Here is a 55,122-nt window from a genome sequence, read left to right as displayed (position 1 = left end):
CAATATGTCCGCGTAATTCCTTGCGCCATACGAACCACATCGCGCGCCACCACGCCCATGCTCAGAAGCTGCTCGGCAATCGTCATAGCCAGGCGCAAAGCTCGCATATTCGGCGTCAAGCTTTCGTCGATTTTCTCCAACACGTGAACCGGCTCAAAGCTATAAAGATTAGCGACTCGGGCTAATGATTGCTCAATGAATTTTGGTACTTTTTTCTTCACAATATCTAGTGTAACAAATTTTATGCCAATAGAAATAGCCCGCCAAGAGAGCTCCAGCCGAGACTAAAAGTCTCAAGGCGAACTACTTCATTTCTTGACGGGCGGTTAGTCCTCGTCATCATGCTTGGGCGGCGACCACGGCGCGATTGTCGCCAGAATGATGGAGAGGGTGCTCATGAAGGAGATGTAGTATCCTACGTCTCCTACCTGCGATGAGTCAATAGTAGCCCCAAGAGGGACATCAAGAATATTGACGTCTTGGAGTGTAGAGATTCCCATAATGAGTGGGAAGACACTCCAGATCATGATACAGAGGCATCTATCAACTCTCGACGCATCTTTATCGATCCACCTCAATGTGAGGTCGATCGATATGGGACTTGCCACCCCCACGCAGATGACGGCGATCGCTACGGAAAGGTAGGTGCCTCCTAAGAGGAGACTTACGAGACCTACCAATGCTAGTATTACTGCAATCAGCTTGAGTTTCATCATTGACCCTTTCACTAAGAACTACCTTTGTTGACGGGATTATCAACAAAAGTCTATATTAATTTATGCCACACTTGCGTAAAAAAGTCAACATCAGGAGGAGGTTAATCAACTTTCTGTAAAATAATGCCCGTTCTGGCTGGCAAGTAAACTTTAAGGTTGTGATTATTGTGAGCTGGGGAAGTAAAAAATCGGGAATTATGGTCTATTCGCTCCTGCCCGCCGAAGTTCTTGTCGTCGCTACTTAACGCCAATTTATAAGAGCCGGCTTCTGCGGGTACTACGTAATCTGAGTGAGATTTGTCGGGTGAAAAATTGATAACAAATAAAAAGTCGCTATGCATAAAACTGACCATATGATCAGATTGGCGAACCGTCAGCTGCTGGATGTCAGAATTGTCAATTTGTCGAATAATCTTCATTAGCGCCGCGTCAAAATCGCCCAACCATTGATATTTTAAGAAGCCGTTGTCGCGTAAATTCCATTGTCGACGAGCGTGCTTAAACGACCAATTATTACCTTCACGCGGAAAATCAATCCATTCCGGATGTCCGAATTCATTGCCCATAAAATTCAAATAACCGCCGCCGTGAAGTCCCGCGGTCATCAGACGAATCAGTTTATGTAGCGCCACGCCACGTTCAACCGTTAAGTCTGGGTCAATTTTATCCATATGCCAATACATATTTTTATCAATCAATCGGAAAATCAGCGTTTTATCACCGACGAGCGCTTGATCGTGACTTTCGGCGTAATTGATGACTTTTTCTTCTGGCCGATGCGAACTCAAAGTGTAAGCTAATTGCCCCAAATCCCAATCTTCATCATTTTTCTCTTTCAGGGTTTTTATCCATAAATCTGGCGCACCCATTTGCAAGCGATAATCAAAGCCCAGCCCGCCATCCTTTGTCGATGCGCCAAGTCCAGGAAAACCACTCATTTCCTCTGCAATTGTCGTGGCGTCGGGGCGAACGGCGTGAATGGTTTCATTTGCCAATCTTAAATAAGCGAGTGCGTCTTTGTCGACGTTGTCGCGGAAATAATCGTCATAGCTAGTGAAACTTTTTCCGAGTCCGTGGTCGTGGTAAAGCATACTAGTTACGCCATCAAACCTAAATCCGTCAATGTGATATTCGTCCAACCACCAGCGACAATTGCTTGCCAAAAAATGCAAAACTTCTGGCTTGCCGTAATCGAATAATCGCGAATCCCATTCTGGATGATTTGTTGGCTTGAAATATTGTGTCGGATCGCCAGCAAAATTGCCCAGACCTTCGACTTCGTTTTTGGCGGCGTGAGCGTGGACGAGGTCAATGATGACGCGCAGTCCCATTCCGTGCGCCGTGTCAACCAATTTCTTAAAATCGTCGGGCGTGCCAAATCTTGACGAAACCGCGAAAAAGTTACTGACGTGATATCCGAAGCTGCCGTAATATGGGTGCTCGGCGATTGCCATAAGTTGAATGGTGTTATAGCCGGATTCTTTGATTCGCGGCAAAACCTCCGCGGTGAATTCGCTGAAGCTGGCTACTTTTTCTTTCTGACTACTCATGCCAACGTGCGCTTCGTAAATTAGTGGAACTTTTGGCTTGGGCGGGGTTTTATATTGCCAATTGTAAGGAGTTTTTGGCGACCACACGACCGCGGAAAAATCGACAGAATTTTCGTCCTGAACGACGTAATTTGCGTATGAAGACAGTCGCCAGCCATCGCCGCCAGACCAATAGACGCGCAATTTGTATTTTTGTCCGTGACGAAGCGAATTTTCAGGAAGATTTATGCTCCATTCGCCATTTTTATCGCGATTTAAGGCGAATTCCTCGCGCTCTTTCCAATCTGAAAAATCGCCAACTAAGAATATTCGAGTAGCGTTCGGCACCCATTCTCTAAACGCCCAGCCCGTATCCGTTTTATGAAGTCCGAAATGTAAAAAACCCATCGCGAATTCGGCTGGCGTCTTGCCGCTTAAAACCTTTTTCAGCTTCGAAGAAATATACTTCTCACGCGCCTGAATTGTGGATTTGTGCGGCGCTAGCCACTGGTCCAAATCAACGAGGGTTTTACTGCTCATGTTTCTAGTGTAGCGAAAAAAACTGATATAATCTATCAAATGAGACCTTTTTCTTTTGAAATAACTTCACGATTTAACGACACGTTGGCGCGAACGGGGATTATTCACACGCCACACGGTGATATCAAAACGCCGGCGTTTATTGTGGTCGGAACTAAGGCTAATGTTAAGGCGATGATTCCTGAGATGGTGAAGGATGTTGGCGCGCAGGCGGTGCTGGCGAATGCTTATCATTTATATCTGCAGCCGGGGCATGAGTTGATTGAAAAGGCTGGATATCTTGGCAAATTTATGCACTGGGATGGTCCGACTTTTACGGATAGTGGTGGTTTTCAGGTTTTGAGTTTGGGTTCTGGCTTTAAGAAGGTTTTGGCAATGAGCACTGATGTCGATGAAGAAATTGCGATTGCTAAAAAATCGTCGCGTCATGCTTGGGTGGACGAAAACGGCGTGATGTTCAAGTCGCATCTGGACGGCTCTTATCATAAATTCACGCCAGAATTGTCCATGCAAATTCAGGCTGGAATCGGTGCTGATATCACTTTTGCGTTTGACGAATTGACCTCTTTGATTGATCCGTACGAATATCAAGTTGAGGCGCTGGCCAGGACGCATGCTTGGGCGGAGCGAAGCTTGGCGGAAGTTAAGCGCTTAAGGGCGGCTCGTCTAGATAAGCCATATCAAGCTTTGTTTGGCGTTTTGCAAGGCGCGAATTATGAGGATTTGCGAAAGCAAACTGCCGAGTTTTTGGGCGCGATGGATTTTGATGGCTATGGAATCGGCGGCGCGCTGGAAAAGGAAACTATGGCGCAAACGATTCAGTGGGTCAATCAAATTCTGCCTGAAAATAAACCGCGTCATTTACTGGGAATTTCCGAACCTGATGATATTTTTGCGGCAATTGAGCAGGGAATTGATACCTTTGACTGCGTGAGTCCGACGCGTGTAGCCAGGAATGGCGCCGCGTATACGCCGTTTGGTCGGGTCAATGTGCGCGGCCAGAAATACCGCGAGATGTTTGCGCCGATTATGGACGATTGCGATTGCTATACTTGCAAGAATTACACGGCGGCTTATCTCTGTCATCTTTTGCACGCTCGCGAGTCGTTGGCTGGAACGTTGTTGTCAATTCATAACGAGCGATTTATCGTTAAGTTGGTTGACGATATTCGAGCCAGCTTGGAGGATGGAACTTTTTACGAGTTTCGCGATTCGTTCTTGGCGAAGTATTATAGTAAGAAATAAGGCTATTTACAACTGATTGGAAAATCGTTATAATTAAACTCATACGCCGTGAGGTCTTTTTTATGGACTGTACCCGCGTGAAAAATAATAATTAAATTAAGGAGAACTTCTACAAATGGCAGATGCATTTGACCGAAGCAAACCGCACGTTAACGTTGGTACAATGGGCCACGTTGACCACGGTAAGACTACGCTGACTGCTGCGATTACTGCAGTGTTGGCAAAGCGCCTACCAAGCGCAGTTAACAAACCTGTTGCGTACGACCAGATCGACAACGCACCAGAAGAGAAGCAACGTGGTATTACTATCGCGTCTTCACACCAAGAGTATGAATCAAAGAATCGTCACTATGCACACGTTGACATGCCAGGACACGCTGACTACGTCAAGAACATGATCACCGGTGCTGCTCAGGTTGACGGTGCGGTATTGGTTATCGCTGCAACTGACGGCCCAATGCCTCAGACTCGTGAGCACGTTTTGCTTGCAAAGCAGGTTGGTGTGCCAAAGATCGTTGTCTTCTTGAACAAGATGGACATGGCTGACGAAGAAATGGTTGAGCTGATCGAAGAAGAAGTTCGCGAACTTCTTGAAAAGAACGGCTTCGACAAAGACGCTCCAATAATCAAGGGTTCTGCTCTTAAGGCTCTTGAAGGTGAAGAGAAATACGAAGACGCTATTATGGAATTGGTTGACGCAATGGACAGCTACATTCCAGAGCCAGCACGTGACATGGACAAACCGTTCATTATGCCAATTGAGGACGTCTTCTCAATTAAGGGTCGTGGTACAGTAGCAACTGGTCGTATCGAGCAGGGTGTTGTTAAATTGAACGACGAAGTTGAAATTGTTGGTTTGAAACCAACTCAGAAGTCAGTTGTAACTGGTATTGAAGCCTTCAAGAAATCTCTTGACCAAGGTCAAGCAGGTGACAACGCAGGTGTCTTGCTACGCGGTATTGAGCGCAGCGACATTGAGCGCGGTCAAGTTTTGGCAAAGCCAGGCACAATTACTCCACACACTGAGTTTGAAGCTGAAGTTTACATCTTGAAGAAGGAAGAAGGCGGTCGCCACACTCCATTCTCAAAGGGCTACAAGCCACAGTTCTACTTCCGCACAACTGACGTTACTGGTGAAGTTGAATTGCCAGCTGACAAAGAAATGGTTATGCCAGGCGACACCGTAACCTTCAAGGTTAAGTTGCTTGCACCAATCGCTATGGAGCAAGGTTTGAACTTTGCTATCCGCGAAGGTGGCCGTACAGTTGGTGCTGGTGTTGTTACAAAGATTAACAAATAATCTTGATAACACAAGCCTAATTAAATCCCCCGAACTTTCGGGGGATTTTTGATTGCTATAAGAAGGATTAATTGACAAAGCGGTAATGTTTATGGCAGAATAAAGACATCTAATATAAAACAGAAAAAGGAGATTTTGGTGAATAAACAGAAATTGGTTATTGTTGGCGGAGGCGGAATGGTTGGTGCGACGGCGGCTTATGCGTGTGCGTTGCGTAGTGTTATTGAAGAGATTGTGTTGATTGACCGTAATGAGGATTTGGCTTGGGGTCAAGCGGCTGACATTAATGACGCGATGGGAATTGACAGAAATGTCGTGGTTCATACGGGAAATTATTCTGATATCAATGACGACGATATCGTTGTGATTACCGCGGGTGCGCCGCAACTTCCTGGCCAGACTCGGTTGGAGCTGATTGACGTTAATGCAAAAATTATGCGTGATATTGTGAAAAATATTATGGCGAATGGCGCGAAGCCGTATTTGGTGATTGTCAGTAATCCGGTTGATGTTCTGACTTACGTGGCGCTTAAGGAGTCTGGATTGCCGAAAAATCGCGTGTTTGGGACGGGCACGACGCTTGATACTTCACGAATGAAGTCGTATTTGGCGGACGCGTTCAATGTCGACAGTAAAGCGGTTGATGCTTATATTTTGGGCGAGCACGGCGATTCGTCATTTTCGACAATTGAAACGGCACAAATTGGTGAAGTGCCAATCAAGGAATATCCTGGATTTACAGAGGAGATGATTGACGGAATTGAGCAGAAGGTTCGCGACCGAGCTTATCGAGTGATTGAAACGAAGAAATCGACGTATTTTGCGATTGGGTTTGTTGTGTCTAAGATTGTTTCGGCGCTCCGAAAATCGACGCACACGGTTTATCCCGTCTGCTCTTTGGCTGAAGGCGAATATGGCTTGAATAATGTTGTGCTTGGATTGCCATCAACAATCAGTAGCGACGGCGTGAAGATTTTGGCGGGCTATCCACTTACCGAGCGAGAAAAAGAATCGCTGAATAAATCCGCTGGAATTATTGCAGAAATGATTTCTCATCTTGATAAAGCAGAAAATTGCTGATATAATCGCATAGTTAATAATAATTTATCTCGAGAACTCGATTGACTATAAATAGGGCAATTAGAGGTTACGAGATTGCACATAAGAGGAGGAGCTATGGCTCAAGATACAGGAATTAAAATCCGTATTCGTCTGAAGGCTTATGACCACAAAGTCATTGACCAATCAGCAAAACAAATTATCGACACCGCAATTCGCACGGGTGCTAACGTGGCTGGTCCAGTGCCTTTGCCAACTCGACGCAGCACTTACACTGTTGTGAAGAGTCCGCACGTTTACAAAACTGGTGGTGAATCTTACGAGCGCCGCGTTCACAAGCGTCTGATTGACATTACGAACGCTACACCAAAGACGATTGACAGCTTGCAGAACTTGAACTTGCCAGCTGGCGTTGACGCTGAAATTCGTATGTAATTTAACGATATATAAAATTTCCGCCTCTTGAACGGGGCGGATTTTTTATGTTATAATTTCATTTAGCTTATGACAAAACAAAAAACTCGTACTTACGCTCGTAATCGCTCGAAGTCTAACGAGCTGTTTAGTCGCAAAGGGCGCGAACGTATTTATGATAATGACGGCTCATTTTTCTTGAAATTGGTGGTTTTTGTGATATTAAGTGCGTTGTGGCTTCGTCTAAAAAATCCAGTTGAGATGGGCGGTTTGGTTGTCCAAGCTATTCCTGCCGGGCTATTTATTGCGTTGCTGCTGGTATTAAAGATTGAGAAATATCAATTCAACCGGAAAATTTGGTACGTCACGATAATTTTCATGGCAATTCTGACCTCGTTTACGCCGGTTGGCGTGATGATTTAGCTTATGCTTACGAAATATACTTAATGTAAATACTATGATTGACATTCTAGCTATTTTTTGGTATAATAAAAACATGGAAAACACTAGATTTAACTCTCCGTCGATCTCAACTATTTTAGACGGTATTAAAGCTGCTGATATAAAGGTTAATTATGGGCCGGATCTGCCATCAAATCCAGAGGTTGTAGAGTATTTTAACAAACTACGTCCAGATACTTGGTCCATAATTCCACCAGAAGAGAAGTTGAATCCTCAACAGAGAGAAGCCTTGGCTGTCTTCGGCAATGCTGACAATTTACGGGAAGATCCCAGCTATGAAACCACAATGGCTACATCTTGTCTATTAGTAGAGGAAGAGGCAAGACGCCTCAGGGGACAAAAATGTGAGTATGTTGAGTCAGCTAGAGAGGCGATCCTTACTCTGCGCTATCAAGTGTTCAACAACGACCTAGATGAGAACAGTCTCTTTTATGAATATCTTCAGCCTGGAGCTTCAAGCTTGGGTAGGCTGGCTATACTGGAGTGTCTTGGCTTCAGCGAAGCGAGCGTCCGAGGAGCTATATCATGCAGGAGCGTAAATGCTTACGAGATAAGAAAACGTGCAAGTAAAAAGTTTTTTGCCTTAACTGATGAGGAGCGCGAAGAGGAATTAGAAAAGCTTCTTAAACAATCCGAATATACAATCAGGCGACGGCGAGCAAACAGAGAAAAGCGCAAATAAGAAGCTGCCCTGGAAGCCGCCTATAAGAAAATGTTCGGGGATGACTTGGAAGAGGCTACTCGGCGGATCGAGAGAGACGTAGAATCACTGCAACAAGATGGCTATACATTAGCATGCTTATCAGCAAAGCTTATACACAGTAGAGAAGAGATAGAACTTATCACAGGAAATCTAGGGGAGCTACGCCAAGCCTTTCCGGATTTGTGTTACCCAAGCGGACTAAACGTGTTCGATTATTTAGCAGAAGAATGTTCCGCAGACACGAAAATGGCAGTGTTAGTGGGCGCTCAAGTTATGGGATCGGGCAAAGTACACACTCTTGGTACAAACTTAGCAACTATTTATAAAAAATCAGATTCCTCAGAGGGCTGACCCTAGTCGGACTCGTTGACAGTCTATCGCTTCATGTGCTATAATTACGAGGTAATTTCTATTACGCGTAATATCAACTGTTCTCCTTGGTGAATGAGCAGGTCTGGTTATGAGCGGATGTTTACATTTAACGTTCTCCCAGAACCCAGAAACCGCACGTCATCAGGAGTATTTAAGTGGGAGTGAGGAAAAGTGAAAACACTTCTCGGTACCAAACTTGGTATGACCCAGCTCTTGGCTGAAGACGGCAAAGCCATTCCGGTAACGCTGATCCAAGCCGGCCCTGTCACCGTTACTCAGGTGAAGACTGTCGAAACCGACGGTTACAATGCGGTACAGGTAGCTTTTGGAGAGGGTAAGAACCTGAGCAAGGCCGTGGCTGGACACGTTAAGCCAGCCCAAGTGACCCCGAAACATATTCGGGAATTCCGCGTCGACCAGATTCCAGAGGATCTGAAAGTTGGCAGTGAAATTAATGTTTCCGCGTTTGAAGTCGGCGATTTTGTCGATGCAACCGGAACCAGCAAAGGTAAAGGTTTCGCTGGGACCATTAAACGCCACAACTTTAAGCGTCATCGTAAGACGCACGGTGGTAAAGGTAATACTCGTAAGCCGGGTTCAATTGGCTCGATGTATCCACAAAAAGTTTTCAAGGGTAAGACGATGGCTGGCCACATGGGTCATGAGCGTGTTACTGTTAAGAACTTGGAAGTGGCATATGTTGATCCAGAGACCAATCTAATCGGGGTTAAGGGCGCTGTTCCTGGACCACGAAAGGGGCTGATTATTTTAGGAGGTAACAAGTAATGGCAGATTCAACCAAACTTCCTAAAGACATTTTTGCTGTGGAAGTGCCAAATCACGAATTGTTGAAATTGGCATATGACAGCTACTTGGCAAACGCACGCCTAGCTAGCGCTACAACCAAGCAACGCGGCGAAGTTTCTGGTGGTGGTAAAAAACCATGGAAGCAAAAGGGAACTGGTCGAGCACGTTTCGGTTCAACCCGTAACCCAATCTGGCGCGGCGGTGGTGTAGTATTTGGCCCACGCGGTAACGAAAACTACACTAAAAAATTGTCAAAGACTGCTAAGAAAGTGGCAGTTCGCCAAGCTTTGACCGTAGCTAACGAAGCTAAGAAAATTGTCGTTAAAGACATTAAGACTACTGGCAAGACCAAGGAAGTCGCAACATTTCTAGCCGACAACAAGTTCGAGCGCCGTGTTCTGATCGTTGTAGATGAGAAGACGCCAGAACTTATGCGTGCTACAAACAATATTCAGAACGTTTTGGTGGTTCGCGCTAATTATCTAAGCGTTTATCACATTCTGAATGCGGATACAATCGTTATAACACCGAAAGCTCTACCTGTAATTACTGCATGGTTGGGTAAGGAGGAAGCGTAATATGAAACAGACGATTATTATCCCACGCGTTAGTGAAAAGGCTTACGCACAGAGCGCCAACGGTGTATATGTGCTACGCGTTCCACTTAACTTGAATAAGAACGAAATCAAATCAGCTGTAGAGGCGCAATTTGGCGTTACTGTAGTTAAGGTTAAAACCTTAGTACAAGACGGCAAGGCTGTGCGCTTCTCACGAGGCAAGAATCGTTATCCTGGCACAACAACGCGCAAGGATTGGAAGAAGGCTTACGTGACGCTGAAAGAAGGCGATAAGCTCGATGTGTTTGACGCAGTAGAGCAGCAGATGGAGGAGACCAAGTAATGCCAGTGAAAGCTTACAATCCAACCACTCCTGCTCGTCGCGGCATGACGAGTCAGGATTTGTCAGACATTACAACAAGAAAACCTCTTAAAAGTCTGATTAAAGCTAAAAAGCAAAATGCCGGTCGCAACAACCAAGGTCGAATTACTGTTCGCCATCGCGGAGGCGGCGTTCGTCGTCACTATCGCTTGGTGAACCACAATTTGCCAGCAGGCTTGACCTTGACGATTGAAGAAATCGAATACGATCCAAACCGCTCAGCTCGTATTGCTCGAGTTAAGGATCAGTATAATTTGTACCACTACATCTTGGCTGACACCTCAATGGTTAAGGGTAAAACTATCCGAACTGGCGAAGAAGCTCCAATTGAGACTTCAAACCGCCTGCCATTGTCAGTTATTCCTGTTGGTACGATGATTTACGCTATTGAGTTGACCGCTGGTAAGGGCGCACAAATGGTACGCGCTGCCGGTGCTAAAGCTCAGTTGATGGCAAAAGAAGGCAACTATGCAACTATCAAATTGCCATCTGGCGAAGTTCGCAAAGTTCGTTTGGAAGCTACCGCTGCTATCGGTGTAGTCGGTAACGTCCAGCACCAAAATGTTAAGATCGGTTCAGCTGGTCGCAAGCGTCGCAAGGGTATTCGCCCAACCGTTCGTGGTGTCGTTATGAACGCCGCAGACCACCCACATGGTGGTGGTGACGGTGGTCGCCACGGTACTGGTAAAGCACCACGTACTCCTTGGGGTCAATTGACATTAGGTTATCGAACTCGTCGCCGTAAAGGCTCGAATAAATTAATCGTACGCACGCGTCACGACGCGAAGAGGAAGAGGTAAATCACGATGAGTCGTTCATTAAAGAAAGGTCCATTCGTCGATGTAAAGCTAGCAAAGAAAATTGCTGCTCTTAGCCTTGACGATCGAACCGTTATCAAAACGTGGGCGCGCGCTTCGACTATCACCCCAGAGATGGTTGGTCGAACGATTGCTGTTCACAACGGTAGAGTGCACGTACCAGTGCTGATTACCGAAAACATGGTTGGTCATAAGCTCGGTGAGTTTAGTCCAACTCGTAAATTCCGTAAACACGGTGGAAAGGATAAGAAGTAATCATGGCTGATACAACTTATACTGTCCGTGCTTACGCTAAAGGTGTTGATCAGGCACCACGTAAGGTAAGTCTAGTCGCAGCCTTGGTGCGAGGTCGTACTGTAGCTGATGCGCTAGTTATCTTAGAGCACGTTCCAAAGCGCGCTGCTAGTCCAGTTAAAAAGGCTATCGAAAGCGCTAAGGCAAATGCTATCAACAACCACGGCTTGGATGCTAAAAGTTTGGTAATTACTACTTTGAGCGTTACTACTGGTACACGTTTGCGCCGCTTTAAGCCTGCATCACGTGGCCGCGCTTTGCCATTCCAGAAAAAGACTTCAAATATTTTGGTTGAAGTAACTGGCACGGAAAAGCCAAAGAAAGCGCCTGCAAAAAAGGCCGAAGCTAAGGCAGAAGCAAAAACTGCTAAGCCTGCAGCTAAAAAAGCCGCTAAACCGGCAGCAAAAAAGGAGGAGAAGTAAATGGGTCAAAAAGTGAATCCAATCAACTTCCGCCTACAGGTCAATAAGAACTGGAGCTCTCGTTGGTTTACGGCCAATAAAAAAGAGTTTGCAGAGGCGATTCGTCAGGATCACGAAATCCGCGAGTTGATTGAAAAGAAATTTGCCTCACGCCCAACTATCAATCGCATTGAGATTGAGCGTAGCGCTAACTTGATCACGATTACAATTCACACGGCAAAAGCTGGTGTTGTTATCGGTCGCGGTGGTGCTGGCGTGAATGAATTGAAGAAGCAAGTTGAGAAGATTGCTGGTCAGCCAGTTCGTATCAACATTGAAGAAGTTCGCCGTCCAGAATTGGCAGCCAAATTGGTGGCTGAGAATATCGCTCGCCAATTGGAGCGCCGAATCAACTTCCGCCGTGCAACTAAAATGACCGCACAAAACACCATGAATGCTGGCGCTAAAGGTATTCGTATTGAGGTGGCTGGTCGTTTGAACGGTGCTGAAATGGCACGTCGCGAAAAGGTAATTGAAGGATCAGTGCCTCTACACACCTTGCGTGCTGATATTGACTTCCACTGTGCTCGCGCTCAGACACCAGCTGGTATCATTGGCGTGAAAGTGTGGATTTATAAGGGAGAAAGGAGTCGCTAAATGCTGTTACCAAAGAAAACTAAGCACCGCAAAGTGCGTATTGGAAAAAACCGCGGTCAAGCAACTCGTGGCAATTACATCGCGTTCGGTGACTTTGCATTGCAATCACAATCAAATGAGCGCATCAACTCCCGCCAAATCGAGTCTGCTCGTCAGGCGATGACTCGTTACATCAAGCGTGGTGGTAAGATTTGGATTCGAATCTTCCCTCACACTCCAGTTACCCGAAAGCCACTTGGCTTGAAGATGGGTGGCGGTAAAGGTAACCCAGAATTCTTCGTTGCTAAGGTAAAGGCTGGTACTGTTCTGTTTGAGATGCAGGGTGTTTCAGAGGAAGTCGCTCGCGAAGCAATGCGTCTGGCTAGCCACAAATTGCCAGTCAAATGTAAGTTCATCAAGCGGGAGGACGCATAATGGCTGAAACGAAGAAATCTGTTAAAGCGGCAGTTGTTAAGACGATTGACGATTTGAAGAAGGAATTGGCTGAAAAGCGAAACGACCTACTTCAAGCAAAGCGTTCTCACGCTGCTGGCGAATTAGTTAATCCAAAAGCGTTGCGTTCACTCCGAAAGGAAATTGCACGCCTGCTGACACAAATTAATAACACAAAGGAGAGCAAGTAATGGCCCGACGAACATTGATTGGCGTCGTAACGAGTGCCAAGCGCGACAAGACCATCACTGTGACGGTCACTAGCCGCGAAACGCATCCGCTATACGGCAAGCAGTACACCGTGACTCGCAAATACACTGCTCACGATGAAACCAACGAAGCAGGTGAAGGCGACAAGGTGCAGATCGAAGAGACTCGCCCAATTTCCAAGACTAAGAGTTTTACTCTAGTTAAGGTGATTGAAAAGTCTCGCGGTTCTATCAAACTAAAGGACGAAGTTTCTGGCGAAACTAAGGAAGAGGCTAAGGAGGACGACAAATGATCCAACAAGAATCTCGCCTTAAGGTAGCCGACAACTCAGGCGCTAGGGAAGTTCTGTGTATCCGCGTTCTTGGTGGTACACGACGCCGTTACGCTCGCGTTGGCGACGTAATCGTCTGCTCGGTAAAAGACGCTAGCCCAACCGGTAACGTTAAGAAAAAATCTGTTGTTAAGGCTGTAGTTGTTCGTACTCGCGATCAAATTCACCGCAAAGACGGCTCAACAATCTGTTTTGACGACAACGCCGTAGTGATTATCAACGATGACAAGCAGCCAAAAGCTACTCGTGTCTTCGGTCCAGTTCCACGCGAACTTCGCGATATGGGTTACATGAAGATCGTCAGCTTAGCTCCGGAGGTACTCTAATGGCTCGAATTCATAAAGACGATACCGTAAAAATTATTGCTGGTAAAAATAAAGGCACAACTGGTAAAGTTCTAAAAGTTAACACAAAAGACCGAACTGTTTTGGTCGAAGGTGTTGGTGTTGGACATCGCCACGTTAAGCCAAGCCAGTACAATCCAAAAGGCGGCAAAAAAGATATTCACGTACCAATGGATATCAGCAAAGTCGCTTTGGTTGTTGATGAGAAATCAGGCAAAACCAGTCGGGTTGGTTTAGTAAAGAATGCTGACGGCGGCAAAACTCGTGTTGCTCGCCAGGTAAAAAATAAGGAGATTAAATAATGGCAGAAAAGAAAACTGTCGTGCCAGCTCCTCGCTTGAAAGCCTTGTATCAAGGAACTTACCTTAAGGAACTACAAGCCGAATTGAATCTAAAGAACGTGCATGAAGTGCCAGCTTTGGAAAAGATCGTCGTGAGCGTTGGTACCGGCAAAAAGAAAGATGACAAGCGTCATTTCGAAATTGTCAAAAACACCGTCGAGAAAATTACCGGTCAAGCACCAGTAGCTCGACGAGCCAAAAAATCAATCGCGACATTTAGTATTCGTAAAGGTATGGGCGCGCCAATTGGTGTTAGCGTAACTTTGCGCGGCGCTCGTATGTACGAGTTCATGGATCGTTTGATTAACGTTGCTTTGCCTCGCGTTCGTGACTTCCACGGCGTTGGCTTGAAGTTTGATAAAGGTGGCAATTACAATCTCGGCATCACCGAGCAATCGATTTTTCCAGAATTAACATTTGAGGAAACTCAGGTTTTGCACGGTTTGCAAGTTACATTTGTTATCAAGAACGGCAACAAGGAAGCTTCTAAGGCGTTGCTAGAAAAATTCGGCATGCCGTTTGAGAAGAAAGGAGGCGTCAAGTAATGGCTAAGAAATCAATGGTCGCTCGTGATAAGAAGCGTATGAAGATGATTGCCAAGTTTGCAGCCAAGCGTGCTGAGTTGAAAGAGCTTGGCGACCTCGATGGCTTGCAGAAGTTGCCTCGCAATTCTAGTCCAACCAGGCACAAGAACCGTGATAGCATCTCTGGTCGCCCACGCGGCTACATGCGTCAATTCGGCTTGAGCCGTATCAATTTCCGCGAAAAAGCAGCCAAGGGTGAAATCCCAGGCATAACAAAGAGTAGTTGGTAAGAAGGAAAGGAGATTAGAATATGTCTATGCAAACTACAGACCCAATCGCCGACCTTCTGACTCGCATCCGCAATGCGAAATTGGTTGGCAAAACGGAAGTTCGTGTTCCGTCCAGCAAGATGAAGAAAGTCATCGCTGAACAATTAGTCAAAAACGGCTACTTGGCAGATGTCAAACTGGAAGATGCTAAACCTCGTGGCGTGTTGGTAGTTACTATCAATGAAAAAGGAACTAACAGCACTATTAACGAAATTACCCGTATCTCAAAACCTGGTCGTCGCGTTTACGTCGGCGCTAGCGAGATTCCAAAGGTAAAGAGTGGCCGCGGTTTAGTACTTATCTCAACATCAAAAGGTGTCATGACTGGCGCCGAAGCAGCTAAGGCTAAACTTGGTGGCGAATTGTTGTTGAAGGTTTACTAAGCCTTACGCAAATCAAATAAACGTCCTCATTGCAGGGCGTTTATTTTTTTATATCTATCTACGTAGAGATAGTATAATAGTGATGTGATTGATCTTAAAAATGTGTCTTATGAAACTAATAATCGAGAATTGTTTAGCGATGTAAGCTTTGCTATCAACGCTGGAGATAAGATTGGACTAGTTGGTCCAAATGGTGCTGGAAAAACTACTTTATTAAAAATAATAAACGGAGATATCCAGCATACATCAGGTGATATTATTTCGAGTGGTGAAGAGATAGGTATTTTACCACAAAACTTGAATAAATGGCTCGATAAGACAGTTTATGATTTTATAGAAGAAGTGACTGGTGTTAAGTCGGCTAGAGAAGAATTTGATTATCAGTGTGAGAGGTTAACTCAAGAGGCTAGTGAAAAGACGCTATTAGCTTATAGTGAAGCTCTGGAGAGGTATGAAAAATTCGAAGTAGCAAATTTTGACACGACGATTAAAAAGGCTTTATCACGAGCGACTCTGGGTGACATTGATCCGGATAGACGTCTGAATACATTTTCTGGGGGACAACGCACACGGATAGCTTTGGCGGCAGTTTTTGCGTCTCGTTATGATCTAATTTTGCTTGATGAGCCAACTAATAATCTTGATGACAGCGGAGTAATTTTGCTTGAAGATTTTATCGACAATTCGCCAGCTTCATTTTTGATCGTGTCGCATGATCGGTATTTCTTACGTAACACTGCAGAACGGATCATAGAATTGACTGGCGGCAAGGGTGTGAATAAGTATAATCTTGGTTATGATGAATATATTGAAGCAAGACGTGAAGCTCGTCAAGCAATGACCGACCGCTATGAGCAATATGAAAAGGAGAAAAAGCGACTATATCGTGTTGCGCGGGATGCGAGAATTCGTGTGAATTCGGCCAAAGCTAGCCACAAAAAATCGGATAGTGATAAGTTAAACGATAATTTTCGCAAAGAGCGCGCATCTTCAAATATTGCAGGGGCGGCTGGAGGCGTGGAGTCTCGCCTGCGACAATTGGATGAACCTGAAAGAGTGGAGGATGAAATTGCTATTAAGTTTGTTTTTGATGAAGTATCGTCTAAGAAACATAGCCTTATTTCTGTGCAATCGCTAAGTATTTCACATGATGGAGAGAAGATGATAGGACCCGTTACTTTTAATGTACGTCCTGGTGATAAAATATTGATTCAAGGAGAGAATGGCTCGGGAAAATCTTCGCTCCTCAACTTTATTATGGGAAATAATACACCCGAGTATCATCGCGGAGAAATAAAAAAAGCGAAAATGCAAAAATAATATATATGAATCAGTCGCAGTCATTGCCACTCAAAGACAACTCGCCTTTGGACAATTTGCGGTATTTATCGCCAAAACTTGAATTACACGACGCGATCAATATATTAATTCGTTTTGGTCTGGATAAACGAACAATCTCTTCGACAAAAGCAATAGATCTCAGCGGTGGCGAACGGGCTAAAGTTTTGCTTGCTGCTATGTCAACGAACTCTCCTGATCTTATCATCCTGGATGAGCCGACGAATAACCTTGATATTCCTACGATTGAAGCTTTGGAATTAGCATTAGGTCAGTATAAAGGAGGTGTTGTGATAGTGTCTCATGATCAAGATTTTATCGAAAATATAGAGATAACGGAGAAAATTAAAATATAAAAAAGACTTGATGGAGTGGCTCTGTAGAGAATTAGCTAAAATATTTTAAATGTAAGTTTAGACGATCTAGCTGGTGATTCAACATTTGAATGCTTAGGAGAAGCAAGAAGGGATAAAAGGACTACAATAATATCTCCAATTGAAAATGTTATAGTATCTTGTAATAAAATTCAGTCATCAGGCAAGTACAAAGGTGGCAAATATTCACCAAAATATGCTTTGTTTGGATGTGATGATACCAATTCTACTGCTTTTTGTATATTATAATTTAACTAAGGGGTAATTTTATGATAGTTAAAGAATATGGAAAATCTAATAAAGATATTATTATGTTATTACATGGTGGTGGATTATCATGGTGGAATTATAAAGAAGTGTCAGAAATATTAAAAAGTAATTATCATGTAATATTACCAATATTAGATGGTCATTCAGGAAGTGATAGAGATTTTACTTCTATTGAAAGTAATGCAAATGAAATAATTGAATATATTGATAATAATTATAACGGAAATGTTAAACTTATAGGAGGACTTTCATTAGGAGCACAAATTTTATTAGATATATTGTCAAAAAGAGACAATATATGTGAATATACAATAATTGAAAGTGCTTTAGCGTGCCCAATGAAAATGACAAATAAGCTTATAGAATCATCAATTAATATGTCTTATGGGCTTATAAATAAAAAGTGGTTTTCTAAACTTCAATTTAAAAGTTTAAAAATAAAAGAAGAATTATTTGATAAGTATTATATTGATAGTTCTAATATAACAAAAGATAATATGATTTCATTTTTAAAAGCTAATTCCAACTATCATCTTAAGAATGTAAAAACTAACAAATCAAAATCAATAGTGATGGTAGGAAGTAAAGAAAGACCAATTATGATTAAATCTGCAAAAATAATACACGATGAATTAATTAATAGTGAATTAGAAATATTAAGTGGTTATTATCATGGAGACTTAAGTATTAATCATCCAAATGAATATGCAGAAAAAGTTAAGAAACTGATAAAATAACTGTTCGGAAAATTTTAGCAAACACGAGCAGTTTGAAGAGTAAATACGATGAGAACCGAAAGGCTCTTATTTTATGTCTTTAAATTATATAATTGTTTTGAAGATATTAGATTTTTTCCTACAAATGTAGAACTTTTTTATCAGCTAAGGCAAAAAAATGATGTTAAATTTTGAAGGATGTACTAAATGATTGAACAGAAAACATTCGGCCAGAAAGTAATAGAATTTAATAAAAAATTATCTAAAATATCAATGGAATTACCGGATGATTTTAAAATTATAAATCCGTTTAATGGAAGTCAAAAAGAAATAGTAAATGAAATTTCAACAACGTTCTACAAAAGGTTTTACAATGATTGTAATAAACGTCGTATAATATTAGGAAGTTCACCAGCACGTCGAGGAACAGCTGTTACAGGAGTGCCATTTGAGGATGCGGAACATCTTCAAAAAGAAACTGGTATTTTGATTGATAAGTTTTATATTAACAAATCATCTTCAGGTTTTTTATATGATGTAATTGAAAAATATGGTGGATGCAAAAAGTTTTATTCGGATTTTTATATGAATTTTGTCTGTCCTGTTGGTATAGCTAGAACCAATTCAAAGGGAAATGAGGTTAACTGTAATTATTATGATAGTAAAAAATTGCAAGAAACATTGTATTCTTTGATCGTTAGTTCAATACAGGCGCAAATTGATTTTGGAATCGATACTTCTGTGTGTTATTGCATAGGAAGTGGAGATAATTATACATTTTTATCTAAAATAAACAAAAAATATAATTTTTTTGACGAAATCATACCTTTGGAACATCCGAGATTTATAATGCAGTATAATTCTAAACATAAATATGAATATTTTGAAAAGTATTTGACAGCTTTAAAGCAAAATTATGGCAAAGAGAAGGAGATAGCATATCGTTAATAAAAAATTTTAATGAAACATTAATACATGACGAGTTGTTCAAAAAGATTGATTATATTATTTTGTTGTTGAAGGTTTACTAAGCCTCACGCAAATCAAATAAACGTCCTCATTGCAGGGTGTTTATTTTTTATGATAAACTTTTATCATATGGGAGCTGGAACGCTAAAAGACATAAAGTCGGCATACCGAGTAGCAGTAAAGGGATTAGTGCGTGATGAATTAGGTAGACTGCTGTTCGTTCAAGAGAGAAGTGACTCATGGGACCTTCCTGGTGGTGGGCTGGAACATGGTGAGGATATTACAGAAGCGTTGAAACGAGAGTTTCTGGAAGAGCTAGAGACAGATATCGAAGTCGCTGCAGAAAATCCCTTGATTATTCCAACTTGGAATACAAAGTTCGACGACCCCGTTTTGATTATTGCCTACAAAGTTACTCTATTAACGACACCTCGTAAAACAGATGAAGTTTCAAATTTTAACTATTTCGATATTCATGAAATCAAGCAAGAAAAGCTGGACTCTACGCTGATTGGCAATCTTTCAAAGATATATCAAATTGACCGATAGTACTCTCGAGAGAAATATTTCTATGCTTTCCATACGGCAGACAGCACTGAAGATGCTCTCATGTCGCTCTGTGCTATAAAAGAAAACGCAGGACACTTTCTGACACCCGGGGATATAAAATATAATAGATTAGGCTGGCTAGCCCAGGCAATAAATTTAGGAGATATCATGGATACCATAAGAAAAACTATCAAAGCACGCACCTGGAAGGACGGTAAAGAAATTCACCCAGAAGATCAGGCTCTTCCAGTAAATCAGGTGTATGCTTGGCTTTTTACTCACGATAATAAAATAGCTATCGTCTCTAAAGATGGTCGAAAGTGGCAGCTGCCCGGTGGAAAACCAAATAAGAACGAGACTTACTTGCAGACCATTGTACGTGAAGTGGCTGAAGAGACGGGAATTAATACAGACAGTGTGTCTAGTCAGTATAAGTTCTTTGGCTATTACGATATCTTGGAAACAGATAGATTAAAAAATGATGACGAGTACTTACAGCTTAGGGTTAGTCTGAAACTTAATAAGAATGCCGATGAGTATATCTTACATCAACAGAACGAGGACGAAGAACAAATATGGGAAGAGCAGATACGGTATGCTAAATTTGTGACAGTTGATGAACTCACACAACACATTCCATGGGCAAGTGAGAGCGCGGAGTTGAAAGCCGCTATACAGAGTCAAATAAATTTTCCCGTACCACACTAGCACATTTTTCGACCGCAACTTCATGCCCGAGTGAATATCCATTGCGCTTCAATTTCGGCAGTTCGCGCACTTCGTGAAACATCATATTAAGTTCGGTCACAAAAAATAATTCCCGAAACGGCATTCCTTTGAGCCGTGATTCCTCGCGTGACTCAGTTAAGATGACGCCAGAATTTTTTCCAAAAATTACCTCCTCACGACCATCAGGAAAATTTATTACAAGACATGTTGTGTATTGGGCTCGCCTATTTGTTTTACCTTCAAGTTTCTTTAGGCAGTAATCTACGATCTCTTGATCACTCATCTCATGGCCATTCCAACGTCTTGTAAATACGCCAGGCTCACCATTTAAGGCGTCAATTTCCATGCCAGAATCATCAGCGATAATTATCAGGTTTTTATCATTTCCATGTAAATGATTCCTTGCGTGTCGCGCCTTCAATAGGGCGTTTTGTTCAAATGTTGCGCCCGTTTCTATGCAGTCGGGTATTTGATAATCCAAATCTGCCAACGAAATAATTGACGTCTGCGGAGAGAATTTATGAAACGCGGCAACGAATTCTGCGTGCTTGCCTGGGTTTTTGGTGGCGAAAAGTATAGTTGCTGTCATTGAGTATGATTATATCAATTATCATAAATATCGAAAAATTGCTAATTTGACAACATTATAATATCATCGAACCAAGCAATGATAATTTCATCCATATACAAAACAGTCGATAATGACGGGCTAATCGCTCATATTTATGAACATTTATTAGCTCAGTACGTTTTGAAGTGTCTTCAAGACAATGAGTTTTTTGTTCTGAGCGATATCATACTGTCTGCAAAAACATATGGCGACACTTGTTTTATGGATGCTGAATTATATAGTCCGGAAGCGAAAAAGACATATGACGAGGCATTGCGAGAGTTTGATAAATTAGTCATTCCAGAAGATGATATTTTGAGGGCTGCTGGCGAGTGTGGAATAGAAATGAATCGAAATATAGTAGAAGTCGACCGAAGTGAACTGAGTAAAAAGCTACGCGAAGTTCAGATTTCTCCGTGGCGTAAGCAAATTGATATGGCGTATCGTAAAGCTCACGACGAGAGCTCTGTTAATACGCTTTTTCGTACTTCGTATATAAAATACAGTAAAGAGTCTGACGATCTTTTTCGTGAATGCGTTCTGGAGTATTCAATTGATGAAAGTCACATACAGACGCCGGTTGATCAAGCTCTGGCGGCAATTGTTATGCAGATTGTGGCTCTCAATTTCTTGACGGTCGTGCGAGAAAAATATACGGTGTATGATCGTGGCGATCAGTGGTCGGAGGCGTCAATTTCGGTTGGATACAGAATATTTCTTGGACTATTGAAGAAAGATGACAAAATAATTAATCAATTGAGTTGTGATTTCTTAGAGTATATAAAAATTTTATCGTCGTCTGTCTTTTGCGATAATTTACAAAAAGCTCTTGTTCGATGTTCGGACAATCATAAACAGGTTATATTAAACAGGAGTACGCTAAATGCGATCCTTGGAGGGTGTATTATTGGCGGCAAAGGTTGGCTAAAAATGGCGGATAGTGCTCGAATAAGGCAAATGATCAATTCAATCGAGTTGGATATATATGAGGTTAATTCGTAGTTTGAAAACCTTGCTTTTTACCCCTAGTCTGTGTTAAAATACTGAAGTTAATATCAAATCACACGAAAGGTGAGTAATGAGTCTGAGTCGAATCGGAAAACTGCCGGTGATTATTCCGGCCGGTGTGACAATCACGGTTGACTCTGGTGATGTGGTCGTTAAAGGACCAAAGGGTGAATTGAAGCAATTCATCACACCAGCAGTTGAGGTGAAAGTCGAAGACGGACAAGTCACGGTACATCCTAAGGACGAGTCCAAAGTAGCCCGTAGTCAGCATGGTCTGATGCGTGCGCTAATTAACAACATGGTAATCGGTGTAACCAAAGGTTATGAAAAACGCCTAGAGGTTAACGGTGTCGGTTTCCGTGTTAGCTCAAGCAACAACGAGCTAGAAATGGCACTTGGATTTTCACATCCAGTCAAATACAAAGCCCCAGAAGGTGTAACTGTTACCAATGAAAAAATGATTATCGTTGTTAGCGGTATCAATAAACAACAAGTCGGCCAAGTTGCAGCGGAAATTCGCGCATTGAAGAAGCCTGAACCATACAAGGGCAAGGGTATCAAGTACGTCGACGAGCAGATTTTGCGTAAAGCAGGAAAGACAGGTAAGTAATCATGGCTGAAAATAAGAAGCTACTCAACCGCGCTCTTCGCAAAAACCGCGTTCGCGCTAAGGTTTCAGGTACGGCAGAGCGCCCACGCTTGACAGTTACTATTAGCAATTTGCACGTTAGCGCGCAATTGATTGACGATGTGGCTGGTAAAACATTGGCTGCAGCAACTACAGTTGGTACAAAAGCGAATGGCACGATGACTGAAAAAAGTGCTGCTATCGGTACTGAAATTGCTAAAAAAGCAAAGAAAATTAAGATTAGCGCAGTAGTGTTTGACCGAAATGGTCGTCAATACGCTGGCCGCCTAAAGGCTTTGGCTGACGCTGCGCGCCAAGAAGGATTGGAGTTTTAGTATGGCAGAGCAAGCTGCAAATACTACCCCACGTGCAGAAGGTCGTCGACCTCGAAATCCACGTGGTGGTCGCCGCGATGACCGGCGAAATGTGCGCGATGACGCACCAAAAGAATTTGAAGAATTGGTAATCAACATTGACCGCGTTTCTCGCGTGGTTAAAGGTGGTCGTCGTTTCCGATTTAAGGCTTTGGTGGTTGTTGGTAACCGCAAAGATAAGGTTGGTGTTGGTGTTGCTAAGGGTGCAGACGTTCAAGCTGCAGTTGCTAAGGCTACATCAGTCGCTAAAAAGCACTTGATTACATTGCCATTAAACGGCGAGACAATTCCGCACGACAGCGAAGTTAAATTCTCTGGCGCACGCGTATTGATCAAGCCAGCTGCTCCTGGTACCGGTATTATCGCTGGTGGTGTAGTTCGTCAGATTATCGGCGTAACAGGTGTTCGTAACCTATTGACCAAATCTCTTGGTTCAACCAACAAGGTTAACATCGCTTACGCGACTATCGAAGCTCTAAAGTCATTAGTTCCACGCGATCAATGGCTAAGCGCTCAACCTGTAAAAAAGGTTGCTAAAAAGGAGGCTAAATAATGAAGTACAATGATCTCCAAGTTTCAGCTAACAAGAATAAAAAACGCGTTGGTCGCGGTATTGCTGCTGGTCAAGGTAAAACTGCTGGTCGCGGTACTAAAGGTCAGAACGCTCGAACAGGTAAGAAGCTTCGCGTAATGTTCCAGGGTGGTCAGCGTCCACTAGCTCAAGCTGTACCAAAGGCTCGCGGATTTAAGAGCTTGCGAACTCCAGCTCAAGTTGTGTACATGGATCACTTGAACGCATTTGACGGCAAAACCGTTGACAACGCTTTGTTGTTCACTGAAGGCTACATTGCAACTCCTTTCCACACGGTTAAGGTGATTGCTCGTGGTGAATTGAAGGCTAAGGTTGACTTGAAAGTACAAGCTGCCTCAGCTTCAGTTGTTGCCGCTATCGAAAAAGCCGGTGGCTCATTCGAGAAAGTAGCTACACCTCTACGCCAAAGTGCAAAAGAAGCTGAAGAGAAATAATTTTTCTCGGTAACGATAAATCCCCTTCGAAAGAGAAGGGGATTTTCTTTTGTTCTGATTTTTGGACTATTTTTCGCTACATTCTTGTGACACGACTAGATAAATAGTCACGTTCCTGTCGGCGGTGTCATCGCTACTGTCGTGATTGGCAATTTTCGGTTCAGAGATAATAATCTTATTCTCAGGAAAACCTTGCGAAACTAAGCCTTGCTTGACTTTATCAGCGCGCTCCATGGCTAATTTTGTGCCGGCACTTGTCTTCGAACTTTCATATGTCTGACCGACTATCTCAATTGAAAATTCCTTTTGGCTGTTTGATTTATATAGCGACCCCAGTTTAGCCAGTTCGTCAACGGCAATTCCCTCGTATGTATATTGCGTCGAATCCGCATTGAAGAAAACATTTTTAAAATTATATTTACCGTTATTAAGCGTAAAATAGCCGTCTTTCATGTAGTCATAGCCAGCTTTTCGAAAATCAGCAGACGTTAAACATTTTGAATTTGATTTAGCTAAATTCTGCTTTTTGTCTTCGCTTTTCTTCTCGTCCTTAGGCTTGATTGCTTCTTTGCGCGAAATAGTCGTGTCTTTTGAAGGAGTGGTTTTATTTGACACAAGAACAATTGCCACCACTATTCCGATTGTCGCCAGTACTCCCACGATTGCCAGTGTAACCCATAGCCACAATTTACTTTTCTTTGGTGGGTAATTTTGGGGAAATTCTGGGTTTGGTGGTGGCGTAATTGGTGGAGTTGATGGGATTTCAGGCTGCTGTTGCATATAATACCTCGTTTACGTTATGTTATTGACTCAATTATAGCGCATACGCTTTTATGTTTTTAGTATGGAAATATCCGCTAAGGTAATGTATAATTAACAGAGTTAAGAATTGTTAGTGACTATGAGGGGCTAAAACATGAATTGGAGAATAATTTTTCGCTCACTGAAAAATAAAGATATGCAAAAACGACTATTTATTGTCGTGGGAATAATCGTTGTTTATCGATTATTGGCGCACATTCCAGTGCCGTTGGCGGAGCCAACACAACTGCGTAACGCGATTTCGTCGGTGCTTGGGCAATCTGACCTCGGTGGAATTTTGAACTTGCTATCTGGTGGCGCGTTGTCGAGCTTTTCTCTGGTGCTGGTTGGACTTAGTCCATTCATTACCGCCAGCATTATCATTCAGCTTCTAACTAAAGCCATTCCAAGGCTTGAGGAGCTACATAAAGATGGTGAATCTGGACGTCGAAAAATTCAGCAATGGACACGTGTTATTACTGTGCCACTTGCTATTGTCCAGTCAATCGCTTTCATCTTCATCTTAAGGCAAACAGTTCTTCAAGGCGGCAGCACGACATTAGCCGACCCTACGATGATGGAATGGATAGTTTCAATCACTTCAATGACGGCAGGCTCTGTCCTTCTGATGTGGCTTGGCGAACTGATCACTGAGCAAGGGATCGGCAACGGTATTTCTATCGTAATCTTCGCTGGTATTATCAGCCAATTGCCACAAATGCTCGCGTCATTAATCTCATCATTGTTCAACACCTCATCTGGCAGCTTAAACGTCTTCAACTGGTTCACTCTCCCTGTAAACCCAGTTATGTTCTGGACGATATTAATCATGTCAATCGCCGGACTTATCGTCCTTTACTTCCTGGTTAAAATCAACGAAGCTCAGCGTGTCATTACGATTAACTACGCAAAACGCGTTCACGGAAACAGTAATTACGGCGACGTAAAAAGCATTTTGCCGGTTAAGTTGATTGCTGCGGGAGTTATTCCAGTCATCTTTGCGGTTGCATTCCTGAGCTTGCCACAATTTGTTGGTCAAGTTATGAAAGCGTCTGGTAATGCCAACCTTCTACCAACAGCCAACAAGCTTATCACTTGGTTCCAAGCTCCAAACGCGGGCTCATTCACGGGAAGCACGGCTGAGGCATTTATTTACCCAACGCTGTATTTTATCTTGGTTATCGCCTTTACGTATTTCTACACTGGAATCGTTTTTAATGCTAACGAAATTGCCGAAAATCTGCAGAAGCAGGGCGGATTTATTGAAGGCGTACGTCCGGGCGCTCAGACTGAAAAATACCTTATGAGAACCGTCAATCGCTTGATTTTGTTCGGCTCAATTGTCCTAGGAATCGTGGCTATTTTGCCATTCGTTGCGGAATATCTTACGTACAATTTGACAGGCTTGCAAGGTTTGCGTTTATCAATCGGCGGTACAGGAATCTTAATTATCGTATCAGTTGCCCTTGAAACTCTGCGACAAGTCAACTCTCGCGCGCTGATGGTTACATATGACGACTTTGACCCAGACGAGCTGCTTGATAGCGACAAAAAGAAGAGTAAGAAGCGTCGTTTGTTTAAGAGAAAATAATTGACATTAAAAATCCCCGCCGAAAAGCGGGGAATTCTTTTTTACGAACGAATTATCGTATTTTGTAATCGTAAGATAAATTGTCGCCAATTTTTTTCTCATTTTGGCAGACTGGCGCAATTTCATTACTAATGTTATTTTCATCAACCATCTTACAGCTCGGAATTTCAAATAGGTTAAATTGATTGGTTGGGGAAATCGCTTTCCATCCGCCATCTTGCTTAACTGCAAACATTCGTGCCGCAGAATTGCCGCAACCATAGCCTAGCAACAACTGTTTCTCGTCCTGGGAATGGGCAATCACCGCAGTTACGCCGTTGTTATCCTTACAGCCCGACTTCTTTACATCTGCTTTCAGAAAATCGCGAAGCTCTTGCGTGGCTGAATCGTTGCGAATAACCGCTTTATCTCCTTCAATTCGAAAGCCCAGAGACCCCAAGTTCACAGATCCATTATCAACCTTTTCCGCTGTTTGAGATGTCTTGTCAGAAGTTTGGTTGGCGTGTAATAAAATTACGCCAATAACTATCACTATCAAAGCCGTCACCAGACCGATTAGCACCGCGGCCATTATCTCATTCTTCGATTTTGTAACCTTAAAGTTTGCTGGTTTTTTCTTGCTTGCCATAAAAATCCTTATGTTAAATTTGATAGTACAATTATAGCACTTAAATTTACGGCGAAAACCCTTGTCAAACCGTGTTTAGTACTGTATAATTGACAACTGTAACTTATGGCGAGTCAAAAGGAAGTCATCAAAATGGTAGGAAAGGTAGTGGAAGCACTGCCTAATACTCAATTTAAGGTGGAACTGGAGAATGGCCATAGTATCATCGCGCACATTTCAGGACGAATGCGCAAGCATTACATCCGTCTGGTGCCTGGTGATAAGGTTGAGGTTGAGATGACCCCTTACGATCTTACAAAGGGACGAATCAGCTTCCGCCTACGTGACGATCGACCTCAAGGTCGGTAGTTAAATATTAACGGTAATCTCGGGTTTACTCGGGAAGGGAGATTTAAGCACTTTATGAAAGTTCGTGCAGGTGTGAAAAAAATCAGTCCCGATGATAAGTTCGTTCGCCGCAAAGGCCGACTATATATCATCAACAAGAAAAAACCTAAGAACAAGCAAAGGCAGGGTTAAGCATGGCTCGAATTGCTGGGGTAGTTATCCCAACAGAGAAGCAGGTGCAAATTGCGCTCACCTATATTTACGGTATTGGGCCAAAGCACGCTTCGAGCATCCTTGCGGCGGCTAAAATTGAGCCGACCACTCGGGTGAAAGATCTCACCGAGGCTGAAGAAAACAAGATTCGCGAAATTATTGATAGCGAATACACCGTTGAAGGTGATCTCCAGCGCTTGGTGACAAATAATATTAAGCGCTTGAAGGATATCAACGCCTATCGCGGTCTTCGCCACAAAGCAGGACTGCCAACACGCGGACAGCGGACTCGTACGAATGCACGAACTCGCAAGGGTCGCGCCATCGCCGTGGGCGGTACACAACCAAAAGCAGCAAGTAAGACCTAAAGAAAGGACTAAGAAATGGCAGACGCAAAATCTACCAAGAAGAAGCAGCGCCGATCAGTCCCAGCTGGTCAGCTGCACATTCAGGCAACATTTAACAATACTATCGTTACTTTTTCCGACAAGAAGGGTAACGTGCTAACTGCTTCATCAGCTGGTGCATGTGGTTTCCGTGGAAGTAAAAAAGGTACAGCCTATGCTTCACAGGTTGCTGCTGAAAAAGCTGCTGAAGCTGCGAAATCTCAATACGGCTTGAAGTCTGTTGACGTTTTCGTGAAAGGTGTCGGCTTGGGTCGTGACGCCGCTATTCGTGCGGTCAGCGCATTCGACATCTCAGTAGAAAGCATTAAGGACGTAACTGGCGTACCTCACGGTGGTGTTCGTCCACGAAAGGCACGGAGGGCATAATTATGGCACGAGATAATTCACCAATTGTCAAGCAAAGCCGCCGCGAAGGTTATGCGCTTCATCCAAAAGCACATAAAATTTTGGCGAAGAAATCTGGCATTCCAGGTCAGCACGCACATGGTCGTCAGAATAAGCCAAGTCTATATGCTACACAGCTTCGTGAAAAGCAGAAGGTTCGTCGCTTGTACGGCCTAGTCGAAAAGCAGTTTGCTCGCTTGATGGACGAAGCAACACGCGCTCAAGAAGGCTTGGCGGGCGAAAACTTGTTGAAGCTATTAGAGCGCCGCTTGGATAACGTTGTTTATCGTTCTGGATTTGCCGTATCACGTCGCGCAGCTCGTCAACTAGTTAGCCACGGACACTTTGAATTGAACGGCCGACGTGTCGATATTCCATCGATTCGCGTTAAAGCTGGCGATGTCATCACGGTTCGTCCAAAGAGTACCAAGTCAGAGTACTTTACACGAATTGACGATGTAATCAACAATTCAGTCCAAGGTCCATTAAGCTGGCTAAAAGCTGATAGCAAGAAGCTGAAGATTGAAGTAACTGGTTTGCCAAAGCGCGAGGAAGCAGAAGCTGACATCAACGAGCAATTAATTGTTGAGTATTACTCACGATAAAAGAAGGGTTAGGGAAGAATTATGGCAAAAGCAATTTACAATCCAGCACTCGCGAGCGTTGATGATATTTCAGAAACCAGTGCTACTTTTCTAATCGAGCCACTTCACCCAGGCTACGGTAATACTCTTGGTAACTCATTGCGACGCGTTCTATTGTCAAGCGTTCGCGGTGGCGCGGTTGTGGCTTTCAGGATTGAAGGCGCAACTCACGAGTTTACTACTGTTGAGGGCATCAAAGAAGATGTTGTCGACATTATGTTGAACTTGAAAAACGTTCACCTACGCGTATTTACTGACGATCCAGTTGAGCTACGCATTGAGAAAACTGGCGCTGGCGAAGTAACTGCCGCTGACATTAAAACTAATGCTGATGTTGAAGTCGTTAACCCAGAGCAAGTAATTGCTACAATCGACGACCCAAACAAGCATTTGGTTATGGATTTGGTGGTTGAGGCAGGCTGCGGTTACCAGACAATTGAAGAGTCAAGCGAAAAGCGTTTGCACAGCGACATGATTGCTATCGACGCAATGTACTCACCAGTTCTACGCGTTCGCTACAAAGTCGACTCAACTCGTGTTGGCCAGGAAACAAACTTGGATAAATTGGCAATTACTGTTGAAACTAATGGCGCAATCACACCTCGTGAGGCGTTCGAAGAAGCAGCAGCGATTCTCGTCAATCAATACACAGCTTTGGCTGGCAACACGATGGTAACTGGCGCACCAGCACTTGGTGCAGCTAAGGAAGACGAAGAGTCAGAGCTAGCAATGCCAATCGAAGAGCTAAACTTAAGCGCCCGCACGACGAACGCGCTAATTAACAATGAAATCCGCACTATTCGCGATTTGGTAACTTTGACTGAGCAAGATTTGCGAGAATTGAAAGGTTTCGGTTCAAAGGCACTAGACGAAGTACGTGACAAGATGGCGGAGTTGGAGTTTTAACTATGCATAGACACGGATATCAAGGGCGCAAGTTCGGCCGCGAGCGTGATCAGCGACGAGCCCTACTCAAAGGTCTGGCTACCAGCTTGGTTGAGTACGGGAAGATCGAGACCACCTTGCCAAAGGCTAAGGAACTAAAGCGTCACATTGAAAAAATCATCACCAAGGCTAAAAAGGGCGACCTAGCTAGCCGACGTCAGGTGATTGCAGCATTAAGCACACGCGCTGCTGCTTACAAACTAGTTGATGAAATCGCGCCACAGCTAAGTGGTCGAACCAGCGGACACGTTCGCGTTGAACGAACACGTTTGCGAGTCGGCGATGGCGCTCAAATGGCGATCATCGAGTTTGTTGACGATATTAAACCAATGCCAAAGGAAGGAAAATAAGATGAAGACTTATTCACAAAAACCATCTGAAGTTTCTCGCCGTTGGGTATTGTTTGACGCTAGCGAATTACCACTTGGACGTTTGGCTACAGAAATTGCCAAGCATTTGACTGGTAAATACAAGCCAACTTACACTCCTCACATTGACGGTGGCGACTACGTAGTTGTTATCAATGCTGCGCAGACAGTTGTTACTGGATACAAGGAAACTGATAAGTATTACTATCGCCACAGTGGTTTTCCAGGTGGAATTAAGGAAACGCAATTCAAAGAAATGCGCGAACGCCACCCAGAGCGAATTATTGAAGAAGCTGTTAAAGGTATGTTGCCAAAGAATAAATTGCAAGCAGAGCGCCTAAAGCGTCTACGCATTTTTGCTGGCAGCGACCACGCTCACACAGCACAAACACCAGAGAAAGTTGAGGTAAAGTAATATGGCTGCTGATACTTATTTCTACGGCCTAGGACGACGCAAGAGTGCTTCAGCAAGTGTTCGCCTACTTCCTGGCAAAGGTACTATTACGATCAACGGCAAACCTGCCGCTGAATACCTGGATGGCAACAAAACTCTTCTAGCAGAAGTAACCGATCCACTTGCAATTGTCAGCAAGCAAAAAGAATTCGACGTTACTATCCTAGTTAAGGGTGGCGGCTTAGCTGGTCAAGTTGACGCTATCAAGCTTGGCATCGCAAAGGCTTTGACCGCAGCTCACGCCGACCTGCGTCCAGTTCTGAAGAAGGCCGAGCTATTGAAGCGCGACCCACGCGAGAAAGAGCGCAAGAAATACGGTCTTCGTTCTGCTCGTAAACGCGAACAATTCTCTAAGCGTTAGTACAGAAAAGGCTATTACAAAATACTCCGTTTCACATGCAGGCGGAGTATTTTCATAGTATACTAAAAATATGTTGGACAAGATTATCCATCGCTGGTTACAGATTCCGTATGCATTGAACGTGCATTATTTTTCTCGTCCAGAAAAACCGAAAGCGACGATTTTACTTATTCATGGATTAGGCACATCCTGGAAAACATGGACGCCGCTGGAGCCATATTTGCCGAAGGACACGCGAGTTATAGCAATTGATATGCTGGGATTTGGCAATTCGCCCAAGCCTGATTGGAAATCCTACAATGTTCACGACCAAGCCGCAAGCATCGTCGCCACTTTGCGCAGGGAATTCATAAATCACGTCGATATTATCATCGGTCATTCTATGGGATCGCTGGCCGCGGTAGAGCTCGCCAAGCAATATCCGAAGTTGAGCAAGTCGCTGATTTTGTGTAGTCCGCCGATATATTATCCGAGGGTCGACGAAAAAAATCATCATCCAGAGAAGATTTTGCGTGCGCTTTATGAGTTTTTCAATAGCCATCCGCGCAGCTCGAAACGCTTTTTGCAATTCGCTGATCGGCACAATATTTGGCCTGACGCTGGATTTAAGGCTGATGAAGTTACCGCCGAGTCGTTTTTAATTGCCCTGAACACCGCGATTATAAATCAGACGACAATGAATGACATCACTAAGCTCACTCTTTCGATTGCTATTTTGTCTGGAAAACTCGACCCACTGATTGTCGAGAGAAACTTAAAGAAATTGGCAAAAGATCATAACAATATCACTCATACGTCAATGGCAACTCAGCGGCATGAAATAACCGATAAATATGCAAAGAAGTTGTCGGAAATTATGAAAGAGCATTTGGCGGGAAAATATTCACCAAAAATGAGTCGTCTTATAGCAAAGTCCAAACGAGAAGGTTTATGATTGAAATAGAGTCCAAATTTAAGGTATCGAGCAACATAACACGCGACGAGCTTCTCACTATCCTTAAAGACCAACTTATTGCGCAAATATCAAGCAAACGCCAAATTGACACGGTGTTTTTATTGCCCGAGCAAGTTGACGCGCCAATTGTTCCTGGTTCAAAAATTATGCGAGTGCGCGACGTTCTTAATCCGGAAACTGGCGAGTTGCGACGAAGCTTGATGACATTGAAGGTCGAGGAGCAGACAAAGCTAGCGTCTGATGAATATGAATTTGCAGTTGATGACGGAAATGCGGCGCGCCAAATGCTCACAGCGCTGGGCTGGCAAGAAATCGTTACGGTTGATAAAATCCGCCTTGAATCGAAAACTGAGGACTATACGATTTGCATTGATGAAGTTGCTGGATTGGGGTTATTTATTGAACTGGAGGTTTTGACCGAAGATAGCGCCGACGTAAAAAACATTCAACAACAAATGTACAATTTTCTGAAAAGCCTGAACATTGACGGCAAATTATGGAAAATTCCGTACGACACAAGCATTAGAAATCTGCAAAATAACGCTAGTTAGCGTATAATTATCAAATTAAATTTAAGAGGTCTTATGTCGGTTGAAATTAAAAGATCCAAAAAAGACATATCGGCTGTCTTTACGCGCGTGAAAAATAAATTAGCGCTAGTGCTTGCGGATAGTTCGCAAATTCATCATGTCGGCAGTACCGCGGTACTTGGTTTAGATGGTAAAAATATCCTAGATATCCTTATTTCTGCTAAAGATAGCGAACACATGAACGAGCTGCGGGACAAATTGGTAGCAATTGGATATTTTCCTTCATTAAATCCAAGTTCCCGTCAAGGGTATATCTTCCTGGCGTCCCGACAAGAAGAAACTGGCGAGGGCGATATTCATATTCACCTCGCGGTCGCGAATACTGAAACGCACGATAACTTCTTAATTATCAGAGATCATCTAAGGTCTCACAATGACGAAGCTGATCAATATTCAAAGATAAAATATCAATATGCCAAGCAAGCAAATTACGACAGGTCAGCGTATAAAAAACTTAAAGCAGCTTATGTCGATAAGTTATTGCAACGTGCCAGGCAGTGGAAAAATGGCGGCTAATCTCCTCATTCATATTCCGCACGCTTCGCTCCATCTGCTGCCAGATTTTTGGCGCGATGTTACGGTTGACGGATTCGTGATGCTGCGGGATTATTTAGTAAACTCATGAAAGTTGACAACGACTACATTCAACAGGCTATCATTGCTCGCGAAATCATTGATCTCTACCGAGATTCGTAAGACAAAATCGGGACGGCTGTATTGCTTGATGTATTGTGTTTTGCAATGGCGCGATTAACTGACTGCGATAAAGTTGACTATCCAACAATTGACTGGGATGATTTAGCAAGTAACTTTGATGGCATAGCAACATCCCAGGACAGTGATGTATCAGCTATACGAAAGATAGAAAAAGGCATAGAGTCCGTATACAAAAAGTCTTTAAAAATTATAGATCAATAGCTAAGTTAAACTAGAAAGAGGATATCGTCCCATTACTTAACGATCGAATAATGTTATAATATACCTAATGAAACCATCAAAACCCGTAATTCTCACTGGCGTGCGCGCCAACAACAACATCCACATAGGTAATTACTTTGGGGCTATTTTGCCGATTATCAATATGGCGAAGCGCCGCTCGGACGAATATGATATCAATCTATTCATCCCAGACCTTCACAGTTTTACGACGCCGATCGACCACAGCAAGTTATACGACAGCGTCCTAAATAACGCGCGAGTTTACGCCGCCGCTGGATTGTCGTTGGACAATACCTCCATTCATCTATATCGCCAAAGTTATATCCCAGCTCACAGCGAGCTAACATGGATTTTAGATTGCTTCACTGGGTTTGGCAGGATGAGCATAATGACACAGTTCAAAGACAAATCGCGTAAGTTTCTTGATAGTAAAATAACCAAGGGGGAAATGTCTGACGAACAGAGAATTTGGGACACTATAGACAGAAATATCTCCGTCGGACTATTTAACTATCCTGTCCTGATGGCTGCCGACATCTTGCTTTACGGCGCGACTTACGTGCCAGTTGGCGACGATCAGACCCAGCATTTGGAGTTCACGCGTGATATTGCCGAGCGAATGAATCGTAAGTTTGGCGATCTATTTATCGTGCCAAAACCCGTAATTCAGCAACATCAATTCTTCGGAAAAGATCAAGGATTGAGGATTAAAGATCTCGTGAATCCAGCGAAGAAAATGAGCAAATCTGACGAGAGCGGCAAGGGAATTATTTTCCTTTCTGACGATCCAAAATCGGCACATAAGAAAATAATGAGCGCAACGACAGATTCAATTGGTAAAGTTCAATATGACAAGGAAAATCAGCCGGGAATTTCTAATTTGCTGGAGATTTTGACTTTGGTTCGGCAAGACGCTGGCAGGGAAGTTACTTTGGAGCAAACCGCCAATGAGTACTTCGGTATGGATCGTTATGGCGATTTCAAGCGAATCGTGGCCGACGAAGTTGCGGAATTTTTGGAGAATTTCCAGAATCGGCTTGCGGCGGTTGATGAGCGAGCAATTGAAGAGAAGTTGGCTTCTAGTGAAAAAGACATGAATGCCGTCGCTAATGAAACTTTGTACCGTGTTCAAAAAGCCGTAGGGCTTCGAAAATAGGGAGCAAATCGCGTGAAAATATTACCTCGGACAGTGCTGAAAATAGCTAGATTATACAAACTGGCGGACGATAATACGCCCGTCAAGGCGCTGCGTCGGCTGGAAATTCAAACGGATGAGTCGCACGTTTTTGCGGAATTTATTTTGAATAAGCAGCATTTTGCATTGCTTTACGGCTCGATTGTTGACGAGGAATCTATTGACGAGCTATGGACGGAAAAACCAGATAACGCCGAGATTTTGCCAAATCCGCTAGATCCAGAATTTATCGAAACGCCGTTCCAGGGAAAGTACGTCATAATGTTCCGAATTTCGCCAACCAAAGTTCGCTTGGATATTTATTTATCGACCAAATTCGACACGACAATTTCCCGAAGTCTTTGGCAAAAATACATAAAAGCTGGATATGTTTCGGTTAATAATAAAGTCGTGACGACGCCAAAATTTGAAGTTGATGAGACTGATGAGATTGCGCTTAATTTGCCAGAAAAAGAGCAGACGGATGTAGATTTGCCGATTTTATACGAGGATGATGATGTGATTGTCGTTAATAAGCCAAGCGGACTGCTGACACACGCGAAGGGTGGACTTTCTGACGAGCCGACGGTCGCAGAGATAATTCGTCCGAAAACTTCGTTTGCGACGGACACGGATCGTCCGGGAATTGTCCATAGGCTTGACCGCGACACTTCAGGGCTGTTGATTATAGCCAAAAACCCAGAATCTGCCGCGCATCTACAGAGGCAATTTGCCGAGCGAACCGCCAAGAAAACCTACATAGCGATAACCGACGGCAAACCAAAGTTGAATGCCGCAAAAATTGATCTGCCAATTGGGCGCAATCCTTCGGCGCCGAGCACGTTCCGCATAGATCCGAACGGAAAGCCGGCTCAAACAACTTACCATGTTTTGGCGGAAAATGATACTCAGTCGCTTGTGGAGTTGAAGCCGACCACTGGTCGAACTCATCAATTGCGTGTCCATTTGGCTCATTTGAATGCACCGATTCTTGGCGATCGAGTTTACGGAAAGTCTTCGGATTGTCGTATGATGTTGCATGCTCAAAAATTAGAAATAACTTTGCCGTCTGGTGATAGAAAAGTTTTTGAAGCCGCAGTTCCTGACGAATTCAAGAAGTTCTTCCCAGAGGATTTATAGATGCCTGAAGTGATTATATCCGCTCGAGATGCTCAAAAAATCAACCAGATTTCATCGCAATTACCGCACGCGCTTTTGGTGATTGCTGATTACGGGCTTGATGGACTGGGCGTAGCTCAAATGTTGGCAAAAAATAGCGATACTTTTCACCTGAAACCGCTTCCAGAAAAGCAAACTATATCCGTTGATCAAATCCGCGAACTCATCTCTACGCTCCGAACTTACGCCATAAATCGTCGAGTTATTGTCATTGACGAAGCCGATTCAATGACCGAGCCGTCGCAAAATGCATTCCTGAAAGCGCTGGAAGAGCCGAATAAAAATACCAATTTTATCCTTGTTGCGAAAAACCCGAAGTTGATGCTTGACACTGTTAGATCTCGTTGCCAGACATTAACACTTCATAAAACGACATCCGCTCAGGATAAGAAACTGCTTGAAAAGTACAATTTAGACCCAGCTTCTAGCCAGCAGATCCTTTTCCTCGCGGCTGGGCGACCATTGTTGATTAAAGAATTGGCGGAAAATCCAGAAAAATTCGCCGAATATCGCCAATTAGCCACTGACGCAAAGCAAATTTTAGCCACAAATCGGGAATACGACACGTTTAAGAATCTCGCCAAATACTTTTCTGACCGCCAAAAAGCGATATTACTGACGGATATTATAGTGAATATGATTCGTTTTCAGGCTTTATCTCGCGGGATGAATTCGTCGCTTGAGGAGCAACTTGAAAAAACTACCTCTGTTGCGAGCGCGTTAAAATCTAACGCCAACGTCAGGCTGGCGCTGACGCAACTTGTGATATAATAGTATAGATATGTTTGGATTACTCCTCATTCTGATTTTAATGATTTGGGCGATTTTTTATCATCCGTCAATCAAAGAAACTGGCGATTTGCCAACTAAGATTACTAATAAACTTGATCAATTATGGGAAATTGCCCAAGAATCAATTCGTGAAAATAAATATCTGCGAGCAGAAAAGGCATTATTGACAATTTTGCGAGTCGACGAGAAAAACGCCACGGCGTACAACCGTTTGGGAATTTTATACGCCAAGCAACGCGCATATAAAGACGCCATCGAGTGTTTTGAGATTGCCCAGAGTTTGGAGCCAAGCGCCTCCAGTCTTCATAACGTCGGCTTAATCTACTACGAAACAGAGAATTACGAAAAGGCGTCGCTAGCGTTCGAGCAAGCACTAGAAATGGAAGATGATTTGGCGGCGCGTTACATCGCTTACGCTAAGGTTCAGGAGAAAATAGGGAATACGAAGAAGGTTATCAACGCCCTGGAAAAAGCTGTCGAGTTAGAGCCGATTCCTCAGACGTTGAAGATTTTAGCGGAAGCATATGACAATGCTGGACAGACTGAGCTGGCTGAAGAATTGCGTAAAAAAGCCACGAAAATGCTAACTCCGACAGCGTCATCAAAGAAAGCCGACGCGCCACGTCCACGCCAACAGCGCAAAATCCATCAACCGCGAAAAATAGTTATGTAAACTCTTGTCACAGAGAGAAAAAATTGATAAAATAAATTCAGTTGCCGCTTTAGCTCAGTTGGCTAGAGCAACGGTTTTGTAAACCGTAGGTCCTCGGTTCGAGCCCGAGAAGCGGCTCCACATCACGCTGGAATCGTGTAGTGGCAATCACAGGAGACTGTAAATCTCCCGCCGTAAGGCTTCGTAGGTTCGAGTCCTACTTCCAGCACCAAGATTGAATCATCGTCGCCTTTTGAGGCGACTTTTTTGATAGCGTAAAGTAGCAATATTGACTTTTATAGGCATATGTGCTATTATATGGGTATGTTTGAATTTACAAAATCTATTCTGACACTATGGAATAGCGAAAAAAACCAACGATTGAAATTACAATACGCTTATATTATGTTAGCCATAATCGGGCTGGCTGTAGCGGGATTATTGACATTATTTAACGCTTCATCAGCGCACTTGGCGGCATCAGCTTCAGGAATATTGTTCGTTACATTCTTAGTCAATAGCATAGCGTGGGGAATAATAGAGGCATTTGTCACGCCAAAGCTGCCAAAAGAGACCAATACCCCAGTCAAAAAGTCAGCTCGTAAAAAATAGCCCTGTTGATTAAACATGGCTTAATATGCTAAAATTAAGCCTGTTACGCCGCGATAGCTCAGTTGGTAGAGCGCATCCATGGTAAGGATGAGGTCTCGGGTTCAAGCCCCGATCGTGGCTCCATATGAAACACAGATTCGCAGAGATGCGGATCTTTTTTTATTCTTCCTTCATTAAGTTTATAAATTTAACTGGTTTTCCTTTTTCCCAATCCATAATAAAGGCATATTTACCATTATGCTTAAAGTGGTCATTGCTTTTGCATCCAATACACTCATTCTTAATAATCTTTGGAGATTCGCCCCATAATTTGACCATAGGGGGAATTTCTTTTTCTATCACTTCATGGCGGCAACTCATCGGTATCACGTTTTTAATTCCGTCCATCTGGAAAATGTTCCAAGAAATAATTTCCGCAACCCGTAATAACATTTCCATTTTTTCTTTTGATATTTTCCTGTCAAGATTTATCTTATCGTCAGGGAATTTGTCATTCCAGTAGTCGATGAAGGTATATAAAAGGTTCTCTCTGGCTAGTAGAAGATTATCACCTTGCCATTCATATCCGTAAGAGCATTGAAAAGCAACAATCGCCCATTCCAACCATTCTTTCTTATCATTACAATACGAACCGACAACTTGAAGTTTACGGTCTAAAAATCCCACCCTGTCAGACAGTTTCAACACTTTTTTTCCGCTGGCGGCATTGTATCGACCGACTATAAACGGCGCCTCACCGCAGGTTATTTCCAGGCGAAGTTCTTTAACGTAATCCTTCCAATTATTCTCATCCGCAGGCCAATTTCCAGTACTCCAGTCTATCTGTCTGTTCATTTGACTGACAATATTCTTTGGCGTAAAAACCTCAGCCTTATCCTTTGTGCGGCTTTTTTGCTCCTCTTTCGACTTGGCAATTCTGGGCTGTATTAAATACGTATTTGACCCAGTGATATCTAAAATCGATATTTCTTGCTTTGGATTATGACCGACGTAAGAGTCGGTAGCCCACAAAATATTATGCGATTTTCGCTTCGTCGTCCGCGTCCTGTCCAACAAAAGAACATCCAACAAGTCGCCATGGCGGCGAATGGTGTTTTCAAGGATGTCAACAGCAGAGTCTGGCATGTAATTTTATTCCATCGGGCGAACTTTTTCTTCTATGAAGGCAATTTCTTTATCGCTTAGATTATATTTTTTATACAACTGCTTATCAACCTCTTCAATAGATTTCGACCAATCAATATCTGATTCCGGAGTGAAGTCCTGAATTGGCACATATTTATATGTAGTCGTCGAGTGCTGCGTAGTTTTCAATATTCCAACCATCGTTCGGAAGAATTTCGTTTTTATATACTTCAGCAAAGCCTCAGCCTCAAATTTAGTATTAAAACATCCAATTCTCAAATAAGTTTCTGTACATATCTGTATCGGCGAGCCGAGTATCGGCGAGCCGAGTATCGGCGACGGTATGGTCTCACCTATAGCTCCGCATCCGTAAGCATATGGTATGAACACTTTCCACCTGCCTATCGTATCGCCCCCTGCAGGAACGGGATAGTCTCTAGGGACGAACCTAGAAGTCCTCTTGGTTTTATATAGACCAATTATTTCTATATCATCATCTTTCTGCTTTTTGATATTTACAGGTGGCAAATTATATTTAGACTGACTAGTGAAAAAGTCGGTGCTCAAGCCGTACGGCTTGCGCACCGAAACGATTTTTTGCATATTCTGTTCTTTAAAGTCAACTGTTTCTTTTTTCACTTTCCCTAAAATATCAGCAAGCTCAGCATACGGAATAAAAATCCCAACCCCTTCTTCATCGAGAAACTTATGCATAGTTTCTTCCGACGCAGTATCCTTGACGGTTATTTTTGCCTTTCCTGTATAATTTCTATTTCGTACAAAGTAACAAATTCCTCCCTTTATGTCATTATTAGGAAAAATATCTTTCGAATCCATAAAATAATAAAATGATTGTATTTGATGATCTTTAAGCATACTTTCTGTGAACTTCTTTAAGCCTTTACCTGCACCCATAGCCCATCGCGACGGTATAACAAGACACTGAATATCACTGAAATTCTTAGACTCCTCGACGAAATACTGATATATTGGGCTAGCGCTAGCGTTAGCTGAACCGTCAGCTCGAGCTCCATTGTCATTTTCCTGATACGGCGGATTTCCAACTACTGCTGTAAATTTCATATTTAACGTCTCTCCCTTTTTGAACGCGTCAGTTAAGTCTAATTGCTTAAGATTGCTACCATCAATACCTGAAAATGTCCCGTAAATGTACTTGCGTGCGATATTGTAGATAATATTCGTTGGCGCAAATCCATAAAGCTGCTTCTCAAGGATGTGTTTTACTCTTTCCGACTTATCTGGTATTTTACTCTCAAGTCCTCTGTTTAACCTCTTTGCTATTTCCGTAAGATACAAGCCACTCTTTACATATAAATCCGCAAATGTCGCATTTGGATCTTCAAATATGCCAGGATTATTTTCTTCCAACAAATCAAGCATTTTATTCACAACTCCTCTTGGCGTAAAAATCTGATTTGTTTTTAACGGGCGAATGTAAGAGAAAATGTCTTCTTTGGCGCCAGGGGAGAGGTAATCCGCAATTTCCTGTCGCTTCTCCTCAAATTCTCGAATGGCGGCGTTAAATGTATAGCGATCAAAAAATCCTTCAAATGTTTCGCCAGTTTCTGGATTTGTCCATGGGCCGCGAATTTTACGGAAGTCATCTTTTGTAAATGGCTCACTATCTTTTTCTGTAAATAATTCCTCAAAATCCTTGTCAGAAACGGTATCCTCGATGTTATCCAATGTGATTTCATCTACATCTGTACTGGCAGCCATAATGAATGAAGGAATAGCGCGAGTAAATGTACGCAATTTCCTCCTAATTTGGTCCATTTCAGATTTTTCTTCTTTTTCGTACTTATCCTCTTCTTTATGAATGACGGTATCGTTAGGAAGATCTTTCTCAATTATATTCGCCAGGCTATCCGCTAACTTATCCTGAGCCATCCTGTCCGCTATATCGCCAGACACAAACTCTTCTGCCGCTTCTTTGACCTTTTCGCGGAGTCCACTTTTAATATTGTCAAGCTCTGTCTTTGAAGGAGAATAGTAATCTTTATATCTCCCAAGGGGCTCAGATATCTCAGACATGCAGTCAGCGGTAATTTTTTCAACAATCTTGTCCGCCTCCATATCCGAATCAACCGCAGACAACACAATATCCTGCATTCTTGAGGTGTAGACCTTATTACCGAGTAGTTTATCCTTATTTACAGATATTCTGTGATCTCGATTCTTCTTACGATCTGGGTCGTGTTGAACTTCTTCGCTTTTAGTCTGCTTATCAGTGTCGCTAGTTGAATGAGCCTTATTCAGTGCCGTAATCACCTCAGAAGGAATATTGAAGACATTGTTAATGTTTACAAATAACAAATTAGTAACAAAACCGCGGTTAACAACCTCCTTCGCGACGATGGCCTTAGGGAAAGTCAAAACTTGCTCTGCATCCAATTCGATCATCTTACCAGATTCATCTTCCGCCAAGACAGGGAAGTAGTTCAGCAATTCTGCTACGTTCTGCTCTCTGATTTTTTCTGTAGCTTCACCTCTGGCTACGTCCGCCAATAGACTGTTGGCAAACTTGTCATAAACTTTAAGCACGCGATTCGGCGAGAAATCAAAGACATAAGCCGACTTTTTACGACAGAGGTTGCCGTTATTATCTATAAATTCATACGGGTTCTGGGAACGGAATATTGCCTGCATATACAACGACTCAGATTTAATATCAGACAGCATAAGCACAGCAGACCACTCTTTAATAGTAACTCCAGTTGTCAATTGCCCGACAGATAAGGTTATGGTGCGATCATTCTCCTTGATAGCCTTTTTAGCCCTACTCAGAGCTTTCTCGTTAGCTGCAGTATCCTTCATTTCATCTTCAGATGAATTATTGTCAGACTGAGAAGACCTTCCATTGCCCGCGGCAAGCACTATTTTATATTCACTAAATACCGGGTGATGGCGCAACATTTTCTCCATAGCCATCGCTGAAGCAACGCGGTTTCCTACCAACCAAAACGTGTGTTTTAATTGATCTCTTAATTCAGGGGTTGAGAATGGATATTTTTCATTTGAAGTTAATTGATTTAAGAACGTTGAAATATCATTCTCATGAATAAACTTGCCGCTTGCGTCTGTTGCAAACATTTCATTCAACTCAAAAGCATAATCGATATTTTCATCGTCCATCTCCATGCCTTTTTCAAGCCGATCAGAGATAATATCGGACATCTTGTAGGTAAACAATCTCATATCTGGCAAATTAACGTGATCGCCTGAATCATCCAGATTCTTCAATTCTTCTTGCTTAGCTTTTTGCTCATCAATATAAGTCCAGTTGAATATCTGATTGTCCTTAAAATGTCCATCCGCTATTGCCTTAAAAGGCGTTCCAGATAAATGCAGCGTAAACCTGCGCTTAATTTTTCCAAAAGCTTCATTAGTTCTGTCTGTATCAACACCCTCATGAGCCTCATCTATAATCAACAAATCCCACTTAAGATCTGCCACCCATTTTAATTTGTTGTGCGGTCCACCAAAAACCTTGCCACCCTTTAAGTCCTGTAGACTTAAGAAAGTTATCTGCCTATCTTCACTTGATGAATTAGCCTTATTAAGGAACTCGTACCTAGATAAGGTTTCGCGTTCTTTTAAAGAATCTGCCGTCGAAATAAAATAATATCCATCAATGAACTTATCGAAATCATCAAACCACGAATTAGCGATTGCTGGACGATTAGTAACTATCAAAACATTCTTAGCGTTAAACTTTTTTGCAAAATCGTAAGAAGAGAGAGTTTTACCGAAGCGCGGTTTTGCGTTCCATAAAAATTCCGCTTCTTTATTTGGCGAAGAAAAATCTGTAGTCTGGTGAGATTCTGCATAAGCAAGGGTTTGAGAAACAGCACGTTCTTGCTCCTTTCTCAACTTATACGGACTTTTCTCGGAAGATCGACTGAATAAATTGCCATTAGCGTAATCATCAAACAGTTCTTTAGATTTTTCTGGCGTACCATTGAAGTAAAACCATTCCTCGCCCAATCCGCCATCGTCCTGCTTTTTACTCTTCTCGATTCCATTTTTTACGTAATATTTATGAAGATCCTTATCCTTAAAGAATTCGTGAGTTGCGTTAGAAAAAGAACTGGCACTCCACAATTTCTCATACCGCAATTTTACAGCCGCAGTCTTAGTCTGTTCTAATATTCGCGAATCAACGTCTTTACGTTCTGTATATCCGACTTTTTGCCAGCCTTTATTAGCTGGAAGATCTGGCAGAATATAAGAATATATTTGGGGATAAATCCTCTTTGTGGTTTTTATTATTTTCTTATCATCATTCATAAATATCCTCCACAGCCGCTAAGAGAGCAACCTTTCTGATAATTATACTATAAAACAGCCGCCAAAAACTCAGCTGAACGACATAATCTTAATAAAAAATCTGATACAGGTCTAGCATTTTCACTTCACCCATGCTATAATTAGTCAAGACGTTTTATAAAATCTAACGAGTAAAGAGATGGCAAAGAAGAATACGAAACGAAAGCTGATTGGTTTGGTGAGTAACTTGAGCAACCACCGAACTTACTATACTACTGTTAACACCCAGAACCGCACAACAAAAGGTCAGGGTAAATTGACACTACGTAAGTACGACCCAATTGCAAAGCAACACGCTACTTACACCGAGACTAAGAAAAACCTTGGTCGTAACGAAGTTAAAGCTCGCAAAAGCTAATTTAACAAGATTATACAGAAACTCCCTCGCATTAAGAGGGAGTTTTTATTTGGCAAGAATGTCTGACTATTTCCTCAATCGAGATTTCATATCACGAATGGTATTCATATAGTAAAGAAAAGCGTCGTACGGCGAATCATACGGGCTAAAATAAGCGTGGACATCGCCGTCGGTGAAATTCTTCGTTCCCATGTAATAGAAGTGGTCTGAAGTTTGCAATTTTCGCCAATCGCTAATTAAACCCTCGTCCTTACTATTCAAAACCTCATCTTCAAGCTCATAGACATATCGCAAAGCTTCTTTCTGCAAGCTGTTGCCGTTCCAAGCCGTCAAATCCCGCTCGGCGTCCGCCCACGTTACAGGCGACGGCATACTTATTTCACCGGCAGGCGCATTCGCGTCTAATGCTTCGCTAACGGTATAGAAAGTATTGCCGTCAGCGCTCAGCCATTTATCAACAAACTTCTCAAAGAAGCCGAAAATTCCAGATTCCGCCCACTGATGCTCGCCAAAAGTTTCATAGTCCATGAACAAGTTAAGCAGTGGCGCGTAACGAACAGAATCTTCCACCCACGTATTAAACTTATCCACGGTCAACGGCCATTCATTCCATTTTCGATCACTAAACCTAAACGCCAAATCATCGCTCAATCGATAATTCTTAAGTAGCAATCCAATTTTCTTCGTGCCTCTCGGGCGATATACATAATTTGGACTGCGCCAATTCAGAATCGGATCCCAACCTTCAGCCAACACGCCATTAAAGCCGTCCTGTTCAGCCCATTTTGCTAAGTCATCACTATACGCCAATTCTGTATTTGCCAAAACTCGCGTTTCCGCACCAAAAATCTCACGAATCTTCCAGCGGTGAAGCTCAACTTGGCGCTCGAATTCCTTACGTGAATAGAAAAACGCCAGACTGTGATGATACGGACTTGATAAGATTTCTACTTGACCAGTTTTCACTAGGCGCCTGAAACTCTCCAAAACCTCAGGATTAAACCTTTCGGCTTGCTCTAAAAACGTTCCGCTAAAACTCAGCGAGATCTTAAAATCAGGATATTTTTTCAATAATTTTTCAAGCAAAGCATTCATCGGCAAATACGACTTTTCTGCAACTTTTTGGAATATTTTTTGATTGTCCTGATTCGGATTTTGACCGCCAGAGAAATAGTTATGTTTCCAAGCCACGTCAAATATACTATACTCGCGTATTCGCCACGGTTGGTGTACATGTAGATATAAAACTATTCCTTTATTTTTATTCATATCAGCGCTCCTTTGTACAGTTTCAGACATTTTCTAGCGGCATCCTGCCAGGAAATTCTCGCGTATTCATTCTTAACGTTTTTCTTCAGAGATTTCTGTAAGGCAGGTGATTCAGCGATATTAACAATTTCATCCGCCAATTTATTCACGTCCCAATAATCAAACCGCATAATATTATTCAGAACCTCACCAACGCCAGATTGACGACTAATAAGTAACGCCGTGTCATGATGCGCCGCCTCCAAGGCAGTCAAGCCAAATGGCTCAGAAACCGAGCTCATCACAAAAACATCAATCAAACAGTAAATATCTCGCCACTGTTTTCCGCGCACAAATCCCGTAAAAATCATCTTATCGCTAATCCCCAAATCTGCCGCCAGTTCAATCAGTTCATCTCTTTGCTCGCCATTTCCGGATAAAACAAAAACAATCTTCTCATATTTATCAAGCGCCTTCGCTGCGGCTCGCACAAAATACGTCAAACCCTTCTGAACCGTGAGTCGCGTCAACGCGCCGACAACCGTATAGCCATCCTTTTTCAACTCCTCCAAATACCTGTAAGTACTGGCATCATACTCATGCGGCGGCAAATCAGCCAAATCAATCGCGTTATAAACCACCTCAATTTTCTCTGGCGGAATATGATAATTCTTAACAATTATTTCCTTCGTGATTTCACTAACGGCGATTATCCGATCAGCCATCAACAAGCCTTGTTGCTCAATTTCGTGAACCAGAGGATTCCCGGACTGCTCGCCAGAACGGTCAAACTCCGTCGCGTGAACGTGCACAATTAGCGGCGCGCCCGTCATTTCCTTAGCAATTATTCCAGCCTCCATCGTCAACCAATCATGCGCGTGAATCGCGTCAGGCTGATGATTTTTTACAAACTTCCGAACGTATTTACCGTAACGCCTCTGTACGGCACGCATCGGCGAAAGACCATACTCGTCCTTGGCGTTTTCACGATCTTCCTCCAAACCGTTATTATATGCACCCAAATCGTGATAATTTGGCGGCAAAGGAGTGGCTGAATAGATATTCATATAGTCAATTCCAGGATGCTCGGCGGTGTAGGGAATGATAAAGTCGATATCAACGCCTTCCGAAGCAAGCGCTTTCGACATCTGATAGCAAGCAACACCAAGTCCGCCACTATTGTGCGGAGGAAGTTCCCACCCAAGCATTAAAATTTTCATCTCTGAGTTAATTGTAGAACTACGCTTATGTTTTTTCAAGGGATTTTGGGATCTTTTTCACGAGTTTTTTATTTTTCACAATTTTAACATTTGCGACAAAGCTAATTCGTGATAAAATGGTTGCTATAGGAGTGTAGCTCAGGTGGCTAGAGCACTGGTCTCCAAAACCAGGTGTCGGGGGTTCGAGTCCCTCCACTCCTGCCAAGATTCTCGCTTGAAAGGGAATCTTTTTTATTAGTCAAAAATCTGCTATAATTTTTCAATATGAAACCTTTATCACCTTCACTTCCGCATATTATCGCCATGGTTGGTGCGCCAGGTTCAGGGAAGACACAATTCGCCGTAGAATTTGCGAAGATTTTCAATTCTCCAGTGGTGAGTTCTCGACAATTTGAAGTTTTTACGGACAATACAAAGACCATTTCTGACGCAACATTGTCGCTTTTGGAAGAATTTTTGAAGACTAAGCAAACTGTCATTTTGGACGGATCAACAGATCAGCGCACGAATCGTATGCGTATCAATCGCCTTGCCAGGGAATACGGATATAAAGTCCTATTTGTTTGGGTACAAACCGATCCTGCCACCGCCAAGCATCGCTGGATAAAGGCTTACGGCGGAAATGACGAATCTTTCGAGCGACGATTGAAGCAGTTTTCAGCGCCACACAGCAGCGAATCCTACGTCGTGATTAGCGGTCGCCACACCTTAAGCAGTCAGGCTCGCACTGTTCTTAAGCAAATCGGCGCCAGTCGCCCAGAAGCTCCGCGCCGCCCAATTGCCGGAAATCGTATTAACATAGGTTAGTCATGGCAATTATTACCGACGAAGAATTCGGAGAAATTGTCGTTAAAAAACGCAGCCTAGCGAAGACTGTTAGCTTGAAAATTGCGCCAGATGGACGAATACAAATCACAATGCCGCCATATGCGCCGCTGTTAGCCGCAAAGGCATTGGTTAAAACCTCCCGGAAGCAAATCCGCGAATTAGTTTCTCAATATAGAGAAAAGCTTTCTTACACAAAAAATCAGCAAATTGGCAAAAGCCATCATTTATTAATACAAACGGCCACGAAACCTTCGAGCGTAAAAATCGTCGGAACGCAGATATTGGCAGAAATCAACGAGGCGGAATCTGTTGAATCTACCGCAAACCAACAACTTATCCGCAGTAAAATTCTGGTCGCACTCAGAAAAGAAGCCAAGTCATATTTACCAAGGCGATTGTCGTTTTTAGCGAAAGAACACGGCTTTTCTTTTGCTCGGAGTAAAATCACACACTCATCAAGTCGCTGGGGAAGCTGCTCTTCATCTGGGACGATTAGCTTGAATATCGGGATGATGAACTTGCCATTTGAGCTGATTGATTACATAATTATCCACGAATTATGTCACACCAAACACATGAATCACTCGACAAAATTCTGGGACGAAGTTGCCAAATTTGACCCGCATTATAAAATGCACCGAAATGAATTGAAAAAATATTCGCCATACATATAGAAACGCATATGCTTATGTTATACTTTAGCTATGTGGGCGCTAATTTTTCTATTGATCACTCTGAGTGTTGTTTTAGGTGTTATAGCTATTGTTTTGCATAAAATATTGTCGGAAATTAGCGATAAGGACGATTGTAAAAATGATAAAAAAAGCCTTAGCGAACATCAAAGAATGATCACGCTTATCAATAATATTACCGACGCGATTCTCAGTACGGACGAACACGGAATTATCAATACATACAATTCGGCGGCGCTTAATTTAATTGACACGAACAGCGGAATTAACGGCGAACATATCAGTCAGGTGCTGAACCTTGAAACGACAGATAAAAAGCCGATTGACATTTTTAAGGAACTCACCAAATCTTCCGCAATTCGCCAGCGCGACGACGTCTTAATGAAAATCGAAGATGGCGATTATATTCGCCTGGAAGTTACGCTTGCGCCAGTTCAGGGCGGCGACAAGATGACACCGGACGGATATGTACTTATTTTACGCGACATCACGAAGACGAAGAGCCTCGAGGAGGAGCGCGATGAATTTATTAGCGTAGTTAGTCACGAATTACGCACGCCAATTGCTATTGCTGAAGGTTCGCTGAGTAACGCCAAATTACTGGTCGAGCGTAAAATGACCAGCAAAATTCCTGAAGCCATTGACGAATCTCATAAGCAAATTTTATTTCTAGCGCGAATGATCAACGACCTCAGTACGCTATCACGAGCAGAGCGAGGAGTAGCCGATGAAACGGAAATAATTGACGTGACAGAGTTGGCGGCTCAGATAAATTCCGAATATTCACCTCAGGCGGGCGAAAAAGGCTTAGCTTTCAATTTGGATATCGGCGGGCGACTTGGCGTGGTTAAGGTTTCTCGTCTATATCTGGAGGAAATTCTCCAAAACTTCATTACCAACTCTATTCGATATACACAAAAAGGCTCCATAACTTTATCCATCAAGAAAAATAAATCTGGCGAAATCACCTTCAAGGTTATTGACACGGGAATTGGCATTAGCAAAGCCGACATGGCAAAAATTTTCGATAAGTTTTACCGCGCAGAAGATTATAGAACTCGCGAGACGAAAGGCACGGGATTAGGTCTATATGTTTCCGCTAAGTTGGCGAAGAAATTGGGCTGCAAAATTGAGGTAGAAAGCCGATTGAACCACGGATCGACGTTCGGATTCAAACTAAAAGAGTTCAAAAAAAATGACAAATAATATTCGGTCAACTTGTTTTTTTGGACTGGATGAATTACAATGGCTATTGACAGTCTGTGAAAAACAGACTTTTTAAATTGGGAGAAAATATGGCACAGAAGGGCAAGGCAAGCAGCAAAACTACGGTTCGTCGAATCAAGGCTACTGACGACGCGCCAAAAAAAGAAAAAACTGTAGCGAAAAAAATCAATAAACCAACAAAAATCACCACAAAAACACCTAAAAAGTCTGGCGAAAAAGGTGGATTGATTGGATATTTTAAGGGCGCCTGGGAAGAGCTGAAGCTAGTTCGCTGGCCAACCCGCTCAGCCACTTGGGCAATGACAGCGGCAGTGCTTATCTTCACCTTTGTGTTTGTCGTTCTGATTTTATTACTTGACGCCGCATTTAACTGGGGCTTTAACCAAATTTTGAAGTAAGGGAGAGATTATGAGTTCAAAACGATATGACGATAGCAAGCAATGGTATGCAATTCACACTTATTCTGGCTATGAAGAAAAAGTTGCCGAATCAATCCGCCAACGAATCAACGGCGTCGATATGGCTGATAAGATTTTTGACGTTATCGTGCCAAAGGAGAAGCAAATCCAGATTCGCAACGGTAAGCGTAAAATTGTTGAGGCTAAGATCTTCCAGGGCTATGTCTTAGTCGAGATGAAATTGACCGACGAAACTTGGTACATCATCCGCAACACACCAGGCGTTACAGGATTTGTGGGCGCCGACACTACGCCAACTCCAGTTTCTGAAAAAGAAATTGCGAAGATTAAGAAGCGAATGGGCGTTGAAGAGCCAAAGCATCAGATTGATTTCTCAGAGGGCGAAGTTGTTTCAATTATCGACGGTCCATTCAAGGGCTTTGATGGCGCCGTGAGTGAAATTGACGCATCTAAGGGTACTTTGAAGGTTATGGTCAGCATGTTTGGCCGTGACACTCCAGTCGAGTTGGACGCCTTGCAGGTTAAAAAAGTTTAGCTTGCAATTTTAAGCATTTTTCGATACAATATTCGAGTTACGCACTACAAACTATAAGGAAGAACTATGGCAAAGAAAATTATTGGTAATTTGAAATTACGCATTCCAGCCGGTCGAGCAACAGCAGGTCCTCCAGTGGGATCAACGCTTGGTCAGTGGGGACTAAACATGATGGACTTCATCAATCCATTCAATGACGCTACAAAAGACATGATGGGTAAGGATGTAATTGTTCACATTCAAGTTTACGAAGACCGAACATTTACTTGGAACTCACTTGGTCAGCCAGTTGACGATATGATTCGTGAAAAAGCTGGCATCCAAAAGGGCAGCGGCAAGCCACACTCAGACAAGGTTGGTAAGATTACTCGCGCACAATTGCAAGAAATCGCTGAAGCGAAAAAAGATCAATTGAACGCAATCGACATCGAAGGCGCAATGAAAGTTATCGCCGGATCAGCACGCTCAATGGGCGTTGAAGTCGTCGACTAAGCTACAGAACTTTTAACAGATAGCCCCGAACTTCTCGGGGTTATTTTATGGTAAAATAAATGATTGTGAAGAATATTTTAGACAACAGTGTAATTTCCGCGCTCCAGAACGAGCAATTGATAATTGCTAAAACTGATACGATTTACGGAATATTAGCCGCTGCCAATTCAGAAAAAGCCGTCGAGAAATTATACGAAGTTAAGCGGCGCCCTTTGAATAATCCGGTCATTATTTTGGTTGCGGATATTGACGACATTCCTAATCTCACGCCGTCGATCAAACACAAATATCAAGAAATCTCCAAAAATAGACCAACAACAATCGCCACCAAAGTGAGCCCTAATTTTCTGCCACATCTTCCGAGGAACGGCGGAACATTGGCATTCAGAGTCGTGCCAGAATCTCCATTAGCAGAGTTAATTCGAATCGTCGGTCTTTTGGTCGCGCCCAGTGCAAATCCATCGGGAGAAGAACCGGCAAAAAACATCACCGAAGCGATAAATTACTTCCACGAATTAGTGCCGATTTATGTCGATTCTGGAGAAGTCGCCGACGCTCAACCGTCGCAAATCGTCCGAATCAACGAGGGCGGGGAAATTGAGTTTTTAAGAAGATAATCCTCGGAAAATTGCCAAATAAAAAAGACTTCCTCTAAATTACGGGGAAGTCTTTTTGCGTGAGTTACTTTACAAACGGATGCGCAATTTCCAAATCTGGGCGCTTTTCCGCAATTCTCAGCAGCTCGTTGTACTTAGCAATTCGCTCTGAACGCGACATCGAGCCAGTCTTAATTTGACCTGTACCCAAACCGACCGCCAAGTGAGAAATCGTTACGTCCTCCGTCTCGCCAGATCGGTGGCTCATCACTGTATTCCAACCAGCATTCTTCGCCATCAAAACAGCTTGAATTGTCTCAGTCAATGTACCAATTTGGTTCGGCTTGATTAAGATCGCATTGCCAGCCTTTTCTTCAATTCCGCGCTTCAATCGCTCGACATTCGTCACCAAAAGATCGTCGCCAACCAATTGCGCAAAATTGCCCAAATCAGCCGTCATTTTCTCCCAATCCTCCCAAGCTTCTTCGTTCAATCCATCCTCAATCGAGAGAACAGGGACGCGCTCCAGCAGAGCTTTATACGTGCGAATCATTTCGTCAGCCGACAGAATTCGGTGCTCAGTCGCCAAGTTATATTTGCCGTCCTTGTAAAGCTCGCTCGCTGCAACATCCAGCGCAAAGCCAAAGTCCACGCCTAATTTATAGCCAGCCTGCTCGATGGCGCGAGATAGTAACAAAATAGGCTCCATATTACCATTCCTGACATGAGGTGCATAGCCGCCTTCATCGCCAACCGTTGTAGGATAGCCTTCATCTTTCAGGATTTTTGCCAATGCATGAAAAACTTCAGCACTCATTCGAACTGCGTCCGCAAAAGTTGCCGCGCTAGTTGGAATAATCATATATTCCTGAAAATCAGTCGCACCCAGCGCATGCTGACCGCCATTCATCACGTTGATCATCGGCATTGGCAGGCACATTGCAGGATTTCCAGCCAAGCTATTGACGTATTGATATAACTCCACACCACGCGACTTAGCGACAGCTTTCGCCACGGCTAGTGACACCGCCAAAATCGCATTTGCACCCAAACGCGCCTTATTCGGTGTACCGTCCAGACTCTTCATTTTTTCATCAATTGCAGCCTGGTCAAACGGATTAGAGCCTTTCAAAGCCTGCGCAATCTCACCATTGACATTTTCGACCGCACGAAGCACACCCTTACCGCCGAACGCCAACTCGCCATCCCGAAGCTCAACAGCCTCGAAAGAGCCAGTGCTTGCGCCAGACGGAACAGCCGCACGACCGAACGAACCGTCACTCAAAGTCACGTCCGCCTCAACCGTCGGATTTCCACGCGAATCTAAAATTTGCCTTGCTTGTATGTTTGTAATTGTTATATCCATAATTACTATTTTATCAAAAACAGCAATTATATGTTAATCTTTATTTTTCTTCAGGTCGCGCCGTATTATCACCGGCTCACCAATTTGAGTTTCACCCAATCCTGAATAAAGCACCTTCGGACTATCACACATAGCGACGCGCACAACCCGAGAACCGTCAGACCCTCCAAGAGCTAAAGGTCCTTTACATTCTTTGGTTATGATAGAAATATCCCTCTGTGTTTCTGCTATTTTCTCGCTCAATCCGCCCAATTTACCGCCAGCTATTTTACAAGCGTAGTCAATAACTCCTTCAGACACTCTTTCGCCAGTAAGTACGTCAACTACTACGATTTCCTCCTCTTCCGCCGATGCCATTCTCAGGAGTTCGCCTACCGCTTTCTTATATTCATCCAATTCAAGTAGTGCCGCCATTACTCTCGGGCAAGATTCGCATTGTGGCGAAACGATTATAGCATCTTCCTTCTCCCAAGACGGAGTAATTCCACTTACTATTTCCTCAAAATTATCATCTGAACCACTTAAAACTTCACTCATAGTATGAATATTGTACAATTATTCTCCATAAAATCAAACATTTGCCTCAATCTCTGAAAATATGGTATAATTTCAACATTATCAATCAATGTTGGGAGGCTGATTTGTTAAGATGACAAATTGCCGTTCGTACCACAGAAAGGATTTTTATGGCAAAGAAAGCCGAGTTGCTAGAAAAAGCAGCAGAACTAAAATTAGAGGTCAGTGAGAAAAATACAATCGCTGAAATTGAAGCAGCAATTGCAGAAGCTACAGACGCAAGCAAATCTCAAGACAACAAAGACAAAGACGTTGTTGCTGAGCGCGAAGCTACTGTCGCTAAGTCTGGCAAACGCAGCCAAAAAGCTCTTGACGAAGCCGCTGAAAAAGCAGAGAAGGAAGCTCGTAAGGAAGCTGGTGACACTACTCCACAATCAGACGACGCCGAAGCTCACGTAAAGAAAGGTCCAAAGCCAGTTACTCGTCCACGCTTGGAGCGCCGCGGTAAAAAATATCAAGACGCTGCAAAAAACATTGAAAAGAACAAATTGTACAGCTTAGACGAAGCTTTGAAATTGGCTACTGAAACCAGCCCAGTCAAGTTCGACGCTAGCGTTGAAATCCACATCCGCCTAGGTGTTGACCCACGCCAAGCCGACCAAAACATTCGCTCAACCGTAGCATTGCCACACGGTACAGGTAAGGATGTTCGCGTAGCAGTTTTTGCACCAGAATCAGAACACGCTGCCGCTAAAAAAGCTGGCGCTGACATCATCGGTGACGAAGAATTCCTAAGCCAATTGGACAAAGAAGAATTGAACTTCGACATTTTGGTTGCGACTCCACAGTACATGCCAAAGCTTGGTAAATACGCACGTTTGCTTGGCCCACGCGGTTTGATGCCAAATCCAAAGTCTGGCACTGTTGCTACCGATGTCGCTAAAGCCGTTTCTGAAGCAAAGGCCGGAAAAGTTGAATATCGTGTTGATAAGCAAGCCATCGTTCACTTGTCAATCGGCAAAGTATCATTCGGCGCTGAAAAATTGTCAGAAAACGCACGCGCATTCTTGACCAGCCTGAACTCCCAAAAGCCATCCAGCTTAAAGGGTGTTTACATTAAGAGCGTCGCAGTCGCTACAACCATGGGCCCTGGCATTAAAGTAGAGAACTCTCTGTAATCTTTACGTTTCAGCCAATTAAATCCCGTCGATTCTGGCGGGATTTTTGTGTTACTATTGCATTTTTCATTTTTTATGATAAAATAGTAAAGTCCGCCTAGATGCTGATGTTCAAGTGAGTTCTTGATTTCCAGCCTAGCGCTGGATAAGAACCTTAACATCTGCTATCTAAAGTTTTCACGAGAGAAAGGATGGCGCGATGAGCCGTCACACCAAGACTCCACTGAGAGTCTCAATGCTGGCAATTCTTGTCGGCATTATCGGAATGCTCCTCTTCGGAGGAGTAACGCACGCCGCCGCCGACGAGGCACAGTCCTCGTCTGGTATCGAAGTGGCGTCTACCGCCACTACCGGTCACCAGATGACCGCCGAAATCACCCGCGTAACTTCCGCGGGAACCCACATCACTTCGAGTGTTTCCGCAAGCGGAACGTGGGCTGTAGCCAAACTCGAAACGGGACAGTCATTCACGGTAGATGCTGGCGCTTACCTCAAGTGGGCCAGCAGTTTCCCCTTTGTCCTAGATTCAGGGGAGCAGATCGGTGACTGCACGGTCAGTGAGGGCTCCCTCACTTGTACCGTCAACACCATCCCTGCTTCGGTGGCCAACAAGACCGATATTTCCGGTCATTGGTGGGCTACCGCTAGGGTTCAGGAGTCTTCCGTTGGTCGGACCGTTACCGAACTCACCCTGAACGGAAAGACGACGTCTGTCACGTTCGGTGATAGCAACGGTGATGGTACATGCGATAGGGACTGCGGTCCTGTCCACTACAGCTACGTCACGGCGGACAACTTCAAGGCCGGCTGGCTTAACGCCGATGGCTCAACGTCGTGGATGATCAGCTGGCTCGTAGAGCCAGGAGCAGAATACACCATTCACGACTTCAACACCCGTCTGTCTTCTGACGTTGACTGTGCTAAGGGTAACACTTGGAACCCGAACACGACCATCAAGGTCAAGGCCGCTAAGGTCGACGATAGCACCATCAAGCTGACGGCACCTTCCGGTGCCAAGGTGTGTGTCACATACACACCGGAAAAGATGGTGCCTCCCGCCGGCGCAAAGACGGTAACGAACACGGCGTCTGTGAACGGCACCAAGTACGAGTCTTCCGTTGAAATTAAAGCGTCTGGTGGCACAGACGGTGACGGCACGACGACCCCGGAGCCGACACCGTCGACACCTAGCGTGACACCCGCACCGAGTCCGAC

70 protein-coding genes, 4 tRNA genes and 2 pseudogenes (1 of these 76 only partly in view) are annotated in these 55,122 nt (G+C 43.4%); 64 read left to right on the top strand and 12 right to left on the bottom strand.

Going from position 1 to position 55,122, the window contains the following annotated elements; all coding sequences use genetic code 11:
• The 3 genes from LRM47_RS02980 to LRM47_RS02970 all read right to left on the bottom strand — a co-directional run.
• Positions 1-221 carry the beginning of a threonine/serine exporter family protein gene (locus LRM47_RS02980; RefSeq protein ID WP_243822732.1) on the bottom strand. It extends 1,171 nt beyond the left edge of the window, so 221 of the gene's 1,392 nt are visible here — the first part of the coding sequence; its start codon is at positions 219-221; its stop codon lies beyond the left edge, outside the window.
• Between the two features lie 105 nt (positions 222-326).
• The gene (locus LRM47_RS02975) at positions 327-716 is read right to left on the bottom strand and encodes a hypothetical protein (protein ID WP_243822731.1); all 390 of its coding nucleotides are present in this window, start codon (positions 714-716) and stop codon (positions 327-329) included.
• Between the two features lie 101 nt (positions 717-817).
• Positions 818-2,785, bottom strand: a complete 1,968-nt coding sequence (locus LRM47_RS02970; RefSeq protein ID WP_243822730.1) for an alpha-amylase family glycosyl hydrolase — start codon at positions 2,783-2,785, stop codon at positions 818-820.
• Positions 2,786-2,824: 39 nt separating this feature from the next.
• On the opposite strand from LRM47_RS02970, the gene tgt reads away from it, so the two are divergent.
• The 27 genes and pseudogenes from tgt (at position 2,825) to LRM47_RS02835 (ending at position 20,074) form a co-directional block, all read left to right on the top strand.
• Positions 2,825-4,030, top strand: coding sequence for a tRNA guanosine(34) transglycosylase Tgt (tgt, locus tag LRM47_RS02965; protein ID WP_243822729.1), 1,206 nt, complete (start codon positions 2,825-2,827; stop codon positions 4,028-4,030).
• A gap of 115 nt (positions 4,031-4,145) precedes the next feature.
• A complete protein-coding gene (gene tuf / locus LRM47_RS02960; protein ID WP_129637477.1) occupies positions 4,146-5,330 on the top strand; it encodes an elongation factor Tu in 1,185 nt (394 codons plus the stop codon).
• Between the two features lie 138 nt (positions 5,331-5,468).
• Entirely contained in the window at positions 5,469-6,410 is a 942-nt protein-coding gene (locus LRM47_RS02955) for an L-lactate dehydrogenase (RefSeq protein ID WP_243822728.1), read from the top strand.
• A 96-nt stretch (positions 6,411-6,506) separates the two neighbouring features.
• Positions 6,507-6,824: a 30S ribosomal protein S10 gene (gene rpsJ, locus LRM47_RS02950; RefSeq protein WP_129630989.1), complete on the top strand. Its 318-nt coding sequence runs from the start codon at positions 6,507-6,509 to the stop codon at positions 6,822-6,824.
• Between the two features lie 69 nt (positions 6,825-6,893).
• A complete protein-coding gene (locus LRM47_RS02945; RefSeq protein ID WP_243822727.1) occupies positions 6,894-7,226 on the top strand; it encodes a hypothetical protein in 333 nt (110 codons plus the stop codon).
• A 73-nt stretch (positions 7,227-7,299) separates the two neighbouring features.
• Positions 7,300-7,947 (top strand): hypothetical protein, encoded by a 648-nt coding sequence (locus tag LRM47_RS02940; protein WP_243822726.1) that lies wholly within the window; start codon positions 7,300-7,302, stop codon positions 7,945-7,947.
• A 30-nt stretch (positions 7,948-7,977) separates the two neighbouring features.
• Positions 7,978-8,319 carry a hypothetical protein gene (locus tag LRM47_RS02935; protein WP_243822725.1) on the top strand — a complete coding sequence of 114 codons (342 nt, stop codon included), beginning with the start codon at positions 7,978-7,980 and terminating at the stop codon, positions 8,317-8,319.
• A gap of 192 nt (positions 8,320-8,511) precedes the next feature.
• A complete protein-coding gene (rplC, locus tag LRM47_RS02930) occupies positions 8,512-9,126 on the top strand; it encodes a 50S ribosomal protein L3 (RefSeq protein WP_129630980.1) in 615 nt (204 codons plus the stop codon).
• A complete protein-coding gene (gene rplD, locus LRM47_RS02925) occupies positions 9,126-9,725 on the top strand; it encodes a 50S ribosomal protein L4 (protein ID WP_243822724.1) in 600 nt (199 codons plus the stop codon). Before rplC ends, rplD begins: the two co-directional genes overlap by 1 nt.
• A gap of 1 nt (position 9,726) precedes the next feature.
• Complete coding sequence (locus tag LRM47_RS02920; RefSeq protein ID WP_129630974.1) at positions 9,727-10,047, top strand: 50S ribosomal protein L23; 321 nt, start codon at positions 9,727-9,729, stop codon at positions 10,045-10,047.
• Entirely contained in the window at positions 10,047-10,886 is an 840-nt protein-coding gene (gene rplB, locus LRM47_RS02915) for a 50S ribosomal protein L2 (protein ID WP_243822723.1), read from the top strand. Before LRM47_RS02920 ends, rplB begins: the two co-directional genes overlap by 1 nt.
• A gap of 6 nt (positions 10,887-10,892) precedes the next feature.
• Complete coding sequence (gene rpsS / locus LRM47_RS02910) at positions 10,893-11,159, top strand: 30S ribosomal protein S19 (RefSeq protein ID WP_129630968.1); 267 nt, start codon at positions 10,893-10,895, stop codon at positions 11,157-11,159.
• Between the two features lie 2 nt (positions 11,160-11,161).
• A complete protein-coding gene (gene rplV / locus LRM47_RS02905) occupies positions 11,162-11,620 on the top strand; it encodes a 50S ribosomal protein L22 (RefSeq protein WP_146423288.1) in 459 nt (152 codons plus the stop codon).
• Complete coding sequence (gene rpsC, locus LRM47_RS02900; RefSeq protein ID WP_129630962.1) at positions 11,621-12,256, top strand: 30S ribosomal protein S3; 636 nt, start codon at positions 11,621-11,623, stop codon at positions 12,254-12,256.
• On the top strand, positions 12,257-12,670 hold the full coding sequence (gene rplP, locus LRM47_RS02895) for a 50S ribosomal protein L16 (RefSeq protein ID WP_129635102.1): 414 nt from the start codon (positions 12,257-12,259) through the stop codon (positions 12,668-12,670).
• Positions 12,670-12,879, top strand: coding sequence for a 50S ribosomal protein L29 (rpmC, locus tag LRM47_RS02890; RefSeq protein WP_129635100.1), 210 nt, complete (start codon positions 12,670-12,672; stop codon positions 12,877-12,879). The genes rplP and rpmC overlap by 1 nt, the downstream gene beginning before the upstream one ends.
• Positions 12,879-13,190 (top strand): 30S ribosomal protein S17, encoded by a 312-nt coding sequence (gene rpsQ, locus LRM47_RS02885; RefSeq protein WP_129630953.1) that lies wholly within the window; start codon positions 12,879-12,881, stop codon positions 13,188-13,190. Before rpmC ends, rpsQ begins: the two co-directional genes overlap by 1 nt.
• A complete protein-coding gene (gene rplN / locus LRM47_RS02880; protein ID WP_129630950.1) occupies positions 13,187-13,555 on the top strand; it encodes a 50S ribosomal protein L14 in 369 nt (122 codons plus the stop codon). Before rpsQ ends, rplN begins: the two co-directional genes overlap by 4 nt.
• Positions 13,555-13,875 (top strand): 50S ribosomal protein L24, encoded by a 321-nt coding sequence (gene rplX, locus LRM47_RS02875; RefSeq protein WP_243822722.1) that lies wholly within the window; start codon positions 13,555-13,557, stop codon positions 13,873-13,875. The genes rplN and rplX overlap by 1 nt, the downstream gene beginning before the upstream one ends.
• Complete coding sequence (gene rplE, locus LRM47_RS02870) at positions 13,875-14,459, top strand: 50S ribosomal protein L5 (RefSeq protein ID WP_129743752.1); 585 nt, start codon at positions 13,875-13,877, stop codon at positions 14,457-14,459. Before rplX ends, rplE begins: the two co-directional genes overlap by 1 nt.
• A complete protein-coding gene (rpsN, locus tag LRM47_RS02865; RefSeq protein WP_129630942.1) occupies positions 14,459-14,728 on the top strand; it encodes a 30S ribosomal protein S14 in 270 nt (89 codons plus the stop codon). Before rplE ends, rpsN begins: the two co-directional genes overlap by 1 nt.
• A 20-nt stretch (positions 14,729-14,748) precedes the next feature.
• Complete coding sequence (gene rpsH, locus LRM47_RS02860) at positions 14,749-15,150, top strand: 30S ribosomal protein S8 (RefSeq protein WP_129630940.1); 402 nt, start codon at positions 14,749-14,751, stop codon at positions 15,148-15,150.
• A gap of 84 nt (positions 15,151-15,234) precedes the next feature.
• A pseudogene (abc-f, locus tag LRM47_RS02855) lies at positions 15,235-16,844 on the top strand (ribosomal protection-like ABC-F family protein).
• Between the two features lie 287 nt (positions 16,845-17,131).
• Positions 17,132-17,869, top strand: coding sequence for an alpha/beta fold hydrolase (locus LRM47_RS02850; RefSeq protein WP_243822721.1), 738 nt, complete (start codon positions 17,132-17,134; stop codon positions 17,867-17,869).
• Positions 17,870-18,055: 186 nt separating this feature from the next.
• A complete protein-coding gene (locus LRM47_RS02845) occupies positions 18,056-18,796 on the top strand; it encodes a uracil-DNA glycosylase family protein (RefSeq protein ID WP_243822720.1) in 741 nt (246 codons plus the stop codon).
• Between the two features lie 132 nt (positions 18,797-18,928).
• On the top strand, positions 18,929-19,366 hold the full coding sequence (locus LRM47_RS02840; RefSeq protein ID WP_243822719.1) for an NUDIX hydrolase: 438 nt from the start codon (positions 18,929-18,931) through the stop codon (positions 19,364-19,366).
• A 168-nt stretch (positions 19,367-19,534) separates the two neighbouring features.
• Positions 19,535-20,074 carry an NUDIX hydrolase gene (locus LRM47_RS02835; RefSeq protein WP_165000181.1) on the top strand — a complete coding sequence of 180 codons (540 nt, stop codon included), beginning with the start codon at positions 19,535-19,537 and terminating at the stop codon, positions 20,072-20,074.
• Here LRM47_RS02835 and LRM47_RS02830 read toward each other — a convergent pair.
• Positions 20,037-20,684, bottom strand: a complete 648-nt coding sequence (locus tag LRM47_RS02830) for a non-canonical purine NTP pyrophosphatase (protein WP_243822718.1) — start codon at positions 20,682-20,684, stop codon at positions 20,037-20,039. The genes LRM47_RS02835 and LRM47_RS02830 overlap by 38 nt on opposite strands.
• A 78-nt stretch (positions 20,685-20,762) precedes the next feature.
• On the opposite strand from LRM47_RS02830, the gene LRM47_RS02825 reads away from it, so the two are divergent.
• The 5 genes from LRM47_RS02825 to rplO all read left to right on the top strand — a co-directional run bounded on the left by LRM47_RS02825 (position 20,763) and on the right by rplO (position 23,741).
• Complete coding sequence (locus LRM47_RS02825; RefSeq protein WP_243822717.1) at positions 20,763-21,707, top strand: hypothetical protein; 945 nt, start codon at positions 20,763-20,765, stop codon at positions 21,705-21,707.
• Between the two features lie 82 nt (positions 21,708-21,789).
• Entirely contained in the window at positions 21,790-22,323 is a 534-nt protein-coding gene (gene rplF / locus LRM47_RS02820) for a 50S ribosomal protein L6 (RefSeq protein ID WP_129632941.1), read from the top strand.
• A gap of 2 nt (positions 22,324-22,325) precedes the next feature.
• Positions 22,326-22,676 carry a 50S ribosomal protein L18 gene (rplR, locus tag LRM47_RS02815; RefSeq protein ID WP_243822716.1) on the top strand — a complete coding sequence of 117 codons (351 nt, stop codon included), beginning with the start codon at positions 22,326-22,328 and terminating at the stop codon, positions 22,674-22,676.
• A gap of 1 nt (position 22,677) precedes the next feature.
• Positions 22,678-23,268: a 30S ribosomal protein S5 gene (gene rpsE, locus LRM47_RS02810; protein WP_129632920.1), complete on the top strand. Its 591-nt coding sequence runs from the start codon at positions 22,678-22,680 to the stop codon at positions 23,266-23,268.
• Positions 23,268-23,741, top strand: coding sequence for a 50S ribosomal protein L15 (gene rplO, locus LRM47_RS02805; RefSeq protein ID WP_129632917.1), 474 nt, complete (start codon positions 23,268-23,270; stop codon positions 23,739-23,741). The genes rpsE and rplO overlap by 1 nt, the downstream gene beginning before the upstream one ends.
• 66 nt (positions 23,742-23,807) lie before the next feature.
• Here rplO and LRM47_RS02800 read toward each other — a convergent pair whose 3' ends face one another.
• Entirely contained in the window at positions 23,808-24,521 is a 714-nt protein-coding gene (locus LRM47_RS02800; RefSeq protein WP_243822715.1) for an OmpA family protein, read from the bottom strand.
• 178 nt (positions 24,522-24,699) lie between these two features.
• On the opposite strand from LRM47_RS02800, the gene secY reads away from it, so the two are divergent.
• Positions 24,700-26,133 (top strand): preprotein translocase subunit SecY, encoded by a 1,434-nt coding sequence (secY, locus tag LRM47_RS02795; RefSeq protein ID WP_243822714.1) that lies wholly within the window; start codon positions 24,700-24,702, stop codon positions 26,131-26,133.
• A 52-nt stretch (positions 26,134-26,185) separates the two neighbouring features.
• Here secY and LRM47_RS02790 read toward each other — a convergent pair whose 3' ends face one another.
• Positions 26,186-26,761 carry a hypothetical protein gene (locus tag LRM47_RS02790; RefSeq protein ID WP_243822713.1) on the bottom strand — a complete coding sequence of 192 codons (576 nt, stop codon included), beginning with the start codon at positions 26,759-26,761 and terminating at the stop codon, positions 26,186-26,188.
• A 105-nt stretch (positions 26,762-26,866) separates the two neighbouring features.
• On the opposite strand from LRM47_RS02790, the gene infA reads away from it, so the two are divergent.
• The 20 genes from infA to LRM47_RS02690 all read left to right on the top strand — a co-directional run bounded on the left by infA (position 26,867) and on the right by LRM47_RS02690 (position 37,880).
• On the top strand, positions 26,867-27,109 hold the full coding sequence (infA, locus tag LRM47_RS02785) for a translation initiation factor IF-1 (RefSeq protein WP_129635133.1): 243 nt from the start codon (positions 26,867-26,869) through the stop codon (positions 27,107-27,109).
• A 54-nt stretch (positions 27,110-27,163) separates the two neighbouring features.
• Positions 27,164-27,280 carry a 50S ribosomal protein L36 gene (gene rpmJ / locus LRM47_RS02780; RefSeq protein ID WP_129637195.1) on the top strand — a complete coding sequence of 39 codons (117 nt, stop codon included), beginning with the start codon at positions 27,164-27,166 and terminating at the stop codon, positions 27,278-27,280.
• A gap of 2 nt (positions 27,281-27,282) precedes the next feature.
• The gene (gene rpsM, locus LRM47_RS02775; protein ID WP_039327369.1) at positions 27,283-27,669 is read left to right on the top strand and encodes a 30S ribosomal protein S13; all 387 of its coding nucleotides are present in this window, start codon (positions 27,283-27,285) and stop codon (positions 27,667-27,669) included.
• 15 nt (positions 27,670-27,684) lie between these two features.
• Complete coding sequence (gene rpsK, locus LRM47_RS02770; RefSeq protein ID WP_129745336.1) at positions 27,685-28,074, top strand: 30S ribosomal protein S11; 390 nt, start codon at positions 27,685-27,687, stop codon at positions 28,072-28,074.
• 2 nt (positions 28,075-28,076) lie between these two features.
• The gene (gene rpsD / locus LRM47_RS02765; RefSeq protein WP_129632896.1) at positions 28,077-28,697 is read left to right on the top strand and encodes a 30S ribosomal protein S4; all 621 of its coding nucleotides are present in this window, start codon (positions 28,077-28,079) and stop codon (positions 28,695-28,697) included.
• A 21-nt stretch (positions 28,698-28,718) separates the two neighbouring features.
• Positions 28,719-29,642, top strand: a complete 924-nt coding sequence (locus LRM47_RS02760; protein ID WP_243822712.1) for a DNA-directed RNA polymerase subunit alpha — start codon at positions 28,719-28,721, stop codon at positions 29,640-29,642.
• Positions 29,643-29,644: 2 nt separating this feature from the next.
• Entirely contained in the window at positions 29,645-30,031 is a 387-nt protein-coding gene (gene rplQ / locus LRM47_RS02755) for a 50S ribosomal protein L17 (RefSeq protein WP_129636875.1), read from the top strand.
• A gap of 1 nt (position 30,032) precedes the next feature.
• Complete coding sequence (gene rplM / locus LRM47_RS02750) at positions 30,033-30,464, top strand: 50S ribosomal protein L13 (protein WP_129632888.1); 432 nt, start codon at positions 30,033-30,035, stop codon at positions 30,462-30,464.
• Between the two features lies 1 nt (position 30,465).
• On the top strand, positions 30,466-30,864 hold the full coding sequence (rpsI, locus tag LRM47_RS02745) for a 30S ribosomal protein S9 (RefSeq protein WP_129632884.1): 399 nt from the start codon (positions 30,466-30,468) through the stop codon (positions 30,862-30,864).
• 70 nt (positions 30,865-30,934) lie between these two features.
• Complete coding sequence (locus LRM47_RS02740) at positions 30,935-31,798, top strand: alpha/beta fold hydrolase (protein ID WP_243822711.1); 864 nt, start codon at positions 30,935-30,937, stop codon at positions 31,796-31,798.
• On the top strand, positions 31,795-32,370 hold the full coding sequence (cyaB, locus tag LRM47_RS02735; RefSeq protein WP_243822710.1) for a class IV adenylate cyclase: 576 nt from the start codon (positions 31,795-31,797) through the stop codon (positions 32,368-32,370). The genes LRM47_RS02740 and cyaB overlap by 4 nt, the downstream gene beginning before the upstream one ends.
• Before the next feature lie 33 nt (positions 32,371-32,403).
• Positions 32,404-32,925, top strand: a complete 522-nt coding sequence (locus LRM47_RS02730) for a GrpB family protein (RefSeq protein WP_243822709.1) — start codon at positions 32,404-32,406, stop codon at positions 32,923-32,925.
• Positions 32,926-33,394: 469 nt separating this feature from the next.
• A complete protein-coding gene (gene trpS / locus LRM47_RS02725; protein WP_243822708.1) occupies positions 33,395-34,504 on the top strand; it encodes a tryptophan--tRNA ligase in 1,110 nt (369 codons plus the stop codon).
• Between the two features lie 12 nt (positions 34,505-34,516).
• Positions 34,517-35,662 (top strand): RluA family pseudouridine synthase, encoded by a 1,146-nt coding sequence (locus tag LRM47_RS02720; protein WP_243822707.1) that lies wholly within the window; start codon positions 34,517-34,519, stop codon positions 35,660-35,662.
• On the top strand, positions 35,663-36,472 hold the full coding sequence (locus LRM47_RS02715; protein ID WP_243822706.1) for an AAA family ATPase: 810 nt from the start codon (positions 35,663-35,665) through the stop codon (positions 36,470-36,472).
• A 10-nt stretch (positions 36,473-36,482) separates the two neighbouring features.
• Entirely contained in the window at positions 36,483-37,166 is a 684-nt protein-coding gene (locus LRM47_RS02710; protein WP_243822705.1) for a tetratricopeptide repeat protein, read from the top strand.
• Positions 37,167-37,209: 43 nt separating this feature from the next.
• Positions 37,210-37,286 (top strand) — tRNA-Thr (locus tag LRM47_RS02705).
• A gap of 6 nt (positions 37,287-37,292) precedes the next feature.
• A tRNA-Tyr gene (locus LRM47_RS02700) sits at positions 37,293-37,377 on the top strand.
• Positions 37,378-37,469: 92 nt separating this feature from the next.
• Positions 37,470-37,757, top strand: coding sequence for a hypothetical protein (locus LRM47_RS02695; RefSeq protein ID WP_243822704.1), 288 nt, complete (start codon positions 37,470-37,472; stop codon positions 37,755-37,757).
• A gap of 47 nt (positions 37,758-37,804) precedes the next feature.
• Positions 37,805-37,880, top strand: a tRNA-Thr gene (locus LRM47_RS02690).
• Between the two features lie 36 nt (positions 37,881-37,916).
• Here LRM47_RS02690 and LRM47_RS02685 read toward each other — a convergent pair.
• A complete protein-coding gene (locus LRM47_RS02685; protein WP_243822703.1) occupies positions 37,917-38,882 on the bottom strand; it encodes a hypothetical protein in 966 nt (321 codons plus the stop codon).
• Between the two features lie 6 nt (positions 38,883-38,888).
• The gene (locus tag LRM47_RS02680; protein ID WP_243822702.1) at positions 38,889-43,193 is read right to left on the bottom strand and encodes an Eco57I restriction-modification methylase domain-containing protein; all 4,305 of its coding nucleotides are present in this window, start codon (positions 43,191-43,193) and stop codon (positions 38,889-38,891) included.
• A gap of 178 nt (positions 43,194-43,371) precedes the next feature.
• Here LRM47_RS02680 and rpmG point away from each other — a divergent pair, with 178 nt between their 5' ends.
• Positions 43,372-43,590: a 50S ribosomal protein L33 gene (gene rpmG, locus LRM47_RS02675; protein WP_129632843.1), complete on the top strand. Its 219-nt coding sequence runs from the start codon at positions 43,372-43,374 to the stop codon at positions 43,588-43,590.
• Between the two features lie 66 nt (positions 43,591-43,656).
• Here rpmG and LRM47_RS02670 read toward each other — a convergent pair whose 3' ends face one another.
• Positions 43,657-44,859: a glycoside hydrolase family 57 protein gene (locus LRM47_RS02670; RefSeq protein ID WP_243822701.1), complete on the bottom strand. Its 1,203-nt coding sequence runs from the start codon at positions 44,857-44,859 to the stop codon at positions 43,657-43,659.
• Positions 44,856-46,058 (bottom strand): glycosyltransferase family 4 protein, encoded by a 1,203-nt coding sequence (locus LRM47_RS02665; RefSeq protein WP_243822700.1) that lies wholly within the window; start codon positions 46,056-46,058, stop codon positions 44,856-44,858. The genes LRM47_RS02670 and LRM47_RS02665 overlap by 4 nt, the downstream gene beginning before the upstream one ends.
• A gap of 127 nt (positions 46,059-46,185) precedes the next feature.
• Here LRM47_RS02665 and LRM47_RS02660 point away from each other — a divergent pair.
• The 8 genes from LRM47_RS02660 to LRM47_RS02625 all read left to right on the top strand — a co-directional run bounded on the left by LRM47_RS02660 (position 46,186) and on the right by LRM47_RS02625 (position 50,868).
• Positions 46,186-46,262: transfer RNA gene (locus LRM47_RS02660), tRNA-Trp, on the top strand.
• A 60-nt stretch (positions 46,263-46,322) separates the two neighbouring features.
• Entirely contained in the window at positions 46,323-46,865 is a 543-nt protein-coding gene (locus LRM47_RS02655; RefSeq protein WP_129632608.1) for a P-loop nucleotide/nucleoside kinase family protein, read from the top strand.
• 2 nt (positions 46,866-46,867) lie between these two features.
• Entirely contained in the window at positions 46,868-47,560 is a 693-nt protein-coding gene (locus tag LRM47_RS02650; RefSeq protein ID WP_243822699.1) for a M48 family metallopeptidase, read from the top strand.
• A 30-nt stretch (positions 47,561-47,590) separates the two neighbouring features.
• On the top strand, positions 47,591-48,784 hold the full coding sequence (locus LRM47_RS02645; protein ID WP_243822698.1) for a sensor histidine kinase: 1,194 nt from the start codon (positions 47,591-47,593) through the stop codon (positions 48,782-48,784).
• A gap of 89 nt (positions 48,785-48,873) precedes the next feature.
• Complete coding sequence (secE, locus tag LRM47_RS02640) at positions 48,874-49,203, top strand: preprotein translocase subunit SecE (RefSeq protein ID WP_129634978.1); 330 nt, start codon at positions 48,874-48,876, stop codon at positions 49,201-49,203.
• 10 nt (positions 49,204-49,213) lie between these two features.
• The gene (nusG, locus tag LRM47_RS02635) at positions 49,214-49,759 is read left to right on the top strand and encodes a transcription termination/antitermination protein NusG (protein WP_129632621.1); all 546 of its coding nucleotides are present in this window, start codon (positions 49,214-49,216) and stop codon (positions 49,757-49,759) included.
• 66 nt (positions 49,760-49,825) lie between these two features.
• Positions 49,826-50,251, top strand: coding sequence for a 50S ribosomal protein L11 (gene rplK / locus LRM47_RS02630; protein WP_129632624.1), 426 nt, complete (start codon positions 49,826-49,828; stop codon positions 50,249-50,251).
• Between the two features lie 65 nt (positions 50,252-50,316).
• Positions 50,317-50,868: an L-threonylcarbamoyladenylate synthase gene (locus LRM47_RS02625; protein ID WP_243822697.1), complete on the top strand. Its 552-nt coding sequence runs from the start codon at positions 50,317-50,319 to the stop codon at positions 50,866-50,868.
• A 64-nt stretch (positions 50,869-50,932) separates the two neighbouring features.
• Here LRM47_RS02625 and eno read toward each other — a convergent pair whose 3' ends face one another.
• Positions 50,933-52,213, bottom strand: a complete 1,281-nt coding sequence (eno, locus tag LRM47_RS02620) for a phosphopyruvate hydratase (protein ID WP_243822696.1) — start codon at positions 52,211-52,213, stop codon at positions 50,933-50,935.
• A 33-nt stretch (positions 52,214-52,246) separates the two neighbouring features.
• On the bottom strand, positions 52,247-52,750 hold the full coding sequence (locus LRM47_RS02615) for a hypothetical protein (protein WP_243822695.1): 504 nt from the start codon (positions 52,748-52,750) through the stop codon (positions 52,247-52,249).
• Positions 52,751-53,220: 470 nt separating this feature from the next.
• On the opposite strand from LRM47_RS02615, the gene rplA reads away from it, so the two are divergent.
• Together rplA and LRM47_RS02605 are read left to right on the top strand one after the other, a co-directional pair.
• A complete protein-coding gene (gene rplA / locus LRM47_RS02610) occupies positions 53,221-53,907 on the top strand; it encodes a 50S ribosomal protein L1 (protein WP_243822763.1) in 687 nt (228 codons plus the stop codon).
• Positions 53,908-54,106: 199 nt separating this feature from the next.
• A pseudogene (locus LRM47_RS02605) lies at positions 54,107-55,122 on the top strand (hypothetical protein); the annotation flags it as partial.

Source organism: Candidatus Nanosynbacter sp. TM7-076 (assembly GCF_022828325.1).
In the GTDB taxonomy this organism is placed as follows: domain Bacteria; phylum Patescibacteriota; class Saccharimonadia; order Saccharimonadales; family Saccharimonadaceae; genus Nanosynbacter.
This window is presented reverse-complemented; position numbering and strand designations above follow the sequence as displayed.

Excerpts from the sequence above, each read along its gene's own strand:
- LRM47_RS02825 (WP_243822717.1), top strand. The coding sequence starts at position 20,763 with ATGATAATTTCATCCATATACAAAACAGTCGATAATGACGGGCTAATC.
- LRM47_RS02760 (WP_243822712.1), top strand. The coding sequence starts at position 28,719 with ATGGCAAAAGCAATTTACAATCCAGCACTCGCGAGCGTTGATGATATT.
- rpsI (WP_129632884.1), top strand. The coding sequence starts at position 30,466 with ATGGCTGCTGATACTTATTTCTACGGCCTAGGACGACGCAAGAGTGCT.
- LRM47_RS02665 (WP_243822700.1), bottom strand. The coding sequence starts at position 46,058 with ATGAAAATTTTAATGCTTGGGTGGGAACTTCCTCCGCACAATAGTGGC.
- LRM47_RS02740 (WP_243822711.1), top strand. The coding sequence starts at position 30,935 with ATGTTGGACAAGATTATCCATCGCTGGTTACAGATTCCGTATGCATTG.
- rplK (WP_129632624.1), top strand. The coding sequence starts at position 49,826 with ATGGCAAAGAAAATTATTGGTAATTTGAAATTACGCATTCCAGCCGGT.
- secY (WP_243822714.1), top strand. The coding sequence starts at position 24,700 with ATGCAAAAACGACTATTTATTGTCGTGGGAATAATCGTTGTTTATCGA.
- rplM (WP_129632888.1), top strand. The coding sequence starts at position 30,033 with ATGAAGACTTATTCACAAAAACCATCTGAAGTTTCTCGCCGTTGGGTA.
- rpmC (WP_129635100.1), top strand. The coding sequence starts at position 12,670 with ATGGCTGAAACGAAGAAATCTGTTAAAGCGGCAGTTGTTAAGACGATT.
- rpmG (WP_129632843.1), top strand. The coding sequence starts at position 43,372 with ATGGCAAAGAAGAATACGAAACGAAAGCTGATTGGTTTGGTGAGTAAC.
- rpsD (WP_129632896.1), top strand. The coding sequence starts at position 28,077 with ATGGCACGAGATAATTCACCAATTGTCAAGCAAAGCCGCCGCGAAGGT.
- LRM47_RS02715 (WP_243822706.1), top strand. The coding sequence starts at position 35,663 with ATGCCTGAAGTGATTATATCCGCTCGAGATGCTCAAAAAATCAACCAG.
- LRM47_RS02615 (WP_243822695.1), bottom strand. The coding sequence starts at position 52,750 with ATGAGTGAAGTTTTAAGTGGTTCAGATGATAATTTTGAGGAAATAGTA.
- LRM47_RS02935 (WP_243822725.1), top strand. The coding sequence starts at position 7,978 with ATGTTCGGGGATGACTTGGAAGAGGCTACTCGGCGGATCGAGAGAGAC.
- cyaB (WP_243822710.1), top strand. The coding sequence starts at position 31,795 with ATGATTGAAATAGAGTCCAAATTTAAGGTATCGAGCAACATAACACGC.
- LRM47_RS02670 (WP_243822701.1), bottom strand. The coding sequence starts at position 44,859 with ATGAATAAAAATAAAGGAATAGTTTTATATCTACATGTACACCAACCG.
- rpsE (WP_129632920.1), top strand. The coding sequence starts at position 22,678 with ATGGCAGAGCAAGCTGCAAATACTACCCCACGTGCAGAAGGTCGTCGA.
- rpsS (WP_129630968.1), top strand. The coding sequence starts at position 10,893 with ATGAGTCGTTCATTAAAGAAAGGTCCATTCGTCGATGTAAAGCTAGCA.
- LRM47_RS02695 (WP_243822704.1), top strand. The coding sequence starts at position 37,470 with ATGTTTGAATTTACAAAATCTATTCTGACACTATGGAATAGCGAAAAA.
- LRM47_RS02830 (WP_243822718.1), bottom strand. The coding sequence starts at position 20,684 with ATGACAGCAACTATACTTTTCGCCACCAAAAACCCAGGCAAGCACGCA.
- rplP (WP_129635102.1), top strand. The coding sequence starts at position 12,257 with ATGCTGTTACCAAAGAAAACTAAGCACCGCAAAGTGCGTATTGGAAAA.
- trpS (WP_243822708.1), top strand. The coding sequence starts at position 33,395 with ATGAAACCATCAAAACCCGTAATTCTCACTGGCGTGCGCGCCAACAAC.
- rplN (WP_129630950.1), top strand. The coding sequence starts at position 13,187 with ATGATCCAACAAGAATCTCGCCTTAAGGTAGCCGACAACTCAGGCGCT.
- LRM47_RS02835 (WP_165000181.1), top strand. The coding sequence starts at position 19,535 with ATGGATACCATAAGAAAAACTATCAAAGCACGCACCTGGAAGGACGGT.
- LRM47_RS02975 (WP_243822731.1), bottom strand. The coding sequence starts at position 716 with ATGATGAAACTCAAGCTGATTGCAGTAATACTAGCATTGGTAGGTCTC.
- LRM47_RS02945 (WP_243822727.1), top strand. The coding sequence starts at position 6,894 with ATGACAAAACAAAAAACTCGTACTTACGCTCGTAATCGCTCGAAGTCT.
- LRM47_RS02680 (WP_243822702.1), bottom strand. The coding sequence starts at position 43,193 with ATGAATGATGATAAGAAAATAATAAAAACCACAAAGAGGATTTATCCC.
- LRM47_RS02645 (WP_243822698.1), top strand. The coding sequence starts at position 47,591 with ATGTGGGCGCTAATTTTTCTATTGATCACTCTGAGTGTTGTTTTAGGT.
- rpsN (WP_129630942.1), top strand. The coding sequence starts at position 14,459 with ATGGCTAAGAAATCAATGGTCGCTCGTGATAAGAAGCGTATGAAGATG.
- LRM47_RS02845 (WP_243822720.1), top strand. The coding sequence starts at position 18,056 with ATGATTGAACAGAAAACATTCGGCCAGAAAGTAATAGAATTTAATAAA.
- rplE (WP_129743752.1), top strand. The coding sequence starts at position 13,875 with ATGGCAGAAAAGAAAACTGTCGTGCCAGCTCCTCGCTTGAAAGCCTTG.
- infA (WP_129635133.1), top strand. The coding sequence starts at position 26,867 with ATGGCGAGTCAAAAGGAAGTCATCAAAATGGTAGGAAAGGTAGTGGAA.
- rpsK (WP_129745336.1), top strand. The coding sequence starts at position 27,685 with ATGGCAGACGCAAAATCTACCAAGAAGAAGCAGCGCCGATCAGTCCCA.
- rplV (WP_146423288.1), top strand. The coding sequence starts at position 11,162 with ATGGCTGATACAACTTATACTGTCCGTGCTTACGCTAAAGGTGTTGAT.
- rpsQ (WP_129630953.1), top strand. The coding sequence starts at position 12,879 with ATGGCCCGACGAACATTGATTGGCGTCGTAACGAGTGCCAAGCGCGAC.
- LRM47_RS02970 (WP_243822730.1), bottom strand. The coding sequence starts at position 2,785 with ATGAGCAGTAAAACCCTCGTTGATTTGGACCAGTGGCTAGCGCCGCAC.
- nusG (WP_129632621.1), top strand. The coding sequence starts at position 49,214 with ATGAGTTCAAAACGATATGACGATAGCAAGCAATGGTATGCAATTCAC.
- rplQ (WP_129636875.1), top strand. The coding sequence starts at position 29,645 with ATGCATAGACACGGATATCAAGGGCGCAAGTTCGGCCGCGAGCGTGAT.
- secE (WP_129634978.1), top strand. The coding sequence starts at position 48,874 with ATGGCACAGAAGGGCAAGGCAAGCAGCAAAACTACGGTTCGTCGAATC.
- LRM47_RS02800 (WP_243822715.1), bottom strand. The coding sequence starts at position 24,521 with ATGCAACAGCAGCCTGAAATCCCATCAACTCCACCAATTACGCCACCA.
- rpsJ (WP_129630989.1), top strand. The coding sequence starts at position 6,507 with ATGGCTCAAGATACAGGAATTAAAATCCGTATTCGTCTGAAGGCTTAT.
- rplD (WP_243822724.1), top strand. The coding sequence starts at position 9,126 with ATGGCAGATTCAACCAAACTTCCTAAAGACATTTTTGCTGTGGAAGTG.
- LRM47_RS02840 (WP_243822719.1), top strand. The coding sequence starts at position 18,929 with ATGATAAACTTTTATCATATGGGAGCTGGAACGCTAAAAGACATAAAG.
- rplR (WP_243822716.1), top strand. The coding sequence starts at position 22,326 with ATGGCTGAAAATAAGAAGCTACTCAACCGCGCTCTTCGCAAAAACCGC.
- tgt (WP_243822729.1), top strand. The coding sequence starts at position 2,825 with ATGAGACCTTTTTCTTTTGAAATAACTTCACGATTTAACGACACGTTG.
- rplX (WP_243822722.1), top strand. The coding sequence starts at position 13,555 with ATGGCTCGAATTCATAAAGACGATACCGTAAAAATTATTGCTGGTAAA.
- rpsM (WP_039327369.1), top strand. The coding sequence starts at position 27,283 with ATGGCTCGAATTGCTGGGGTAGTTATCCCAACAGAGAAGCAGGTGCAA.
- tuf (WP_129637477.1), top strand. The coding sequence starts at position 4,146 with ATGGCAGATGCATTTGACCGAAGCAAACCGCACGTTAACGTTGGTACA.
- LRM47_RS02850 (WP_243822721.1), top strand. The coding sequence starts at position 17,132 with ATGATAGTTAAAGAATATGGAAAATCTAATAAAGATATTATTATGTTA.
- LRM47_RS02710 (WP_243822705.1), top strand. The coding sequence starts at position 36,483 with ATGTTTGGATTACTCCTCATTCTGATTTTAATGATTTGGGCGATTTTT.
- eno (WP_243822696.1), bottom strand. The coding sequence starts at position 52,213 with ATGGATATAACAATTACAAACATACAAGCAAGGCAAATTTTAGATTCG.
- LRM47_RS02685 (WP_243822703.1), bottom strand. The coding sequence starts at position 38,882 with ATGCCAGACTCTGCTGTTGACATCCTTGAAAACACCATTCGCCGCCAT.
- LRM47_RS02730 (WP_243822709.1), top strand. The coding sequence starts at position 32,404 with ATGTCGGTTGAAATTAAAAGATCCAAAAAAGACATATCGGCTGTCTTT.
- rpsC (WP_129630962.1), top strand. The coding sequence starts at position 11,621 with ATGGGTCAAAAAGTGAATCCAATCAACTTCCGCCTACAGGTCAATAAG.
- rpsH (WP_129630940.1), top strand. The coding sequence starts at position 14,749 with ATGTCTATGCAAACTACAGACCCAATCGCCGACCTTCTGACTCGCATC.
- LRM47_RS02655 (WP_129632608.1), top strand. The coding sequence starts at position 46,323 with ATGAAACCTTTATCACCTTCACTTCCGCATATTATCGCCATGGTTGGT.
- LRM47_RS02650 (WP_243822699.1), top strand. The coding sequence starts at position 46,868 with ATGGCAATTATTACCGACGAAGAATTCGGAGAAATTGTCGTTAAAAAA.
- LRM47_RS02940 (WP_243822726.1), top strand. The coding sequence starts at position 7,300 with ATGGAAAACACTAGATTTAACTCTCCGTCGATCTCAACTATTTTAGAC.
- LRM47_RS02790 (WP_243822713.1), bottom strand. The coding sequence starts at position 26,761 with ATGGCAAGCAAGAAAAAACCAGCAAACTTTAAGGTTACAAAATCGAAG.
- rplB (WP_243822723.1), top strand. The coding sequence starts at position 10,047 with ATGCCAGTGAAAGCTTACAATCCAACCACTCCTGCTCGTCGCGGCATG.
- LRM47_RS02920 (WP_129630974.1), top strand. The coding sequence starts at position 9,727 with ATGAAACAGACGATTATTATCCCACGCGTTAGTGAAAAGGCTTACGCA.
- rplO (WP_129632917.1), top strand. The coding sequence starts at position 23,268 with ATGAAGTACAATGATCTCCAAGTTTCAGCTAACAAGAATAAAAAACGC.
- rpmJ (WP_129637195.1), top strand. The coding sequence starts at position 27,164 with ATGAAAGTTCGTGCAGGTGTGAAAAAAATCAGTCCCGATGATAAGTTC.